This is a genomic window from Comamonas endophytica (assembly GCF_023634805.2).
In the GTDB taxonomy this organism is placed as follows: domain Bacteria; phylum Pseudomonadota; class Gammaproteobacteria; order Burkholderiales; family Burkholderiaceae_C; genus Comamonas; species Comamonas endophytica.
The window spans coordinates 2,090,001-2,144,474 of the sequence record NZ_CP106881.1 but is presented as its reverse complement, the minus strand read 5'-3'; the positions used below and the strand labels follow the sequence as shown (position 1 = coordinate 2,144,474).

Genomic DNA, 54,474 nt, shown 5'->3' with positions numbered 1-54,474 from the left:
CCACTGCAATCCCAAGGGACTGAAAAATTGCCAGGGCCAGCGTGCCGTAGCGGGTGTACTGGGTAATCTTGCGACGACCCGCTTCACCTTCCTTTTTCAGCTGTTCGAACGTCGGGACGACATAGGTCATCAGCTGCATGATGATCGATGCCGAGATGTACGGCATGATCCCCAGAGCAAACACCGTGAAGCGCGACAGCGCTCCACCCGAGAACATGTTGAACAGGTTGAGAATGCCGCCCTGCTGGCCATTGAACAGCTGCTGCAGCTGCGCTGGATCGATGCCCGGCACGGGGATATGCGCCCCGATGCGGTATACGACCAGCGCCAGCAACAGAAAAACCAGCCGGCGACGCAAATCGCCGAATTTTCCGGTTTTTGCAATTTGAGCTGCGCTAGTAGCCACGGATGTCTTCTTTCAGAACTTGATCAGGCCACGTTGCCACCGGCAGCTTCGATAGCTGCCTTGGCACCCGCTGTAGCAGCAATACCGTTCAGCTTGACAGCCTTGGTGATTGCGCCGCTCTTGATGACCTTCACGACTTTGGCGATTTCACCGACCAGGCCAGCCTGCTTGAGGGCAGCCAGATCGACTTCGGCCAGACCGAGTTGCTCGAGGGCAGTCAGGGTCACTTCTGCATTGAACTTCAGCAGATGCGACTTGAAACCGCGCTTGGGCAGACGGCGTTGCAGAGGCATTTGACCGCCTTCGAAGCCGACCTTGTGGTAGCCGCCCGAACGCGATTTCTGACCCTTGTGACCACGGCCGGCAGTCTTGCCCAGGCCGGAGCCGATGCCGCGGCCAACGCGGCGCTTGGCGTGCTTCGCGCCGTCTGCAGGCTTGATGCTATTGAGTTCCATCATCAATCCTTTCAGAGGACCTTGACCAGATAGCTGATCTTGTTGATCATGCCACGGACTTCGGGCGTGTCTTGCAGCTCGCTGATGCTGTTGAGCTTGCGCAGACCCAGGCCGCGAACGGTGGCGCGATGCGATTCCTTGGTGCCGATAGGGCTGCGCACCAGTTGAATCTTGACAGTTTGTTGCGTCGTCATGTGGACTCCAATCAGGCGAAGATGTCTTCGACCGACTTGCCGCGCTTCGATGCCACTTCCGCAGGGGTCGTGGAACGAGTCAGGGCGTCTAACGTGGCGCGGACCATGTTGTAAGGGTTGGAGGAACCATGGCTCTTGGCCACGATGTCCGTGATGCCCAACACTTCGAACACGGCGCGCATCGGGCCGCCGGCGATGATGCCGGTACCCTTGGGAGCGGGAGCCATCATGACCGAGGCGGCACCGTGGTGACCGTTGACCATGTGATGGATCGTGCCGTTCTTCAGGGACACCTTGATCATGTTGCGGCGCGCTTCTTCCATCGCCTTCTGCACGGAGGCGGGCACTTCCTTGGACTTGCCCTTGCCCATGCCAACGCGGCCGTCACCGTCGCCAACCACGGTCAGTGCAGCGAAGCCGAGAATACGACCACCCTTCACAACCTTGGTGACGCGGTTCACCGCGATCATTTTTTCGCGCAGACCGTCGTCACGACCTTCGTCTTGCACTTTGGGGGTAAATTTAGCCATTTTTATCCGCTCCGCTTAGAACTGCAGGCCAGCTTCACGGGCTGCGTCGGCCAGGGCCTTGACGCGGCCGTGGTAGGCGAAACCTGCGCGATCGAATGCAACCTTCTCGACACCGGCAGCCTTGGCCTTCTCAGCAATGCGCTTGCCGATCAGGGATGCAGCGGCGGCGTTGCCACCCTTGCCGGAGCCGCCGAGCGACGTGCGCACTTCGGCTTCCGCGGTGGAGGCAGTGGCCAGCACCGTGGTGCCGTCGCCAGAGATCACGCTGGCGTAGATGTGGAGGTTCGTGCGGTTCACGCTCAGACGCGCCACGCCTTGCTGTGCAATGCGGATACGGGTCTGACGGGCACGACGGAGACGCTGCTCTTTCTTGGTCAACATGTTGCAGCTCCTTATTTCTTCTTGGTCTCTTTGATCGTGACTTTTTCGTCCGCATAGCGGATGCCCTTGCCCTTGTAGGGCTCGGGAGGACGAACGGCACGGATCTCAGCGGCCAGCTGGCCCACCACCTGGCGGTCCGAACCCTTGATGACGATTTCCGTCGGGGTCGGGGTGGCCACGGTGATGCCGGCGGGCATCTCGAAGTTCACGGGGTGCGAGAAACCGATGGCCAGGTTCAGCTTGGAACCCGAAGCAGCGGCCTTGAAGCCCACGCCGATCAGCGTCAGCTTCTTCTCGAAACCCTTGGTCACGCCAGTCACCATGTTGTTCACCAGCTGACGCTGGGTACCGCTCATGGCGTTGGCTTCGCGGGAGTCGTTGGCGGGCTCGAAAGAGAGCTTGCCGTCGGCATTGGTCACAGTGACCAGTGCGTTCTGGGCCAGCGACAGCGTGCCGCCGGTGCCCTTGACACTGATCTGTGCGTCATTGATGGACACATCCACGCCAGCGGGAATGGTCACGGGTGTTTTTGCTACGCGAGACATTTCAGTATTTCTCCTTCAATGTCACGTTAGGCCACATAGCAAAGCACTTCGCCGCCGACACCGGTGGCACGTGCTTTACGATCGGTCATCACGCCGCGGGGGGTGGTCACGATGGCCACGCCCAAGCCATTCATGACTTGTGGAATTGCATCACGGCCCTTGTACACGCGCAGGCCGGGGCGGCTCACACGCTCGATGCGCTCGATCACGGGACGACCCGCGTAGTACTTCAGGGTGATTTCGAGTTCAGCCTTGCCGTCTTCGGTCTTCACTTGGAAGCCGTCGATATAGCCTTCGTCCTTCAGCACCTGGGCGATGGCAACCTTCACCTTGGAAGAAGGAGCCGTCACGGTGGTCTTGGCGACCATTTGTGCATTGCGGATGCGGGTCAGCAAGTCAGCGATGGGATCACTCATGCTCATGTTTAATCTCTCCTGCTTGCTTACCAGCTGGCCTTGGTGACACCGGGGATGTCGCCTGCGAAAGCCAGTTCACGGATCTTTGCGCGTGCCAGACCGAATTGACGGAACGTGCCACGGGGGCGACCGGTGATTTCGCAACGGTTGCGCTGACGCGTGGGGTTGGCGTTGCGCGGGAGCTTCTGCAGGCCCAGGCGGGCTGCGTCGCGCTCTTCGTCGCTACGCTTTGCGTCGCCGGCGATGGCCTTCAGTTCGGCGTACTTGGCAGCGTACTTGGCTGCCAGCTTTTCGCGCTTCAGTTCGCGCTGGATCAATGCTACTTTTGCCATGCGCTACCTCAGTTCTTGAAGGGGAAGCGGAAAGCGGCGAGCAGTGCCTTGCACTCTTCGTCGTTCTTCGCAGTAGTGGTGATGCTGATATTGAGACCGCGCAGTGCGTCGACCTTGTCGTACTCAATTTCAGGGAAGATGATCTGTTCTTTGACGCCAACGTTGTAGTTGCCGCGGCCGTCGAACGAGCGGCCCGAAATACCACGGAAGTCACGCACGCGGGGCAGAGCCACGGTGACGAAACGGTCCAGGAATTCGTACATCTGAACGCCACGCAGGGTCACCATGCAGCCAATGGCTTGGCCTTCACGGATCTTGAAGCCGGCGATAGCCTTCTTGGCCTTGGTCACGACGGGCTTTTGACCAGCAATCTTGGTCAGGTCAGCCACGGCGTTGTCCATCACCTTCTTGTCGGCCACGGCTTCGCTCACACCCATGTTCAGGGTGATCTTGGTCAGACGGGGCACTTCCATGTCGGAGGTGTAGCCGAACTTTTCCTTGAGTTCAGCCGCGATCTTTTCGCGATACAGTTTTTGCAGTCGTGCCATGTTTTACCCCTTAGGCCGCCTTGATTTCAGCGCCGCTGGACTTGAACACGCGAACGCGCTTGCCGTCGGCGAGCTTGATGCCCACGCGGTCGGCCTTGCCAGTAGCAGCATTGAAGATAGCCACGTTGGATTGGTGGATAGGCATGGCCTTTTCCACGATGCCGCCGGTGGTGCCCTTCATGGGGTTCGGCTTGACATGCTTCTTGACCAGGTTGATGCCATCGATCACCAGGTAGGAATCATCCTTGCGCAGCGTCACGACGCCTTGCTTGCCCTTGTCGCGGCCAGTCAGCACGATGACTTGGTCGCCCTTGCGAATCTTGTTCATTGCGCTTCCTTTTAGAGAACTTCAGGCGCCAGGGACACGATCTTCATGAACTTCTCGGTACGCAGTTCACGCGTCACGGGTCCAAAGATGCGAGTGCCGATGGGCTCAAGCTTGGCGTTGAGCAGGACTGCTGCATTGCCGTCAAATTTCACGAGCGAACCGTCAGCGCGGCGAATACCCTTCGCCGTGCGCACGACCACTGCACTGTAGACCTCGCCCTTCTTGACGCGGCCGCGTGGAGCAGCTTCTTTCACGCTCACCTTGATGATGTCGCCAACGCTTGCATAGCGACGCTTCGAACCACCCAGCACCTTGATGCACAGGACGGACTTAGCGCCGGTGTTGTCGGCAACCTCTAACCGAGATTCTGTTTGGATCATTTCAATATTCCCAACTTGCACCAGCTCGGAAACAGCCCCAGAGTACTTCTCAAGGGCTGCGACCAGCCAGTCAGTCTTGGGCCCGTCGTCCACGCCGCAAACCATTTTGCTGCGCTTCCCGCTGGGCAGAAACCTCACGCATTAAACGTGAAGCATTCGATTCTCGCAGAATTTCCTTTGCGCGTCAACCGCTTAGCGGCTTTTGTCCCTGCTGCGTTGCAGGTCGGCACAGGCCTGTGTCGCAGTGTCCGGACAGCGGCTGCAGGCGATCTCCAGGCTGCGCAAGAACGCTATCGAACCGATAGCATTCGCTCCGCATGGAGTCTGGCGAAGCGATGCAATAAAGTGAGCAGCCCGCCATGTGCCGAGCTGACTGCCCACGGTTCCACCCTACTGGGCGCGTGGCAGATATTGCAGCGCCAGGCTCTGGAAGGCGGCCAGCCCGGCATCGCGGCCGAGCTCTTCCTCGAGCAGCGCCGCCACGCGCGGCGCGATCTGCAGCGCACGCTGCGCATCAAGGAACAGCAGGCGGCTGCGCCGCGCCAGCACGTCCTCCACGCTGCGCGCATATTCATGGCGCACGGCAAAGCGCACCATGGCCTCGCTCAGGCCTTCTACCAGCCAGGCGTCGGCGCCGGGCAGCGCCGCCACGGCATCGGCTTCGGTGCCATAGGAATGCAGGCCCTGCGGCGCGTTCATGCCGTGGCGCAGCTCGCCGGCCGCAGGCGTGCCCGCTTCAGGCGCGCCCACCAGCGGCAGATCCACCGTGACGCCGCCGGCGCGCTCGGGCAGCTGGCCCGTGGCAAAGCATTCGCGCAGCACGTCCTCGGCCATGGCGCGGTAGGTGGTCCATTTGCCGCCCGTGACGGTGACCAAGCCCGAGCGGCTGCTCATCACCGTGTGCTCGCGGCTGATCTTCTTGGTGTTCTCGCCGTCGTCGTCCTGCGGCTTGACCAGCGGGCGCAGGCCGACCCAGACGCTGCGCACGTCGCTGCGCGTGGGCTGGCGCACCAGGTACTTGCCGGCTTCCGAGAGAATGAAGTTGACCTCTTCGGGAAAGGGCAACGGCTCGCGCGCCAGGTCATTGCGCGGCGTGTCGGTGGTGCCCAGGATGACCTTGCCCAGCCAGGGCACGGCAAACAGCACGCGGCCGTCGGCGGTCTTGGGAATCAGCAGCGCGTGGTCGGTGGGCAGGAATTCGCGGTCCACCACCACATGCACGCCCTGGCTGGGCGCAACCATGGGCTTGATCTCGCGGCCCAGCGCCTTGCCGTCGAGCTGGCGGAACAGATCGACCCAGGGACCTGTTGCATTCACCACACACTTGGCACGCACCTGGTAGACCGTGCCGGTTTCCGCGTCTTCACAGACCACGCCGGTGACCTTGCCGTTCTCGTGCAGCAGTTCCCTGGCGGGGCAGTAATTGACCAGCAGCGCGCCCTTGGCCGCGGCCGTGCGGGCCAGCGCCAATGCCAGGCGCGCATCGTCGAACTGGCCGTCCCAGTATTTGACGCCGCCCTTGAGGCCCTGGGTGCGTGCCGTCGGCAGCAGCGCCACCGTGCGGTCGCGGCTGAGGAATTCGGTGGCGCCCAGGCCGGCCTTGCCCGCCAGCGCGTCGTACATCTTCAGCCCCGCGCCATAGAAAGGCGTGTCGAGCAGCCGGTACGAGGGCATGACGAAAGCCAGGCGCTGCGCCAGGTGCGGTGCATTGCGCAGCAAGGTGGTGCGCTCGTGCAGCGCCTCGCGCACCAGCGCGATGTTGCCCTGCGCCAGGTAGCGCACGCCGCCATGCACCAGCTTCGTTGCACGCGACGAGGTGCCCTTGGCAAAATCATGCGACTCGAGCAGCAGCACCTTGAAGCCGCGCGCCGCCGCGTCCAGCGCCACGCCCAGGCCCGTGGCGCCGCCGCCGATGATCGCCAGGTCATAGACGACGGGTTCTGCCAGCCGCGCCAGCAGTGCGGCGCGGTCTGTATCCAGGGGATGCGAAGAAGTGGTCATAAGCGGGTTTGGCAGCGTGAAAAGGTGAAAATCGTGCAGCGCAGGGCGTGACCGTTGCGACCTGGAATCCTGTCAGGCTGGCAACGGACAATGTGCGTCACAATCAATGGCGAGATTTTCGCGCTTTTTGTTTCGTTTTTGTGAATACCATGTTCACATGAGCGCGTTTTGATTCGATTTTAGTATTTAACCTACATGCAGGTCGCGTGAACCACTCTAATCCCCGCCAACTCCAGTTGCTTGATGCCGTGCGCCAGCAGCAGTCCGCCACGGTGGAACAGCTGGCGCTTCAGCTCGGCGTGACCCTGCAGACCGTGCGCCGCGATGTGCAGAAGCTTGCCGACGCGGGCCTGCTGGTGCGTTTCCACGGCGGCGTGCGCGTGCCCAGCGCCACGGTCGAGAACCTGGCCCACCCGCAGCGCCAGGGCCTGCATGCCGATGGCAAGGCACGCATCGCGCGTGCCGTCGCCGAAGCCGTGCCCAATGGCTGCTCGCTGATCCTGAACATCGGCACCACCACCGAGGCCATCGCCCAGGCGCTGCTGCAGCACCGCGGCCTGCGCGTGATCACCAACAACCTGAACGTGGCCGCCATCCTGAGCAGCAACACCGACTGCGAGGTCATCGTTGCCGGCGGCGTGGTGCGCTCGCGCGACCGCGGCATCGTCGGCGGGGCGGCCGTGGACTTCATCCGCCAGTTCAAGGTCGACATCGCGCTGATCGGCATCTCGTCCATCGAAGCCGATGGCTCGCTGCGCGACTTCGACCTGCGCGAGGTCAAGGTGGCCCAGACCATCATTGCCCAGTCGCGCGAAGTCTGGCTGGCCGCCGACCACAGCAAGTTCGAGCGCCAGGCCATGGTGCAGCTGGCCACGCTGGCCCAGATCCACCGCCTGTTCACCGATGCACCACCGCCGCCGGCCTTCGTTCCGCTGCTGGAAGAAGCCGGAGTGCAATGCACCGTAGCCCTTTGAATCCCCCTATCGACATGACTTACCTGCTGGCCCTCGACCAGGGCACTTCCAGTTCCCGCAGCATTCTTTTCGACGCGCGCGGCCGCATCGTGGCCCAGGCCCAGCTCGAGCTGCCGCAGATCTATCCCCGTCCGGGCTGGGTCGAGCACGATCCCATGGAGATCTGGCGCACCCAGCTGAGCACGGCACGCGCGGCGCTGGCGCAGGCCGGCGTCGAAGCCAGCCAGGTGCGCGCGCTGGGCATCACCAACCAGCGCGAGACCACCGTGGTCTGGAACCGCCGCACCGGCCAGCCGATCCACCATGCGATCGTCTGGCAGGACCGGCGCGCCGAGCCCGCCTGCGCCCGGCTGCGCGAGGGCGGGCATGCGGACATGATCCAGCAGAAGACCGGCCTGCGCATCGACGCCTACTTCTCGGCCACCAAGCTGCAGTGGCTGCTCGACGAGGTGCCGGGCGCGCGCGCCGCTGCCGAGCGCGGCGAACTGGCCTTCGGCACCGTGGACAGCTGGCTGATCTGGCAGCTCACGCAGGGCAAGCGCCATGTGACCGATGTCAGCAATGCGGCGCGCACCATGCTTTTCAATGTGCACGCCAACCGGTGGGACGACGAGCTGCTGGCGCTGCTGCGCATCCCCAGGTCGCTGATGCCCGAGGTGCTGCCTTCGGCCAGCGATTTCGGCCAGACCGCGGCCGAGGTGCTGGGCGCCGGCATTGCCATCGGCGGCGTGGCCGGCGACCAGCAGAGCGCGCTGTTCGGCCAGGCCTGCTTCAAGGCCGGCATGGCCAAGAACACCTACGGCACGGGCTGCTTCATGCTGATGCATACCGGCGCGAATTTCCAGACCTCGCACAACGGGCTGCTCACCACCAGCGCCGCGCAGACCAGCGCCACGCCGGCGTTTGCGCTCGAGGGCAGCGTGTTCATCGGCGGCGCGGTGGTGCAGTGGCTGCGCGACGGCCTGCAAGCCATCGAGCACAGCGGCCAGGTGCAGTCGCTGGCCGAGAGCGTGCCCGATTCGGGCGGCGTCATGCTGGTGCCGGCGTTCACCGGCTTGGGCGCGCCCTACTGGAAACCCGATGCGCGCGGCACCATCACCGGCCTCACGCGCGGCAGCACGATGGCGCACATCGCGCGCGCCGCGCTGGAATCCATTGCCTACCAGAGCGCGGCGCTGCTGCTGGCCATGAGCCGCGACGCGGTCCAGAGCGGCGGCGCGCCGGTCAGCGAACTGCGCGTCGATGGCGGCGCCTGCGTCAACAACCTGCTGATGCAGTTCCAGGCCGACCTGCTGGGCATTCCGGTGGTCCGCCCGGCTGTGGTCGAGACCACGGCACTGGGCGCGGCCTATCTCGCGGGCCTGTCCTCCGGCGTCTATCAGGGCACCGAGGAATTGACCGGACTGTGGGCCGCCGAGCGGCGCTTCATGCCGACCCTGGCGCCTTCGCGCGCGCAGGAGCTGATGGCGCGCTGGGAGCATGCCGTGGCCCAGGCGTCGCTGCCTGCCTGATCTTCTTCTTACCTATAGCGCTTCACATGAGCACACTCTCCACCATTGCTTTCATCGGCGGCGGCAATATGGCCAGCGCCATCATCGGCGGGCTGCTGCGCCAGGGCCTGGCTGCCGGGCAGATCGAAGTCGTCGAGCCCTTCGAGGCCGCGCGCGCGGCGCTGAAGGAGCAGTTCGGCATCCAGGCACGGCCCGAGGCCAGCGCGGCGCTGGCGCGCGCGCAGCTGGTGGTCTGGGCGGTCAAGCCGCAGACCTTCAAGGAAGCGGCTGCCGCCGTGGCCCCGCATACCGGCAATGCACTGCACCTGAGCGTGGCTGCGGGCATCACGACCGAAAGCATCGCCGCGTGGCTGGGCAGCGAGCGCATCGTGCGCGCCATGCCCAACACGCCGGCGCTGATCGGCCAGGGCATCACCGGGCTGTATGCACGGCCGGCGGTGGATGCCGAGGCCCGGGCGCTGGTCGAGCAGGCGGTGGCCAGCACCGGCAAGCATCTGTGGGTGGAGGAAGAGGCCCAGCTCGATGCGGTGACCGCGCTGTCGGGCTCGGGCCCGGCCTATGTGTTCCTGTTCCTCGAAGCCATGACCCGGGCGGGCGTCGAGATGGGCCTGGGCGCGCACCAGTCCTATCAGCTCGCGGTGGCGACCTTCCAGGGTGCGTCGGAACTGGCGGCACGCTCGAGCGAACCGGCCGAGGTGCTGCGCCAGCGCGTGACCAGCAAGGGCGGCACGACCCATGCGGCCATCAGCCACATGCAGCAGGCACAGTTGCCCGAGCAGTTCGTGGCCGCCATGCGCGCTGCCGAGCAGCGCGCCAAGGAACTGGCCAAGGAATTCGGCCGCTGATTCAGCGCAACGCGAATCCCAGCGCGATGCCGGCAAACAGCGTGGCGCCGATCCAGTGGCTCTTGCTGAATGCAGTGAAGCAGCCGGCGCGCGTGCGCTCGCGGATCAGCGTGAAATGCCAGGCGATCTGCGCGGCCGCCGCCGCCATGCCCAGCGCAAAGGGCCAGCCCAGCGCGTAGGGCCACAGCGCCCACAGCGTGAGCAGCCAGCACAGCGCGAAGAACAGCATGATGCCGGCCACGTCCCAGCGGCCCAGGGTGATGGCAGAGGTCCTCATGCCGATCTTCAGGTCGTCGTCGCGGTCGACCATCGCGTATTCGGTGTCGTAGGCCAGCACCAGGAACATGTTGGCCAGCCACAGCACCCAGCCGGTCGCGGTGACGCTGCCCAGCACGGCAGCGAACGCAATGACGATGCCGAAATTGAAGGCGATGCCCAGGAAGGCCTGGGGCATGGAGAAGAAGCGCTTGGTGAAGGGGTAGAGGATGGTGAACAGCACCGCCGGCACCGACCAGGCCACGGCTTCCCGGCGCGTGGTCAGCACCAGGCCCAGCGCCACCAGCGCCAGCACCGCGCCCAGCACCAGCGCCTCATTGACCGATACCTGGCCCGAAGTGATCGGGCGCTGCGTGGTGCGCTTCACATGCCGGTCGAAATCGCGGTCGGCGATGTCGTTGATGCAGCAGCCGGCGCTGCGCATGAGCACCGTGCCCAGCACGAACACCAGCAGCAGATGCCAGCCTGGAAAGCCTTCGGCCGCGACCCACAGCGCCGCCAGCGTCGGCCAGACCAGCACCAGCCAGCCCGCGGGGCGGTTCCAGCGGATCAGGTCCAGGTACAGCGCCAGTTTCGAGCGTGGCGCAGCGGGCGGCGGGGATGGGGGAGAAGCAACAGGTGACATCGGGTCCAGGTGCGAAACGGGGCGCCGGTCACAGGGTGGCGCTGACCCGGCAGCGGGAAAGGCCATGCGCCGGTGCCTGCGCAGGTGAAAAATGGACGGGGCCAGCGCCTGCCCCGTCCTGGCGGCCGCTTGCGCGGCTCAGGAAAGCCGTTCGACGCCAGGCAGATTGCAGGCGTACACGGCATTGCGCAGCGCGGCAATCGCCTCGTAGCGCGTGAAGCTGCGGCGCCAGACCAGCACCACGCGGCGGTTGGGCGTGGGCAGCCCGTCTTCGGTGCGGATCGGCAGGTAGCGGATGTGCGGCTCGTCGTTCTTGCGCCGGCGCACGTGGTTTTCCAGCGCATCGCGCGGCACCGACAGGCGCGGCACCAGCGTCACGCCCATGCCGGCCGCCACCATGTGCTTGATGGTTTCCAGCGACGAGCCTTCGAAGGTGCGGCGGATGCCTTCGGCATTGCTCGCATAGCGTGCGAACTCGGGGCAGACTTCGAGCACATGGTCGCGGAAGCAATGGCCCGAACCCAGCAGCAGCATGGTTTCGTTCTTCAGCTCGATGGTCGAGACCGAATCCTGCTGCGCCAGCGCGTGGGTGCTGGGCACGGCGGCCATGAAGGGCTCGTCATACAGCGGCGCCGTCGCCAGGCCGGTGTCGGGGAAGGGCTCGGCGACGATGGCGCAGTCGATCTCGCCGGTGCGCAGCATCTCCAGCAGCTTGGTCGTGTAGTTCTCCTGCAGCATCAGCGGCATCTGCGGCGTGCGCTGGATGGCGTGGCGCACCAGCTCGGGCAGCAGGTAGGGGCCGATCGTGTAGATCACCCCCAGCGTCAGGGCACCGGCCAGCGGGTCCTTGCCGCGCTTGGCGATTTCCTTGATGGCGGCGGCCTGCTCCAGCACGCTTTGCGCCTGGCGCACGATTTCCTCGCCCAGTTGCGTGACCGACACCTCGCCGGCACTGCGCTCGAACAGCTTGACGTCAAGCTCTTCCTCGAGCTTCTTGATGGCGACCGACAGCGTGGGCTGCGACACATAGCATGCTTCCGCCGCATGCCCGAAATGCTTTTCGCGGGCCACGGCGACGATGTACTTGAGTTCGGTGAGTGTCATGAATGTAAATTCTGTGCCATGCGGAATAGCTATTGTCGCGGCACTTTGGCATAAACAGCACATATTGCACCGCGCATGTCTGAAATTGACGGTAACCGACGTCAGCTGCGTTCACGCCTTGAGGTACTCCGCCTTGCCACCAAGCCAGCGCGCGACATGGCGCTCTGCCAGCTGCGGGAATTGGTCGAGCATCTGAGGTGCGCATTCGCGCGCCCATTCCAGCAGCGCGATGTCGGTTTCCAGGTCGGCAAAGCGCAGCATGGCGGCGCCCGACTGGCGTGCGCCGAGGAACTCGCCGGGCCCGCGGATCTCCAGGTCGCGGCGCGCGATCTCGAAGCCGTCGTTGGTCTCGGCCATGGCGCGCAGGCGCTCCTTGGCGGTCTCGCCCAGCTTGCCGTTGTCGTTCACCGCGTACAGCAGCACGCAGGCCGAGGCCGCCGCGCCGCGCCCCACGCGCCCGCGCAGCTGGTGCAGCTGGCTCAGGCCGAAGCGCTCGGAGTGCTCGATGACCATCAGCGAGGCATTGGGCACGTCGACGCCGACCTCGATCACCGTGGTGCTGACCAGCACGCCCATCGTGCCCGCGGTGAACAGCTCCATCACGGCCTTCTTCTCCGCCGTGGGCATGCGCGAGTGCAGCAGGCCGACCATGACGCCGGGCAGCGCCTCGCTCAGGTCCATATGGGTGGCGGTGGCGTTCGACAGGTCCAGCGCCTCGCTTTCCTCGATCAGTGGGCAGACCCAGTAGACCTGCCGGCCCGCCGCGACCTGCGCCGCGATGCGCGCGATGACCTCGTCGCGGCGGCTGTCGGCAATCAGCTTGGTGACGATCGGCGTGCGCCCGGGCGGCAGCTCGTCGATGGTCGACACATCCAGGTCGGCGTAATAGCTCATGGCCAGGGTGCGCGGGATGGGCGTGGCGCTCATCATCAGCAGGTGCGGCTCGAGCCCGGTATGCGCGAGCTTCTGGCGCAGGGCCAGGCGCTGGGCCACGCCGAAGCGGTGCTGTTCGTCGATGACCGCCAGCGCCAGGTTGTGGAACTGCACCTGCTCCTGGATCACGGCATGGGTGCCGACCACCAGCGCCGCCTCGCCGCTGGCGATCAGCTCCAGCATCTGGGTGCGCTGCTTTTTCTTCTGCGCGCCCGACAGCCAGGCGACCTTCTTGCCCAGCGGTTCGAGGATGGTTTCCAGCCAGCCCACGAGCTTGCTGAAATGCTGCTCGGCCAGGATTTCGGTGGGCGCCATCAGCGCACACTGCCAGCCCGCGGCAATGCAGGTCATGGCCGAGAGCGCCGCCACCACGGTCTTGCCCGAACCCACGTCGCCCTGCAGCAGGCGGTGCATGGGCACGGGGCGCGCCATGTCGGCGGCGATCTCGGCGCATACGCGCTGCTGGGCGCGCGTCAGGCCGAAGGGCAGCTGCGCCAGGAACTGCGCATCGAGCGGCACGACGCCGGGTACCGGTGCCGGCATGGCCAGCGCCGGAGCCCGCAGCCGGGCACGTTCGCGCTTGGACTGGTATTGCGACAGCTGCTGGGCCAGCAGCTCCTCGGCCTTGAGCCGCTGCCAGGCCGGATGGCTGTGGTCCTCGAGCGTGGCCAGCGCCACGTCCGGCGTGGGGTTGTGCAGGAACTTCAGCGCCTCGCGCAGGCTGTACAACGGCTGCAGCCCACCTTCGCCCCAGCTGCGCTGCACCGGCGGATCGGCGTTCGGCGGCAGGGTATCGCTCAGGTCGGCGCGCAGCAGGGCGCTGGCGATAGCGCGGCGCAGATAGGGCTGCGACAGCCCGGCCACCGTGGGATAGACCGGCGTCAGTGCGGCCGGCAGCTCGCCGCCGGCGGGACGGAACGCGGGATGCATCATCTGCCGCCCCCAGAAGCCGCCCTTGATTTCGCCGCGGATGCGCAGCTGCGCGCCCACGGCCAGGGTCTTCTGGTGCGAGGGATAGAAGCTGAAGAAGCGCAGCTCGCAGCTGCCGGTGCCGTCCTCGACCTGCACCACCAGCTGGCGCCGCGGGCGCAGCTGCACCTCGCTGGAAACCACCGTGGCCTCGATCTGCACCACGGCTCCGTCGCGTGCGTTGCGCAGCGGCGTGATCCGGGTTTCATCCTCATAGCGCAGCGGCAGGTGCAGCGCCAGATCGATGTCGCGCGCCAATCCGAGCTTCAGCAGCGCCTTTTGCGCGCTGCTGGCGGGGGTCTTGGCTGGAGCGGAAGGCGGGGCAGGCATGTAGGTCGGATAGTCTCGGTCAAAGGGAAAGGCACAATAAAGCAACGCTCGCGCGCACCGCGCACCGCGATACGGCGCGACAGCCTGGGTAAAAAGGCTACCATGTGCCGGTCCACTTACGTCAGGTTACCTTTCACGCCCCGCCCCCATGCTCAAGCGCCTCAATGTCCAGCACCTCTCGCAGGGCATGTATCTGCACGAATTCTGCGGCTCCTGGCTCGCCCACCCCTTCTGGCGCAGCCGTTTCCTCATCAAGACACCCGAGGAGCTGGCCAAGCTGCACAAGGGCAGCATCCAGGAAGTCTGGATCGACGTGCGCAAGGGCGCCGACGTGCCGCCCGGCATTGACTGCCTGGTCTATGACCCCGACACCGCGTCATTTGTCGACCCCGCGCACTCGGGCCATTCGCAGCGTCCGCGTTCGGCGCGCAGCGCGCGCAGCAGCAGCATGGAAGAGGAACTGCAGCGCGCCGCCGACCTGTGCCAGCGCGCGCACCCGGCGCTCAGCCAGCTGTTCGCCCAGGCGCGCGATGGCGGCGGCCTCGACATCCCGCCGGTCTACCGCCTGGTCGAGGACATCACCGACTCCATCGAACGCAACCCCGGTGCGCTGACCAGCCTGGTGCGCCTCAAGGAAATCGACCAGTACACCTACCTGCACTGCCTGGCGGTCTGCGCGCTGATGGCGGCGCTGGCGCGGCGCCTGGGGCTCGACGACCACAGCGTGCGCAAGGCCGCGCTCGCGGGCCTGCTGCATGACCTGGGCAAGGCCGCCATCAGCCAGGACATCCTGCACAAGCCCGGGCCGCTCGACGACTATGAGTTCGCGATCATGCGCACCCATTCGGCCAAGGGCTGGCAGATGCTGCAGGTCATGGATATCGATCCGGCGGTGCGCGATGCCTGCCTCTACCACCACGAGCGCATCGATGGCAGCGGCTACCCGCACCAGCTCGCAGGCGAGAACATTCCGTTGCTGGCGCGCATGACGGCGATCTGCGACGTCTATGACGCGGTGACCTCCAACCGGCCCTACACGCGCGGCTGCCCCCCGGCCGAGGCCATCCGCCGCATGGCGCAGTGGAGCCGCACCCAGCTGGACCACAAGCTGTTCCAGGCCTTCGTGCAGACCGTGGGCATCTATCCCGTGGGCTCGCTGGTGCGGCTGCAGTCGCAGCGGCTGGCGGTGGTGGTGGAGGCCTCGCAGGTCTCGCTGCTGGCGCCGCGCGTCAAGGTGTTCTACGCGATACGGCCGCAGCAGCGCATCCCGACCCATGTGCTGGACCTCGCGGCGCCGGACTGCAGCGAGCGCATCGTCACCCACGAGGACCCCGCCAACTGGCCCTTCGACGACCTCGACGCGCTGTGGGGCGGGCACGTGGCCAGGGCCGAGGCGGCGCTGGCCTGAGCACGGCGGCGCGTCACGCGCCCAAAGACAACATGGGCTGCGGACCGGCATTTCTTTGCGACAATCCCGGCTCCTTTTTTGCTCCTTGGAACGGGCCCTGTCCGGCCCTCAAGAACCACATGTCTTCCAGCTCCCGCGCCTTCACGCTCAGCGACTTCGACTTCGCGCTTCCCGAATCCCTCATTGCCCAGCATCCCGCGCCCGAACGCAGCGCCTCGCGCCTGCTCGACGGCCGCACTTCGCCGGCAATCCACCGCATCTTCCGCGAACTCCCCGAACTGCTCGAAGCCGGCGACCTGCTGGTGTTCAACGACACCCGCGTGCTCAAGGCCCGGCTGTTTGGCGAGAAGGCCAGCGGCGGCAAGCTCGAGCTGCTGATCGAGCGCGTGCTGGAGAACGGCCAGGTGGTCGCCCACATGCGTGTCAGCAAGAAGCCCCTGCCCGGCGCGCGCATCCACATGTGCGGCGGCCTGCACGGCGGCGGCTTCGACGCACAGCTGCTGGGCCGTTGGCCCGACGAGAATGGCCCGCTGTTCCGCTTCGCGCTGCAGGGCCCGGCGGGCGAGACGCCCTACGAGCTGATGGAGCGCCACGGCCACCTGCCGCTGCCGCCCTATATCGAGCGCCAGCAGTCGGAGGGCAACGACCCGGATGCGGCCGAGGACAGCCAGCGTTACCAGACGGTGTTTGCCAGCAAGCCCGGCGCCGTGGCCGCGCCCACGGCCGCGCTGCACTTCGATGAAGCCGTGCTGGCGCGCCTGGCCGAGCGCGGGGTGGAGCGCGCCAGCGTCACGCTGCATGTGGGCGCGGGCACCTTCCAGCCGGTCAAGACCGAGAACCTGGCCGAGCACCAGATGCACAGCGAGTGGTATGACATCCCGCTGGAAACGCTCGCCGCGCTCGAGCGCTGCCGCCAGCGCGGCGGCCGCGTGATCGCCGTCGGCACGACCACGGTGCGCACGCTGGAATCCTGGGCCAAGAGCGGCCGCATCCAGGGCGACACCAACATCTTCATCACGCCGGGCTTCGAGTTCCAGGTGGTGGACATGCTGGTCACCAACTTCCATCTGCCCAAGAGCACGCTGATGATGCTGGTCAGCGCGCTGGCGGGGTACGAGCAGGTGATGTCGCTGTATCAGCAGGCGATCGCGCATCACTACCGGTTTTTCAGCTATGGGGACTCGATGCTGCTGGAACGACAGCGTTGAGCGTGGCGGGACGGCAGGGGTTTACTTTAGGACAGGCCCTTCGATCCTTCGACACGCTCAGGATCAGGACGAACGGACAACCACCGTTCGTCCTGAGCCTGCCGAAGGATGGACGGCCATTACGCGAAATAGTGACACAAGCGTTGCCCCTTGACCTCATGCACCGACACATCGATCCCATACAGCGCCGACAGCACCCCGCCCTGCACCACCTGTGACGGCGGGCCTTCATGCGCCACCGCTCCGTCCTTCATGGCGATGATGTGGTCGGCATAGCAGGATGCGAAATTGATGTCGTGCAGCACTACCACCACCGTCTTGCCGCGTTCCTCGACAGCGCGGCGCAGCAGCTTCATCATGGCCACGGCGTGCGCCATGTCGAGGTTGTTCAGCGGCTCGTCCAGCAGCATGTAGGGCGTGTCCTGGCACAGCACCATCGCGATATACGCGCGCTGGCGCTGGCCGCCCGAGAGCTCGTCGAGAAAGCGCTCGGCCAGCGGCTGCAGCTGCAGGTAGTCGAGCGCATCCTCCACATGCCGCAGGTCCTCCACGGTGAGCCGCCCCTTGCTGTGCGGAAAGCGGCCGAAGCCCACCAGATCGCGCACCGTCAGTCGCAGCGCCGACTGGTTGTCCTGGCGCAGGATGGCCATGACGCGCGACATCGCATCGCTGGCCGTCGTCGCCACATCCAGCCCGTCGACGCTCACTGAGCCGCCGCTCATGGGCATAAGCCGGCTGACCAGCGACAGCAGCGTCGACTTGCCCGCGCCGTTGGGGCCGATGATGGCCGTGAACTTGCCCTTGGGAATCTGCAGCGACACCCCGTGCAGCACCGTGGTGCCACCGTGGCGCTTGACCACATCGCGTGCGTCGATCATGTCTTGCCCTTGCGCATCAGCAAATAAATGAACACCATGCCGCCGAGGAACTCGACGACGATGGACAGCGCGGTGTTGAACGCGAACACCTGCTCGAGAATCACCTGGCCGCCCAGCAGCAGCACCACGCCCCAGAGCACCGCCGCGGGCAGCACCCAGCGGTGGCGGCGCGTGCCCATCGACTGGTAGGCCATGTTGCTCACCAGCAGCCCGAAGAAGGTCACCGGCCCGACCAGCGCCGTCGAGACCGCGACAAGGCATGCCATCACCACCAGCAGCTGCAGCACCTGCCGCTGGTAGTTCACGCCCAGGTTCACCGCCACGTCGCGGCCCAGCGCCAGCACGTCCAGCACATGGCGCCGGCGCCAGATCCAGGCCGTGCCCAGCAGCATCAGCGCCATGGACGGCCACAGCAGCTGCAGCTGGATGGAGTTGAAATTCGCGAACATCCGGTCCTGCAGCGTCGCGAACTCGTTCGGATCGATCATGCGCATGGCAAAGCTGGTCAGGCTGCGCAGCAGGATGCCGCCGACCATGCCGACCAGCAGCATCAGGTGCAGGCTGCTGGCGTGGCCGGTGAACAGCCAGCGCATCAGCAGCACGCTGAAACCCACCATCAGCCCGATCTCCAGCAGGTACTTGGGCAGCACGCCCCAGGCCACGACGCCGGACGCGCCCAGCAGCAGCACCAGCAGCGCCTGCAGGAACTGGTAGAGCGCATCGAGCCCCATGATCGAGGGCGTGAGGATGGTGTTGTGGGTGATGGTCTGGAAGACCACGGTGGACATGCCGATGGCGCCGGCGACGACCAGCATCGTCAGCAGCTTGACGCCGCGGTGCCCGAGCACGAAGGCCCAGTCGGTCTGCACGCCCACCGTCATGAAGGCCGCGCCCGCCAGCACGGCCAGCAGCGCCAGCAGGCCCAGGCGGAACCCGGGCATCTGCCAGCGCCCGGCCCAGGTCGGCGCGCGCGGCGCGGCGATTTGCGTTGTGTTTTCCATTTCAGCCTATGCGACGTCGGCGCACGATCAGGATGAGAAACAGCGCGCTGCCCACCACGCCCATCACCGTGCCCACGGGGATCTCATAGGGCGCGATCACCAGCCGGCCGATCAGGTCGCACAGCAGCGTCAGCCCGGCGCCGGCCATCGCCACCCACAGCACGCTGCGGCGCACATTGTCGCCAACGATCAGGCGCACGACATTCGGCACGATCAGCCCGACAAAGGGAATGCTGCCCACGGTGACCACCACGCAGGCCGTGACCACGGCCACCACCACCAGGCCCTGCCAGACCAGGCGCTGGTAGTTCAGCCCGAGATTGGTGGCAAAGGATTCGCCCAGCCCGGCGACGGTGAAGCGATCGGCCGCAAGGCAGGCCAGCAGCGTCACGCCCAGCGACAGCCAGAGCATCTCGTAGCGCCCCTCCACCACCACCGAAAAGTCGCCATTGGCCCAGGCACGCAGCGACTGGATCATGTCGTGCTGGTAGGCGAAGAAGGTCGCTCCCGCATCGATCACGCCGGCCAGCACCAGGCCGACCAGCGGCACGATCCAGGCCGAGCGCAGCTTCACGCGCGACAGCACGGCCAGGAACAGCGCCGTGCCCGCCAGCGCCATCAGCGCCGCAAAACCCATCTTGGCCCAGACCGACCAGTCGGGCGCCCACAGCGCCATCATCAGCATGCCCAGCGTCGCGGACTCGACCGTGCCCACCGTGGAAGGCTCGACGAAGTGGTTGCGCGCCAGCATCTGCATCAGCAGCCCGGCCACGGCCATCGAGGAGCCCGCGAGCACCAGCGCCAGCGTGCGCGGCACGCGGCTGTAGAGCAGCACCTGGGCGACCATGTCGTCCTCGCTCGAGGACCACAGCGTGTTCCACGACACGTCGCTCACCCCGACCGACAGGCTCCACAGCGCCAATGCAAGAAGGGCCACTAGGGCCCCGGCCCACGCCGTGACAAAGGAGCCGGGCGCAGTGGCGCCCGGCCGGGCTGCGGGCAGCTGGGCTGCAGGTAGCTTGGCTGCAGGCAGCTTGGCTGCGGGCGGCTTAACTGCGGGAGAAGGCATCCGAGAGTTGCTGGATGTTGGCCTTCAAAGCGCTGGGGCCGGCGTTGGAAAGCAGATACCAGTTGGCGGCATTGAGATACACCACCTGCTTGTTGCGCCAGGCCTTGGTCGCCTGCACCAGCCTGTTGTCCAGCAGCTTCTGCGCGGCAGCGCCTTCGCGGCCGATGGCGGCGTCGCGGTCCAGCACGAACAGCCACTCGGGATTGGCCTTGAGCAGGTACTCGAAGGACACCGCCTGGCCGTGCTTGGAGACCTCGATCTTCTGCGGCAGCGGCTTCAGGCCGAACACCGTGTAGAGCATGTCGAAGCGCGAACCCGGGCCATAGACGCTGAGCTTGCCGCCATTGGTCATCAGGAACAGGCCCGGGCCCTGCCGGGCCGCCTTCACGCGCAGATCGGCCACGGCCTTCTCCACGGACTGGATCTCGGCCTCGCCCTTGTCCTTCAGGCCGTAAATGGCGGCAATCGCGCGGATGTTGCGGTAGACATGGTCGAGCTGCTGCTGGTTGTCCACCGTGACGTCCAGCACCGGCGCGAACTTCCGGAGCTCCTCGATCTTCGGCAGCGAGCGGTTGCCGGCAATGATCAGGTCGGGCTTGAGCGTGCGGATCTTTTCATAGTCCGGCTCGAACAGGCTGCCGATGTGAGGGTACCTGGCGCTGTCGGAATAGCGCTGGTCGAACAGCGGCGGCAGCTTCTGGTTGGGGATGCCCTGGACTTCGGCGCCCAGCGCCTGGATGATGTCCAGCGCCGCCAGATCCAGCACCAGCACGGTCTTCGGCTTCAGCGGCACGCGCACTTCGCCCGTGTTGTCCTTGACGGTCACGGTCTCGGCGGCCCATCCCGCGGCAGCGCCGCCGGCCATGCCCAACACCACACCCCACTGTCCCAAGCGTCCCAGCGCCTGGCGGCGCGCCACGGAAAACGTCATAACCCGGTCCTTCTCACATTGACTGGCAAAAAAATGGTCCGCGATGGAAGGCACGGCCTGTACCCCAGGCGCCCCACATGCGAACAATTATCATTATGTCCGTGAAGCAAAACCAGGGTTGACCCGTAGGCCAATGGACCCACAAGAGGTTCATGGTTGAGGTGCCGACCAGGGCCTAGAATGCGTTCTGGCCCCGAGGTCGCGGCCAATTCATTCAAAGAGAGGGTGGGAGCGATGTCCTCCTGGTTTGCGGGACTGTCCCAGCCCATGCGCTCGGCGCTGGCCGGCATCGGGCTGACGGTATGCGCCTGCGCGCTGTTTGCGCTGCTGGACAGCGCCACCAAGTTCAGCGGCCAGTACCTGCCCATGCTGCTCGTGGTCTGGCTGCGTTATGCCGCCCAGGCACTGGTCACGGCGGTGCTGGTGCTGCCGCGTCATGGCTGGTCGATACTGCGCACGCAGCATCCGCGCTTCCAGCTCAGCCGCTCGGCATTCGGCTTTCTCACTTCCTGCGTGGCGTTCTTCTGCATCCAGAGCATGCCGCTGGGCAATTTCACCGCGATCTGGTCCGCCAGCCCGCTGCTGATCGTCGTTGCATCGGCCTGGCTGTTCAAGGAGCGCGTCAGCGGCGCGCGGCTGGTATTGCTGCTGCTGGGCCTGGCCTGCGTGATCCTGATCGTGCGCCCCGAGAGCACCGACCAGCCGCTGGGCTGGCGCAGCCTGCTGCCGATGGCGCTGCTGCTGTGCGGCACTGGCTACCAGCTGCTGGGCAGCCGCCTGGCGCGCCTGGACGAACCCGCAACCACCCAGCTCTATACGACCTGGCTGCCGGTACTGCTGACGGCGCCGCTGCTGCCCTGGTTCTGGCAGAGCGTGACCGGTTGGCAGCTCTGGGGCGCGGTGCTGGTCATGGGCGTGTGCAGCGGCGTCGGCCACCTGCTGCTGCTGATCGCCTACCGCAAGGCCACGCCGGCGACGGTCTCGCCTTTTCTCTACAGCCAGATCGGCTTTGCCATGGCCATGGGCTGGCTGTTCTTTGGGCAGGTGCCGGACCAGTTGTCGCTGATCGGCATGGCAGGGGTGGTGCTGTGCGGGCTGGCCAGCATGTGGCTCAGCCTGCGCGAATCACGCTGAACCGTTTTGCGCGTCCCGGAACGCGCGCGCCTTGCCGAAATGCCCGTTGCCGATGAACGGCACCGGCGGGCGCAGCGCCGACAGCGGCGAGGGGTGGTTGCTGGTCAGCACCAGATGGCCGCGATCGGCGGGAATCCAGGCCTGCTTGGACTGCGCATGGCTGCCCCAGAGCATGAAGACCACGGGATGCGGGCCCTCGGCCACATGGCGGATGACGGCGTCCGTGAGCACTTCCCAGCCGCGCTTGCTGTGGCTGGCGGCCTGGCCCTCCTCCACCGTCAGGCAGGTGTTGAGCAGCAGCACGCCATGCGTGGCCCACTTCGCCAGGCTGCCGCCGGGCACGGGAAAGGCCGGCATGGGCGTGCCCAGGTCACGCTGCATCTCCTTGAAGATATTGCGCAGCGACGGCGGCAGCTGCACGCCGGGCGCCACCGAGAACGCCAGCCCCTCGGCCTGGCCGCGGCCGTGATACGGGTCCTGCCCCAGGATCACCACGCGCACCGACTCTGGCGGCGTGAGCTCCAGCGCGCGCAACGGCTGCGGCGGGAAGATCACCGCGCCCGCATCCAGCCGCGACTGCAGGAAGGCCAGCAGCTTTTGCCCGACCGCGCCCGCGAAGAAGCTGTCCACCAGCGGCTGCCAGCCTGGCGCCACGGGCCAGTCGTTGGGCTTGGCGCTTTGCAGTTGGGTGGCAGGGCTGTCGGAGGATGGGTGCATGGCGTCTTGGGTGTTCAGGCGAATAACTTCGCCAGGGCTTCGCCTGGCTCGTCGGCACGCATGAAGGCTTCTCCCACCAGGAAGGCATTGACGCCCGCCCCGCGCAGCAGCTTCACATCGGCCGGTGTCAGGATGCCTGATTCCGTGACCAGCAGCTTGTCGGCCGGGACCTGCTTTTGCAGCTCCAGCGTGGTCTGCAGGCTGACTTCGAAGGTGCGCAGGTTGCGGTTGTTGATGCCCAGCAGCGCGGTCTTCAGGCGCAGCGCGCGCTCGAGCTCCGCTGCGTCATGCACCTCGACCAGCACCGCCATGTCGAGGCTGTGCGCCACGGCTTCCATCTCGGCCATCTGCGCGTCTTCCAGGCAGGCGGCGATCAGCAGCACGCAGTCGGCGCCCATCGCGCGCGATTCGTAGACCTGATAAGGGTCGATCAGGAAATCCTTGCGCAGCACCGGCAGCAGGCAGCTGGCGCGCGCCTGCTTGAGGTAGTCGACGCTGCCCTGGAAGAACTGCCTGTCCGTCAGCACGGACAGGCAGGCGGCGCTCACCTTGCCGTCGCCCTCGGCGTAGCTTTGCGCGATGTCGGCGGGAATGAAATCGGCGCGGATCACGCCCTTCGACGGGCTGGCCTTCTTGACCTCGGCGATCACCGCCGCCTGGCCCTTGGCGATCTTCGCGCGCAGCGCGCCCTCGAAATCGCGCGTGAGCACGCGGCTTTCGGCATCGCGGCGCATCTCGGCCAGCGGCATCTTCTTCTGGGCGGCGGCAAGTTCCTCGCGCTTGACGGCGACGATCTTGTTGAGGATATCGGACATGTCTGGCTTTCGATGTTTCGGGAATTCAAAGAGCGGGCGTGCTCAGCGCCTGCGACTTGGCGACCAGCTGCTCGAGCTTGGCCTGCGCCGCGCCGCTGTCGATCACCTGCTGCGCGCGCGCCAGGCCCTCGCCAATGCTGGGCACGACGTTCGCGGCATACAGCGCCGCGCCGGCATTCAGGCAGACGATGTCGCGCGCCGGGCCCTTCGCGCCCTGCAGCACGCCGCGCAGCATGGCCTGCGACTGCTCGGGATTCTCGACGCGCAGCGAGCGCGTGCTGGCCATCTGCAGGCCGAAGTCCTCGGGGTGGATCTCGTATTCATGCACCGCGCCGTCGCGCAGCTCGCCGACCAGGGTGCTGGCGCCCAGGCTGATCTCGTCGAGCCCATCGCGCCCGTAGACCACCAGCGCATGCTCGGCGCCCAGGCGCTGCAGCGCGCGCACCTGGATGCCGACCAGGTCCTCGTGGAACACGCCCATCAGGATGTTCGGCGCGCTGGCCGGGTTGGTGAGCGGCCCGAGGATATTGAACAGCGTGCGCACGCCCAGCTCCTTGCGCACCGCGGCCACGTTCTTCATCGCCGGGTGGTGGTTGGGAGCGAACATGAAGCCGATGCCGACCTCGGCAATGCATTCGGCAATGGCTTCGGCCGACAGGTTCAGGTTGACGCCCAGCGCCTCCATCGCATCGGCGCTGCCGCTCTTGCTCGAGACGCTGCGCCCGCCATGCTTGCTCACTTTTCCGCCGGCCGCGGCGATCACGAACATCGAGCAGGTCGAGATGTTGAAGGTGTTGGCGCCGTCGCCGCCGGTGCCGACGATGTCCACCAGGTGGGTGGTGTCGGCGACCTGCACGCGCAGCGAGAACTCGCGCATGACCTGGGCCGCGGCCGTGATCTCGCCGATGGTCTCCTTCTTCACGCGCAGGCCGGTGAGGATGGCCGCGGTCATCAGCGGCGACATCTCGCCGCCCATGATCATGCGCATCAGGTGCAGCATCTCGTCATGGAAGATCTCGCGGTGCTCGATGGTGCGCTGCAGCGCTTCCTGGGGGGTGATGTGTTTCATGCCGGGATTCAAGCCTTCTGTTCCAGGAAATTGCGCAGCATCGCGTGGCCGTGCTCGGTGAGGATGCTTTCGGGGTGGAACTGCACGCCCTGGATGGCGAGCTCGCGGTGGCGCACGCCCTGGATCTCGCCATCTTCGCTGGTGGCGGTGACTTCCAGCACCTCGGGCAGGCTGTCCTGCTCGATGACCAGCGAGTGGTAGCGGTTGACGGTGAACTGCTGCGGCAGCTCGGCGAACACGCCCGACTGCGTGGTGGTGATGACGCTGGTCTTGCCATGCATCTGCTGCTGCGCGCGCACGATGCGCCCGCCGAATGCCGCGCCGATGCTCTGGTGGCCCAGGCACACGCCCAGGATCGGCATCTTCCCGGCGAAATGGCGGATCGCCTCGACCGAGATGCCCGCCTCGGCCGGCGAGCAGGGGCCGGGCGAGATCACCAGCCGCTCGATGCCTTCGGCCTGCATGCGCGCCTGCAGCTCCTCGAGCGTGATCTCGTCGTTGCGCACCACGCTGACCTCTGCGCCCAGTTCACCGAAGTACTGGACGATGTTGTAGGTGAAGCTGTCGTAGTTGTCGATCATCAGCAGTTTCATTGCATCACTCCTGGCCGCTCTTGGGCGCGAGACCCTCGGCACGCTGGCGCGCCAGTTCCTGGTGCTCATAGGCGATGAACAGCTCCATCATGCCGCGGTACAGCTGCTCGATGAGCGCCGGATCGCCGCCCTCGGCGACGGCGCGCTCGCGCACGCGGTCCACGACGGCCTGGATGCGCGCCTCGTCGCGCACCAGCTGCGCGTCGTTCTTCACGCGCGCCGCCTGGGTCATGAAGCCGCTGCGCTGCACCAGCAGCGGCACCAGGATGTCGTCCAGGGCATTCACGCCCTGGCGCACTTCGGTCATTGTGGTGCAGTGCGGCACCTTGTCGATTGCGCGGCTCATTCCAGTCCTTCCTCCACCAGTTCGGCGGCGCGCAGCAGCGCGCGCGCCTTGTGTTCGGTTTCGCGCCATTCCATCTCGGGCACCGAATCGGCCACCACGCCGGCCGCGGCCTGCACGTAGAGCATGCCGTCCTTGATCACGCCGGTGCGGATCGCGATGGCCACGTCCATGTCGCCGGCAAAGCTCAGGTAGCCGCAGGCGCCGCCGTAGATGCCGCGCTTGACGGGCTCGAGCCGGTCGATGATCTCCATCGCATGCACCTTGGGCGCGCCGGTCAGCGTGCCCGCGGGGAAGGTCGCCTTGAGCACGTCCATGCTGGTCATGCCCTCGTTGAGCAGGCCCTCGACATTGCTCACGATGTGCATCACATGGCTGTAGCGCTCGACCGCGAAGGCCTCGGTCACCTTGACGCTGCCGGTGCGCGCGATGCGGCCGATGTCGTTGCGCGCCAGGTCGATCAGCATCACATGCTCGGCGCGTTCCTTGGGGTCGTTGATCAGCTCGACCTCGGTCGCCTTGTCGGCCTCGGGCGTGGCGCCGCGCGGGCGCGTGCCGGCCAGCGGGCGGATGGTGATCTTCTGGCCCTCGGGCGTCTTCTCCTGGCGCACCAGGATCTCCGGGCTGGCCCCCACCACGTGGAAATCGCCGAAGTGGTAGTAGTACATGTAGGGGCTGGGGTTGAGCGAGCGCAGCGCGCGGTACAGGCTCAGCGGGCTTTGCGTGTAGCGCTTGTGGATGCGCTGGCCGACCTGCACCTGCATGAAGTCGCCGGCGGCGATCAGCTCCTTGGCTTCCTCCACGGCAGCCAGGTAGTCGGCCTTGGCGAAGCTGCGCTGCGCGGGATGGTTCTCGCTGGCCTTGAGCTGCGGCGCGCTGACCGAGTAGCGCAGCTGCTCCTTGAGTGCGCGCAGGCGCTTCTTGCCGCGCGCATAGGCTTCGGGCTGGCCCGGGTCGGCGTAGACGATCAGGTAGAGCTTGCCCGAGAGGTTGTCGATGACCGCGACCTCCTCGCACTGCAGCAGCAGGATGTCGGGGCAGCCCAGGTCGTCGGGCGGGCAGGAGTGCTCGAGCTTCTTCTCGACATAGCGCACCGCGTCATAGCCGAAATAGCCCGCCAGGCCGCCGCAAAAGCGCGGCATGCCCGGCGTCAGCGCGACCTTGAAGCGCTGCTGGTAGGCGGCAATGAAGTCGAGCGGATTGCCCTGGTGGGTCTCCACCACCTGGCCGTCGGTCACGACCTCGGTCCTGGCATCGGCGCCGAAGCCGCTGGCGCGCAGCAGGCTGCGCGCGGGCAGGCCGATGAAGCTGTAGCGCCCGAAGCGCTCGCCGCCGACGACCGACTCCAGCAGGAAGCTGTACTTGCCGTCGCCCTGGCCATGCGCCAGCTTGAGGTACAGGGAAAGAGGGGTTTCGAGGTCGGCAAAGGCCTCGATCATCAGGGGAATGCGGTTGAAGCCCTGCGCGGACAGGCTTTTGAATTCGAGTTCTGTGATCACGGAAAAGAGTCCCAGCTCAGGCGGCAGGCGGATGCTGCCGCAGTTCAATCAAACGGCCCGCCAGGGGCCACGGGTGCACGCTGGGACGTGCCCCAGGTGCCATCAGTCGTTCAGATGTGCAGGCTTGCGCCAGGGCCAGGCTCCCCGGTCTTTGCAACCTGCAGTGAACGTGCGGTGAATGAACATGGGGGGCAGTGTAGCAAACCTGGGGTGGAGGCTGGGAGGCGGTGGGGTTTAGCTACTATCTTGAGTTCTGGCCCGTTACCCTTCGACAAGCTCAGGGCGAACGGATCAAAACCGTTCGTGGTGAGCCTTCCTCGGCGGGCCCGTCGAACCATGAACGGCCGCTCTCGAGTCAAGCCCCCAGCGGCACCACCGCCGCTGTCAATTCCATCAGACTCCCCACCCAACCATCCGCATCCACCCCCCGCACCGGCTCCCCATGGTTGTACCCATAGTCCACCAGCACCACCGGGCAGCCCGCGGCGCGCGCGGCCTTGGCGTCGTTGCTGGAGTCGCCGATCATCAGCGTGCGCGCGGGCGCCGTGCCCAGCGCCTCGCAGGTCTTGATGAGCGGCAGCGGATCGGGTTTCTTGCGCTCGAAGGAATCGCCGCCGAACACCCATTCGAAAAAGCCATCGAGCCCCTTGGCACGCAGCAGCGGCTGGGCAAAGGACAGCGGCTTGTTGGTCAGGCAGGCCAGGCGCAGGCCCTGGGCACGCAAGGCCTCGAGGCCTTCGCGCACGCCATCGTAGACCGTGGCGTGCTGGCCGTTGATCGCCAGGTAATGGTGCTGGTAGCGCTCCCAGGCCTGCGGGTAGCGCGCCTCGACATCGGCTACCTCCACATAGGCGAGCACGCTGCGGATCAGATGCTCGGAGCCCTTGCCGACCATGTTTTCAATGGCTGCCGGATCGATGGCCGGCAGCTGCAGATCGGCCAGCATGCCGTTGAGCGCGGCGCTGAAATCGCCCAGCGTGTCGACCATGGTGCCGTCCAGGTCCACGATGGCGGCGTCGAAATCAAAGGCTTGGAGAGCGGGATGGCGCAGGAGCATGGCGTGATCAGGCGAGTGCCGAGCGCATGCCGTCGATCACGGCGCGGTAGTCGGGCTTGCCGAAGATCGCACTGCCGGCCACGAAGGTGTCGGCACCGGCATCTGCCACGCGGCGGATGTTCTCGCCCTTGATGCCGCCGTCGACTTCCAGGCGGATGTCCTTGCCCGAGGCCTCGATGCGCTTGCGTGCGGCCTCGATCTTGCGGAAGGTGCTGTCGATGAAGCTCTGGCCGCCGAAACCGGGGTTGACGCTCATCAGCAGGATCAGGTCGATGTCGTCGATGACCCAGTCCAGCACGTCGAGCGGCGTGGCCGGGTTGAAGACCAGGCCCGGCTTGCAGCCGCTGGCGCGGATCGCCTGCACGCTGCGGTGCACATGGGCCGAGGCGTCGGGGTGGAAGCTGATGTAGTCGGCGCCGGCCTGGGCGAAGGCCTGGGCCAGCGCATCGACCGGCTGCACCATCAGGTGCACGTCGATGGGCACGGCAGTGCCGTCGGCGGTCTTGGCGTGGGGCTTCAAGGCCTCACAGATCATGGGGCCGAAAGTCAGGTTCGGCACGTAGTGGTTGTCCATGACGTCGAAGTGGATCCAGTCGGCGCCGGCAGCTATGACGTTGCTCACTTCTTCGCCGAGGCGGGCGAAATCGGCGGACAGGATCGAGGGGGCGATGCGGAAGGTGCGGCTCATGGGCCGATTGTCGCAGGTACCATTGCACCATGCCGACCAACGACTTTCAGATCGAGGTACAGCCCGAATACCTGCCGGAGCAGTCCGCGCCGGAAGCCGGCGTGTTCCGCTTTTCCTACACCATCACCGTCACCAACACGGGCCGCACGCCCGCACAGTTGATTGCACGCCACTGGATCATCAGCGACAGCAACGGCCACACCGAGGAGGTCAAGGGCCTGGGCGTCATCGGCCACCAGCCGCTGCTGCAGCCCGGCGAGGCCTTCCAGTACAGCAGCGGCTGCGAACTGCGCACGCCCAGCGGCACCATGCACGGCAGCTACCTGTGCGTGACGGACCAGGGCGAGACCTTCCGCGCCCCGATCCGCCTGTTCATGCTCGAAGCCTTCGAACCCGGTGCCGGCACGGCCCCCCTGAGCGAACGCGTATTGCACTGAATGAAGCGCGCCGCCTACGACCTGCCGCTGCTGCTGCTGGAACTCGACCCCCACGCCGACCTGGCCCACCGCCATCTGTGGCTGATCCACCTGCTCGACTGGGTGCGCGCGCCCGCGCCCTCGGTAGAGCTCGCGGTGGAGCGCGTGCGCCAGTTCGTCGATGCGCTCGAGGCCGACCCCGCGGCGCGCGCGCGCATGCAGGCCTGGTGGGAGCGCTTCGTTGAAACCGTCGACCTCACCACGCTGCTGGCCGACTTCGGCTTCGCGCCGCGCACCGCGCTGGCCAGCGAGCTGAACGAGCGCCTGCGCTACAAGCTGCTGCCGGCGAGCCCCGAGACCATCGATGCCTCCGAGCTGTTCATGCTGGCGCTGCCGGACGAATTCGATGCGCTCTGGCTCAACGCGCTGGACGCCGAGCTGCTGGCGCGGCTGCGCGTGCTGGTCTCGTCGCAGCAGGACGGCCCCTCCTACTGGCAGCGCACGCTGCTCAGCGCCATCACCTACTGCGCCGGCCAGATCCTGTCGACCGGCTTCGCGCCCGAGCTGCGCCTGCGCATGAACGAGAGCGCGCGCCTGGCCCAGCCCTTCCATGCGCTGATCCACGACGTGGAGAACCTGCGCGTCGAAGTGATGCTGGCGCTGCGCACGCCCGACCGCCTGCTGGCCGCGGAGCAGCGGCTGCGCGAACGGCTCGATGCCTGCCGCGCGGCCACGGCCACGGTGTACTCGCATTTCGAATCCGAGGGCATCTCGGTCGGGCTGGTGTTCCGGCTGCGCCAGCTGCGCGAGCGCATCGTGCGCGTGCGCCGGCTGCTCGACTGCCTGACCTCCGAGCGGCCCGTGGCCGAAGCCGCGCCGCTGCTGGCGCACCTGGTGGGCGTGGCGCGCGAGCGGCGCAGCCTGCGCGCGCTGCTGTCGGCCAATTCTTCGCTGCTGGCCGCCAAGGTGGTCGAGCGCAGCGCCGAAACCGGCGCCGGCTATATCACGCGCAATCCGCGCGAGTACCGTGCCATGGTCGCCCGGGCCGCGGGCGGCGGCCTGGTCATGGCCTTCACCACGCTGATGAAATTCGCGCTGGCCGCGCTGGCGCTGTCGGCCTTCTGGGGCGGCCTGCTGGCCGGCATGAACTACGCGCTGAGCTTCGTGCTGATCCAACTGCTGCACTTCACCGTGGCCACCAAGCAGCCGGCGATGACGGCGCCGGCCATGGCCGCCAAGCTCAAGGAGCTGCCGGACCAGCAGTCGGTGGAGGATTTCGTCACCGAGGTCGCCAACCTCACGCGCTCGCAGGTCGCGGCGATCCTGGGCAATGTGCTGGTGGTGGTGCCGGCGGCGGTCGGCTTGTCCCTGCTGTTCCTCAAGGCCTTCGGCCATCCGCCGCTCGATGCGGCGCATGCCGAGCAGGTGCTCGATTCGCTGAGCCTGCTCGGGCCCTCGGTGCTGTTCGCGGCGTTCACCGGCGTGCTGCTGTTCGCCAGCAGCCTGATCGCCGGCTGGGCGGAAAACTGGTTCGTGCTGCGGCGCATGGACTCGGCCATCCGCTACAACCCGCGCATCATGCGCGTGCTGGGTCCGGCGCGCGCCAAGCGCTGGGCCGGTTTCCTGCACCGCAACATCTCGGGCTTTGCCGCCAACATCTCGCTGGGCCTGATGCTGGGGCTGGTGCCGGCGTTCGTCGGCTTCTTCGGCCTGGGGCTGGAAGTGCGCCACATCACGCTGTCGGCCGGCCAGATCGGCGTGGCCAGCACCACGCTGGGCCTGGAGGCGCTGCACGACAGCGCCTTCTGGTGGGCCGTCGCCATGCTGCCCTTCAATGGCGCGCTGAACGTGATCGTCAGCTTCCTGCTGGCCTTCCGCCTGGCGGTGCGTGCGCACAACGTCAGCGGCGTGGACCGCTCGCGCATCTACCGCACCATCCTTGCGCGCCTGCGCCATGCCCCCATGAGTTTCTTCAGGCCTTAAGACGCATTTGTCCTGCACTGCCCCCCGCCGATGACAGGATAAAGTCCCCAGGCAGCTGCCGAGGGAGCCGGAACATCCGGCGGGGCGGCATGGAACTATCTGCAGGAGAAGAAGATGGAAAATCTCACGGGCTTCTGGGCGCAGTGGCTGCGCCCGTCGGCCGGACTGGTGACGCTGCAATGGTCGCTGCTGCTGGCGCTGGCGACCATTGGCGGCTCGCTGTGCCAGCGCTATGTCGGCCTGCCCAAGGTGGTCGGCTACTCCATGGTGGGGGCGCTGGTCGGCTTCGCCGGCTTCAGCGGCGCGCCCTGGCCGCTGCAGGGCATCAGCCTGTTCCTGCTGGAACTGGGCGTGTCGCTGGTGCTGTTCGAGTGCGGCGGGCGCATTCCGCTGCGCTGGTTCCGCCACAACCCCATGGTGCTGGTGCAGAGCATTGCCGAGGCGGCGCTGACCTATTTCTCCGTGCTGTGGGTGCTGCGCTGGCTGAACACGCCGGCCGATGTCGCCAACCCGATCGCCATGATCGCCATGGCGGCCTCGCCGCTGGTGCTGTCGCGCGTCATCACCGACCTGCGTGCCGCGGGCGCGGTGACCGACCGCGCGATGGTGCTGGCGACGCTGTCCACCCTCTATGCATTGACGCTGGGCAGCGCCCAGTCCGAAGTCTTCCTGCGCCCGGCGCAGACGCTGCTCGACAGCACCTCCGCCGTGGCCGTGGTGCTGGGCGTGTCGATCCTGGTGGCGGCCGTGCTGTCGCTGCTGATGCGGCTGGCGCTGCAATTCATGAGCCCGAACAGCGAGAACACCTCGATCCTGGTGCTGGCGCTGATTGCCGCCAGCACCGCCGTCACGGCCCACCTGGGCGGCTCGGCGCCGCTGGCCGCGCTGCTCGGCGGCATGCTGCTCAAGCACCTGCACCCGCGCCCCTGGGCCTGGCCGCGCCAGCTCGGCACGGCTTCGACGCTGCTGAACATGATGATGTTCGTGCTGGTGTCCACGGTGGCGGCGCAGGCCGACTGGAACCTGCCGCTGGCCGGCGTGGTGTTTGCCGTCATCGTCGTGCGCCTGCTGGCCAAGGCCGTGGGCGTGGGCCTGGGCAATGTCGGCAGCGGCGCCAGCTGGCGCCAGGCCCTGTGGGTCAGCTGCGCGATGGCGCCGATGTCCTCGGTGGCGCTGCTGATCGCCTCGCAGTTCGTGACCGCCGCGCCGGACGGCGGCCAGATGATTTCCCGCATCGCGCTGCCCATGATCCTGATGATGGAAGTGTTCGGCGCCGTGCTCGCCAGCCTGGCCTTCCACCGCGCGCGCGAAAGCGCCAAGACGCTGCGCCTGCTCGAGCGCAACCCCGTTCCCGGAGACCGCAATGGGCCTTGAAGCTTTCCACAATTCCGAACCGCTGACGCTGGGCGTCGAGCTCGAGCTGCAGCTGCTCAACACCCACGACTACGACCTCGCGCCCTACGCCGAGGACATGCTGCGCCTGATGGCCAAGACCCCGCTGCCCGGCAGCGTGGTGCCCGAGATGACCAGCAGCATGATCGAGATCTCCACCGGCGTGTGCCACTCGGCCTCCGAGGTGCTGGGCCAGCTCACGCCGATCCGCGACGCGCTGGTGCGCAGCGCCGACAAGCTCAACATCGCGATCGCGGGCGGCGGCACGCACCCGTTCCAGAAGTGGCATCGCCAGCGCATCTACGACAAGCCGCGCTTTCGCGAGCTGTCCGACCTCTACGGCTACCTGTCCAAGCAGTTCACGATCTTCGGCCAGCACGTGCACATCGGCTGCCCCGATGCCGACGCCGCGCTGCTGATGCTGCACCGCATGTCGCGCTACATCCCGCACTTCATCGCGCTGTCGGCCTCGAGCCCCTACGTGCAGGGCCAGGACACGGCCTTCGACTCGGCGCGGCTGAACTCGGTGTTCGCCTTTCCGCTGTCGGGGCGCGCGCCCTGCGTGCTGACCTGGGGCGAGTTCGAGAACTACTTCGACAAGATGACCGGCACCGGCGTGGTCAAGAGCATGAAGGACTTCTACTGGGACATCCGGCCCAAGCCCGAGTTCGGCACGATCGAGATCCGCGTGTTCGACACCCCGCTGACCATCGAGCGCGCGGCCGCGCTTTCGGGTTTCGTGCAGTCGCTCGCAGCCTGGTTCCTCGACACCCAGCCGTTCACGCCGCAGGAGGACGACTACCTGGTCTACACCTATAACCGCTTCCAGGCCTGCCGCTTCGGGCTGGATGCGGTCTATGTGGACCCCGGCACCGGCCGCCACCAGCCGCTGGCGGAGCACATCCTGCACACCTTCGACCAGATCGCGGGGCACGCCGCGCGCCAGGGCGCCGCGCCCGCGCTGCACCTGCTGCGCAGCGATGTCGAAGCCGGCCAGAACGACGCGCGCTGGCTGCGCGAACGCCAGCGCGAGGAACAGCTATTGGCGGAAACCAGCCGGCAAGCCGCTCTCCGTTTCCGAGGTCAAACTGTCTGACATGGGTGAATTCGAACTGATCCGCCGCTTCTTCACGCGCCCGGTGCGCCGCGCCGCGCTGGGCGTGGGCGATGACTGCGCGCTGCTGGCGCCCGCCCCCGGCATGCAGCTGGCGGTGTCCAGCGACATGCTGGTGGAAGGCCGCCATTTCTTCGCCGATGTGGACCCGAAGCGGCTGGGCCACAAGGCGCTGGCCGTGAACCTCAGCGACCTCGCGGCCTGCGGCGCGCGGCCGCTGGCGTTCACGCTGGCGCTGTCGCTGCCGCGCGCCGACGCGGCCTGGGCAGGGGCGTTTGCCCAGGGGCTGCTGGCGCTGGCCGACGCGCACCAGTGCGAGCTCGTGGGCGGCGACACCACGCAGGGACCGCTGAACATCTGCATCACCGTCTTCGGCGAGGTGCCGGCGGGCCAGGCGCTGCTGCGCAGCGGCGCGCGCGCCGGCGACGACATCTACGTGAGCGGCAGCCTGGGCGATGCGCGGCTGGCGCTCGAGGCGCTGCAAGGCAAGCTGCAACTGCCCCCCGCCACGCTGGCGGCGGCGCGGCTGCGGCTGGAGATGCCGCAGCCGCGCGTGGCACTGGGCCAGGCCTTGCGTGGCATTGCCAGCAGCGCGCTCGACCTGAGCGACGGCCTGCTCGGCGACCTGGGGCATATCCTGGCGCAATCGGGCGTGGGCGCCTGCATCGACACACGGCTGAGCAGCCCGCTGCTGGCGGCGGGCGGGGATTTCGACAGCGAACTGGTGCGCCAATGCACCCTGGCCGGCGGCGATGACTATGAGCTGTGCTTCACCGCGGCGCCTGAACGGCGTGGCCAGGTGGCTGCTGCGGCGCATGCCAGCGGCACACCGGTCACGCACATTGGCAGCGTGCAGGCGCAGGCCGGCCTGCGCCTGCTGGGCAGCGAGGGGCAGGAACTGGTACAACGCTACGCATCGTTCGACCATTTTTCTACCTGAGCGACAACCGGGCAGGATCCCCACCCACAAGCGCTGCCCGCAGGTGCCATAGAATTAAGCTATCAAGCACTTGCACAGGCTCAATCAACATATGCCACGCTTTCCCGACTCCGCTGCCGATGTGCGGGGCAACCAACGCCTCCACCCGCGCCCTCCAGCCGCCTACCGTCCCAGCGTGCGTTTCATGCTGGCCCACCCCGCGCATTTCATTGCGCTGGGGCAGGGCTCGGGCTTGGGCCGGGTAGCGCCCGGCACGGCGGGCAGCCTCTGGGGCTGGGCCAGCTTCCTGCTGCTGCAGCTGTGGTTCACGCCGGCAGAGATCGGCTGGACCATCCTTTTTGCCGCGGTGCTAGGCTGGTGGGCCTGCACGGTCACCGCGCAGCACATGCGCGTGGCCGATCCCGGCCATATCGTCTGGGACGAGATCGTGGCCATCTGGCTCGTGCTGTGGATGTGCATGCCCATGGGCTGGTGGGGTCAGCTGTGCGCATTCTTGCTGTTCCGCTTCTTCGACGCCGCCAAGCCGCCGCCGGTGCGCTGGGCCGATCGGCTGTTCAAGGGTTTCGGCTGGCGCGGCGGCTTCGGCATCATGTTCGACGATCTGGTCGCGGCCTGCTGCACGCTGCTGGTGATCGCGCTGTGGCGCCACTTCTTCTTCTGAACGCCATGCCCACACTTCTCGTCAGCGAACTGGCCGCCGCCCTGCTCTCCCGCGGTGCGCAGATGGCCACGGCGGAAAGCTGTACCGGCGGGCTGATCGCAGGCGCCTGCACCGATGTCGCCGGCTCCAGCAACTGGTTCGAGCGCGGTTTCGTCAGCTACTCCAATCGGGCCAAAACCGAGATGCTGGGGGTCGATGCCGCATTGATCGAAGCCCATGGCGCCGTCAGCGAAGCCGTTGCGCTGGCGATGGCGCGCGGCGCGGTGGCGCATTCCTTGGCTCAGTGCAGCCTGGCTGTGACCGGCGTGGCTGGACCGGGTGGTGGCTCCGTGGACAAGCCGGTGGGCACGGTCTGGTTCGGGTGGTGCGTCGATGGGCGGGCGGATGCGGAATGCGTGCGCTTCGAGGGGGATCGGGCGGCGGTGCGGGAGGCGACGGTGGAGCATGCGCTCGAGGGGTTGGTGCGGCGCTTGCGGGAGTCGTGAAGAATTTGGCGCAGGGCGGCTTGGCGCGGGTTGACGGGATTTCTTGAGGGCAGGCCGTCCATGGTTCGATCCTTCGACGGGGCCGCCCAGGCAAGCTCAGGATCACCCCGAACGGTAAAAACGTTCGTCCTGAGCTTGTCGAAGGATGGACGGCCTGTCCGATAAAACCGCCACTTCACCGTTAATCCCGCTACTTCGCGCGCTCCATCAACTCCTTCCCGCTCTCCCCCATCCCCACCACCTCCACCTCGCACCCATGCGAGCGCAGCCGCTGCACCACCTTCTCCAGCGCCGCGATGCTGGTGATATCCCAGAAATGCGCGCCGCGGGCATCGATGCGCACCGCCCGCCCTTCGGCGCCGCGCACATCGAAGGCATCCACCAGCGCATCGGCCGAGGCAAAGAACACCTGCCCAGTGATGGTCCAGGTGCGCGTGCCCGCTGCGTCGTCGTCCTCGCAGCGCACCTGCAGCAGCTGCGATACCTTGGCCATGAAGAACACGCCGCTGAGCAGCACCCCCACGGCCACGCCCACCGCGAGGTTGTGCGTCGCCAGGGTCAGCACCACCGTGGCCAGCATCACGGTGGTCGAAGTCCTGGGATGGCGCGCCAGCTGGCGCAGGCTGCCCCAGTGGAAGGTGGCGACCGACACCGTGACCATGATGGCCACCAGCGCCACGACCGGCACCCGCGCCACCCAGGGCTCGAGCAGCACCATCAGCAGCAGCAGGAACACCCCGGCGAACAACGTTGAAAGCCTTCCGCGCCCGCCATAGGTGACGTTGCCCACGGCCTGGCCGATCATGCCGCAGCCGGCAATGCCGCCAAAGCAGCTGGCCGCGACATTGGCCAGGCCCAGGCCGGTGCATTCGCGGTTCTTGTCGCTGGGCGTGCTGGTCATCTCGTCGACCACCGCGGCGGTGAGCACCGACTCCAGCAGCCCGACCATGGCAATGGCGATGGCAGGCAGCGCGATGATGCGCAGCGTCTCCCAGGCCAGCGGCACCTCGGGCAGCCCAAAGGAGGGCAGCGCATCGGGCAGGTGGCCCAGGTCGGCCACGGTGGCCACCGGCAGGCCCAGGCCCGCGGCCAGCAGCGTCAGCACCAGCACGCAGATCAGCGGCGAGGGAATGGCCGCCAGCGCCGGCCGGCCCATGCGCCGCGCGGCCCAGGGCAGGCCATAGATCAACGCCAGCCCCAGCGCCAGCAGTGCCCAGCCCGCGCCATTGGCATTGCGCAGATGCGGCAGCTGCGCGCTGAAGATCAGGATGGCCAGCGCGTTGACGAAGCCGGTGCGTACCGAACTCGAAACGAAGCGCACCAGCAGCCCCATGCGCAGCCAGCCGAAAATGATCTGCACCACGCCCGCCAGCAGGCCCGCCGCCAGCAGATACGCCAGGCCATGCGACTGCACCAGCGGCGCGGCCACCAGCGCCACCGATCCCGCGGCCGCCGACACCATGGCCGGGCGCGCCCCGGCAAACGCAATGACGATGCTGATCACGAACGAGGCATACAGCCCCACGGCCGGATCGACCCCGGCGACAAAGGAAAACGCGATGACTTCGGGAATCAGCGCAAAGGTCGCAACCGCACCGGCCAGCAGTTCACGCGGAATGCTGGGCGCCCATTCGGCGCGCAGTCGGGCAAGCATGGGGGTGGCCATAACAATGAACGCGCCGAAGCGCGCCCTGCAGGAAAACAAAAAACGCTATCTTAGGGCCCGGAAACCCAGGCACGCGCACCGCTCAGAGGGGTGTTATGCCCCGTGGCACTTTTTGAACTTCTTGCCGCTGCCGCAAGGGCAAGGATCATTGCGCCCCGGCTGCTCCCCCTTGACGATGGTCTCCTGGCGCGGGCCCATGCTCTTCCACAGCTGGCGCAGGTCGTAGATGCCCCAGATGGCATCGCCATAGGTCTCCACGCGCGCGCGGCTGGTGCTGGCCGGGCCGTTCTCGTCATAGATGCTGACTTCGGGCTTGCCGGTGTCGTCTTCCGTCAGGGCCACGACCGATTCCAGCGCCGCGTCCAGCCACTGCGCGGCTTCCTTGTCGCGCGGCGCGGCCCATTCCTCGGGCCAGTTCTCCACGGCGAACATGAAACCCAATGCCCAGACCTGGCCATAGGAAGGAATTTCCTGGCCTTCCATTTCCGCGCGCTCGTCTTCGGGCAGGCCGGCAATGGCGCCGCGCATGTCCATGGCTTCGGGGTGGAAGCAGCGCTCGTCGTCCAGCGCCCGCACGTCGGCGTCCAGCTGGCGCACGACCTCATCCCAGCGTGCCTGCCACAGCGCGAGGAAACGCTCCTGCTGCGCCTCGTCCTTGAACACATCGAGCTTCGGAAGAGGCGCGCCTTCGGCCACTTCCAGCTCGACGCCATCGCCCAGCAGCATCGGCAGATATTCGGCGGCAGGAATGGGGCGGCGCGTGCAGACCAGCGCCGTGAGGAAGCCATCGCAGAACTCCCACTGCGGGACTTCTTCCTCGCGCGTGCGCAAATCTTCGAGGATCAGGTCCAGCTCTTCCAGCTGGTCGATGTCCAGCGCGGGAGCGTTTTCATTGGTGGGCTCGAGCGCCTCGTCGGCGGAGCTGGGGGTGGTCTGTTCGGTCATTTGGAATCTTTCATGGGGCCCCGGTCAGGGCCGGGGCTGGGGCCTGCAGGCGCCGTGCAGCAGGCGATTGCGCGCAGTGTAGCCGTCCGGCATAGCCACAGCCGGGCATGGGAGTATCCCGGCTTGCCACGCGCCGCACTCAAGCGGCAACAGCCTCGGCGGGTGCGCAGACAGGTGCAGTGTCAGCCTCGGGCGTCCAGAGCAGGATATTGCCCACCGTCGCCCCCAGCGGCGCCAGCCGCTTGCGCAGCGTCAGCACCGCCTTGTCCTTGCTCAGCAGCAGCGCCTGGTGCTGCGCCGCCAGGGCCAGGAAATGCTGGTCGTCCGGGTCCTTGCAGATCACGCGGATCGCCGGCGCCTCGGGCAGATACTCCACTGCGCTGTCGAAGGCCGCCAGCACGCTGTCCGTGCTCAGCCCGTAGAAGGCCACGCGCGGCGCGATCTGCGGATAGCCCAGCACGCGCTCGAGCTCCACGCGCTGCGCGGCATGGGCGATCCAGCGCAGCGCGCCCTCGGCCAGCAGCGCGCGCACCGGTGCGATGGCCGCGTCGTCGAAGACCAGCAGATCCAGCACCATGTTGGTGTCGAGCACCAGGGGACGCGGCCCGGGGCCCGGGTGGCCGGCCCCAGGATTGCAATGCGGCCAGCGCAGCACGATCTTCATGCGGGCTGGCTGCCTGCACCGCCGTCGGTGCTGCGCCGCGGCTTGACGGCACCCTTGATCATGTCGAAGCGGAACATGCGGCACTCGATGGGGCCGTTCCACAGCGGCACGCGGCGCGACTCCTTGAGGCGCATCTTGCCGGGCAGCTTCAGGTCGGGCGTGAGCATCCAGGCCTGCCAGCCGCTGTAGTTCTTCTTCCAGTGGGATGCCAACTGGCCGAAGAACTCGACGCCATCCTCGGTCTGCGCGGTCTCGCGCCCGGCCCGTTCGACCTGGCCCATGCGCTCGGCCGCGTTGCGCCCGGCCGAGCCGGCCGCGGCGATGCGCTCGCCATAGGGCGGGTTGAGCACCATCACGCCGGGCTGCTCGCTCGGCGGCATGCGCTGCAGCGCGTCGCCGCCGCGCAGGTTCACGGCGCTGGCCACGCCCGCGCGCTCGGCATTGCGTTCGGCAAAATCCACCATGCGGTGGGAGACATCGGAGCCGTAGATGCCGACCGGACTCTCGCAGATCGCCGCCTCGGCCTGGCGCAGGATCGCTTCCCAGACATGCGGCTGGAACGGCACCAGCTTCTCGAAGGCAAAGCGGCGCTGGATGCCCGGCGGAATGCGGCAGGCGATCTGCGCCGCCTCGATGACCACCGTGCCGCTGCCGCAGCAGGGGTCGTACAGCGGCTGCGGATTGTCGCCATGCGGGTCCCAGCCGGTCGCGGCAATCATTGCCGCGGCCAGCGTTTCCTTGAGCGGCGCATCGCCCTTGTCCTCGCGCCAGCCGCGCTTGAACAGCGCCTCGCCCGAGGTGTCGATGTAGATCGTCGCCTCGTCCGTGGTCAGGTGCAGGTGCACGCGCACGTCCGGGTAGCGCGTCTCGACATCGGGACGCACGCCGGTCTTGGCGCGGAAGCGGTCGGCAATCGCGTCCTTGACGCGCAGCGCCGCGAAATTCAGGCTGGTCAGCGGGCTGTGCTGCGAGGTGAACTCGATCTTGAAGCTCTCGCGCGGGCTGAACCAGATCTCCCAAGCCACCTCGCTGGCCGCGCGGTACAGGTCGTTCTCGTTGCGGTACATCGAGGTCGAAAGCTGCACCAGCACGCGCTGCGCCAGGCGGCTGTGCAGGTTCAGCAGCAGCGCGTCGCGCCACGAGGCGCGCAGCATCACGCCGCCGCGCCCGACCAGCAGGTCGTGCCCGGTCAGGCCCGTGATGCGGTGGGCCTCGTCGGCCAGATAGTCCTCCACGCCGGCGGCGCAGGGCAAAAACAGTTGCAGTTGGTTCATAGCAGGGCGCCAAGGATACGCGTTTGCCGTCAAATGCGCGCATTGGAGGGCATCTTGCCGGCCCCGCGCGCTATAGCGACTTGCGCAGATTGGCCGGCGCGATCTTCAGCACGTCGCGGTACTTGGCGACGGTGCGGCGCGCGCATTCGATGCCCTGCTCCTTGAGCATTTCGGCCAGCTGGCTGTCCGAGAGAGGCTTGAGCGGATTCTCGGCCGCGACGAACTGCTTGATCAGCGCGCGCACCGCCGTGCTCGAGGCATTGCCGCCGGTCTCCGTGCCCAGGCCCGAGCCGAAGAAATACTTGAGCTCGTAGGTGCCCATCGGCGTGGCCATGTACTTGGCCGTGGTCACGCGGCTGATGGTCGATTCATGCAGCCCCAGCTCGTCGGCGATGTCGCGCAGCACCAGCGGGCGCATCGCCAGCTCGCCATGGGTGAAGAAGTTCCTCTGCCGCTGCACGATGGCCTGCGACACGCGCAGGATGGTGTCGAAGCGCTGCTGGATGTTCTTGATGAACCAGCGCGCCTCCTGCAGCCGCTGCTGCAGCGCCGCGTGCCCCTCGCTGCCCTTGTGGCCGCGCAGCGCGTTGGCATAGATGTCATGCACGCGCAGCCGCGGCATCACCTCGGGATTGAGCTGCACGCTGAACTGCGGCTGGCCGTCGCCGCGGCTGCGCGCCATCTTGCGCACGATCACGTCGGGCACGACCAGGTTGCGCTCCACGTCGGCAAAGCGCCGCCCGGGCCGCGGCTCGAGCCGCGCGATCAGCGCCATGGCCGCGCGCACGCGCTCCTCGCTGGCCGCGCAGGCCTGCATCAGGCGGCGCACGTCGCGGCGCGCCAGCAGGTCCATGGGCTGCGCGCAGATGCGCAGCGCGGTCTGCACGGTGGCCTCGTCGGTCTGGTCGTCGTCCTGCGCCGCGAGGTGCTGCAGCTGCAGGGTCAGGCATTCGGCCAGGTTGCGCGCTCCCACGCCCACCGGCTCGAGCGACTGCAGCAGGCGCAGCGCCACCGTGAAGCGGTGCACCAGTTCCTCCTGCTCCTCCAGTGCATCCGCGCCGGCCAGTCCCGCGGCCAGTTCCTCGAGCGAATCCTCCAGATAGCCATGGTCATCGAGCGACTCGATGAGAAAGCGCAGCGCCGCGCGATCGACCTCGCCCAGCCTGAGCGACAGCGCCTGGCGGTGCAGGTGATCGGTCAGCGACTCGTGGCCGTGCGCCAGGTCCTGGGCCTCGGCGTCGTCCTCGCTGCTGCCATTGCGCGCGCGCGCCTCGCCGCCCCACTCGCTGTCATCGGGCGCGAGATCGCTGCTGCCGTCGCCTTCCCAATCGGGCGCGGCATCGGCCGGCGCAGTGACCTCGCCGGCGTCGGCATCGCCACTGCTGCCCGACATCTCTGCCGACGCATGCTGCGCATCCTCGGCATAGTCGTCGCGCTGCGCCGGCACGTCGGACTGCGCCAGGCCGAATTCCTCGCGCTCGGCTTCTTCCGTGGTGCGTTCGAGAAAGGGGTTGTCGTCGAGCATGTGCTCGACTTCCTGGCTCAGCTCCAGCGTCGAGAGCTGGAGCAGCCAGATCGATTGCTGCAACTGCGGCGTGAGGGCGAGGTGTTGCGATACCCGTAGCGACAGACCCGGCTTCAACGGCGTTCCCCTCCGAACCGGCACAGGCTGATGGACATGGCGCTCACATCCTGAAGTGCTCGCCGAGGTACACCCGGCGCACGTCGGCGTTCTCGACGATCTCGGCGGGCGTGCCCTGGGCCAGCACATGGCCGTCGCTGATGATGAAGGCGTGGTCGCAGATGCCCAGGGTCTCGCGCACGTTGTGGTCGGTGATCAGCACGCCGATGCCGCGTGCCTTGAGGAAGCCGATGATGCGCTGGATCTCGATGACGGCAATCGGGTCGATGCCGGCAAAGGGTTCGTCCAGCAGGATGAAGCGCGGCTGCGTGGCCAGCGCGCGCGCGATCTCGACGCGCCGGCGCTCGCCGCCCGACAGCGCCAGCGCGGGCGAGGCGCGCAGATGGTCCACGCGCAGTTCCTGCAGCAGCGCCAGCAGGCGGCGCTCGATCTCGTCGCGGGTCAGGGGCCGGCCCTGCTCGTCGCGCTGCAGCTCGAGCACGGCGCGCACGTTGTCCTCCACGCTGAGCTTGCGGAAGATCGATGCTTCCTGCGGCAGGTACGACAGCCCCAGGCGCGAGCGCTGGTGGATCGGCATGTTGCCGACCGCCTGGTCGTCGATGAAGATGTCGCCGGCATCGCAGCGCACCAGGCCGACGATCATGTAGAAGGAAGTGGTCTTGCCGGCGCCGTTGGGGCCGAGCAATCCCACGACCTCGCCCTTCTGCACCGCCAGCGAGACGTCCTTGACCACCTTGCGGCTGCCGTAGGACTTGGCCAGATGCTTGACTTCGAGGCGGCTGGATTCGGGCTGCGGGGAGGTTGCGTTCACGGAAGCGCCGCTCACTGGTTCGAGGGAAGGGTGGTGCTGGGCCGAAGGTTCGTGGCCGGCGCGGGCGCCGCGGCCGGCGGCAGCTCCTTGGGGGCAAGCACGGCGCGCACGCGCCCGCCGGATGCGGCGCCGGTGGCGCCACCCGGAGCACGGGCCTGGCCGTCCACGGTGAACACATCGGTCAGGTTGTTGTAGACGATGACCGCGCCGGTGATCTCGTCGGTCAGCGCCGTTCCGCGCAGGCGGCGCAGTTCGCCGCGGCGGATCAGCCGGACGTTGTCGGCCTTGCCGTCGTATTCGATGACCTCGGCCTCGCCCTCGACGAATTCATCGGGTTGCCCCGGCTGGGTATCGCGCTTTTGCCGGAAGAAGGCGCGCTTGCCCGCCTCGGCCTTCACCGTGCCGAACTGGTAGCCCTGGGCATCCTGGCGCACGTCCAACTGCGCGCCGCGCAGCACGATCGAGCCCTTGGTCATCACCACGTTGCCGGTGAAGACGCTGGTCTGCTGCAGTTCATCGTGGCGCAGCGCATCGGCCTCGATGTTCATGGGCTTGTTGCGATCGGCTCTTTCGGCCTGCACCGCGCCGCAGGCAAGGGCTGAAAGCAGGAGAAGGGGAAGTAGGCGTTTTTTCATGGAGGGCACGAATCTTGCGACCATTGTAGGGCGTGTGACCCATTAAATCCCAGGCACCGCCTGGAACCCCGTGCGTGGATGGCCCCGCCCGGCAAGTCCATGGCGCCAGCAGGCACAAAAAAGCCCGCGCAAGGCGGGCCCGTCATGCAGGGGCCGCGGCCCCGCGTGGCCTCAGCCCTTGCGGCTCAGGGCGATCAGATGGTCCGTCACGCGCAGCACGTTGGCCATGTTGCCAGCCATCGTGCCATCGGTGTAGTAGCGGCCGGCCACGCCGATCGAGGGCACGCCCTCGACGTTGTATTCCTGCTGCAGCTGGGTCGCCTTGCGCACCTGGTTGGAGACCGTGAAGGAGTTGTAGCTTTCCTTGAACTTGTTCACGTCCACGCCCTGCTTCCCGACCCATTCGAAGATGTCCTCGTCCTTGGCCAGGCGGTTGCGCTCGACGTGGATCGCACGGAACACCCTGGGGTGCACTTCATCGAGCTTGCCCATGGCCAGCAGCGCGTAGTAGAGCTTCTGCTGGGGGATGAAGCTGGCGTTGAAGCCCACGGGCACGCGCTGCACCACTACATCGGCGGGCGCCGCTGACTTCCAGGCCGCGAACGCGGGCTCGAAGGAATGGCAATGCGGGCAGCTGTACCAGAAGAACTCGAGCACCTCGACCTTGCCGGCGCCGGCCGTGGTGGCGACGGGCTTGCCCAGCTTGGCGTAATCCTTGCCTTCCTTGAACGCAGCCTGGGCCAGCGCGGGCGTGGCCACGAAAGAAAGAGCGGATGCGGAAGCTGCGGCAGCGGCAGCCAGGGAAAAATCACGGCGTTTCATGGAACAACACTCCTGGTTCGGTTCGTAAGTCAGAGGGGTGGCGCGCCAAAAAGTTCAGCGCTGCACGCGCACCAGCGCGGAATCCACGCCTGCGCCCTCGAGCCTGGTCTTGAGCTGCTCGGCATCGTCGCGCTTGCCGAAAGGACCCACGCGCACGCGGAACACCGTGCGGCCGTTCTGCTCGCGCTCGCTCACGCGCGACTCCCAGCCCAGCATCGCCAGCTTGGCGCGTTGCGCCTCGGCATCGGAGGGGCTGCGGAAGGCACCGGCCTGCACGAAGTAATTGAAGCTCTCGGCCGCGCTGGCCTCGGCCGACTTGGCTTTGACCAGATCACCCAGCGGATCGCTGGATTTGCCCGCTGTGCTGGTCTTGGGCTCGGGCTTGGGCGGCAACGTCACCGGTGCCACGGGTTGCGATGCCGCAGTCGTCGCCGGCGCTGCATCCGGCGCCGGCGCGGCCGCCACGCCATCCGCGGCAGGCGCTGCCACCTCGGGTGCCGCCGGCACTGTGATGCGCGCCGGGTTCTTGCCGTACAGGGGCGAGTTCGGATCCCAGTCCTTGTTCTTCCTGGCTTCGGCCGCGTCCTGGTCGGCGTTCTTGGCCTTGCTCAGGAAGGGCATCGGCACCTTGCTGACATAGACCGCCACGCCCAGGGCCGCGCCCAGGCCGAAGATGATGCCGAGAATGATGCCGAGAACGGTGCCGCCGCGTTGCTGTGTCTTCATGATGTGATCGGTTTACATGCGTTCTGGAGCGGACACGCCCAGCACCGCAAGGCCATTGTGCAATACCTGGCGGGTCGCGCTGATCAATGCCAGGCGTGCCAGCTTCACCGTTTCGTCGTCGACCAGGATGCGCTCCGCATCGTAGTAGCTGTGGTAGGCCGCGGCCAGGTCGCGCAGGTAGAAGGTCACGTCGTGCGGCGCATTGCCCTGCGCGGCGGCTGTGAGCATGTCCGGGTACTTGGCCAGCTGCAGCATCAGCGCCTGGGCCTGCGGGCCTTCCAGCGCCGACAGGTCCACGTCCTTGAGCGTGGCCGCATCGCCGCCCCAGGCCTTGAGCACCGAGCAGATGCGCGCATGCGCGTACTGCACGTAATAGACCGGGTTGTCGTTGTTCTGCGCCACCGCCAGGTCGACGTCGAAGGTGTACTCGGTGTCGGGCTTGCGGCTGAGCAGGAAGAAACGCACCGCATCCTTGCTGGTCCACTCGATCAGGTCGCGCAGCGTCACGTAGGAGCCCGCGCGCTTGCTGATCTTGACCTCCTCGCCGCCGCGCACCACGCGCACCATGGTGTGCAGCACGTAGTCGGGATAGCCCTGGGGGATGCCCACATCGGCGGCCTGCAGGCCGGCGCGCACCCGCGCGATCGTGCCGTGGTGGTCCGTGCCCTGGATGTTGATGACCTTGGTGAAGCCGCGCTCCCACTTGGCGATGTGGTAGGCCACATCGGGCACGAAGTAGGTGTAGCCGCCGTCGCGCTTGCGCATGACCCGGTCCTTGTCGTCTCCGTAGTCGGTCGACTTGAGCCACAGCGCGCCATCGAGCTCATAGGTATGGCCGTTGGCCATCAGGCGCTCGACCGTGCGGTCCACGCGGCCCGAGGTGTAGAGGCTGGACTCGAGGTAGTACTCGTCGAAGCGCAGGTTGAAGGCCTGCAGGTCCTTGTCCTGCTCGTTGCGCAGGTAAGCCACGGCGAACTGGCGGATGTTGTCCTGGTCCTCGACATCGCCGTTGGCGGTGAATTCGCGGTCGTCGGCCTTGACGGTCTTCTTTGCCAGGAAATCGTTGGCGATGTCCTGGATGTAGTCGCCGTTGTAGAACGCCTTGCTGGCCGGGTTCTCGGGATCGACGGGCCAGCACTCGTCGCCGGGCTTGAAGCCCTTGGCGCGCAGCTGCGTGCTGTTCGTCAGCGTCTGGATCTGCACGCCCGCGTCGTTGTAGTAGAACTCGCGGTGCACGTCCCATCCCTGGGTCGTGAACAGGTTGCACAGCGCATCGCCGAGCGCGGCCTGGCGGCCATGGCCCACATGCAGCGGGCCGGTGGGGTTCGCGGAAACGAACTCGACCAGCAGCTTTTCGGCGCGGCGCGGCTGGAAGCCAAAGGCCTCCTTGGCCGAGAGCACCTCGCGCACGACTTCCTGCTTGGCGGCGGGCTTGAGCCGCACGTTCAGGAAGCCGGGGCCGGCGATCTCCAGCGCCTCGACCCAGCGCGCGAAAGCGGGGGTGGCCATCAGCGCATCGCTGAGCGCCTGCGCCAGCTGCCGGGGATTTTGCTTGGCGGCCTTGGCCAGCTGCATGGCGGCGGTGCAGGCGAAATCGCCATGCGCGGCCACCTTGGGAGATTCGAAAGCGGCGCGCGCACCGGCGCCGGGCGACAATTTATCCAGCTCGGCGGCCAAAGCCGCGAGCAATTCCTGTTTGACGGAGAGCATCGAAGGATTTTACGTGCCCGCTTCGCTTTATGCCGCCAACGAAGATTCGACCGTGGCGCATGTACGTCAGCCGCCGTGCCCGTTCACCCTGAGCCTGTCGAAGGGAACCAGCGCCTGGTCCCTGGGCAGCCCTACATCCCCCGTGCCCAAAACACCGCCACCACCGCAATCACCGGCACCAGATGCGCCTGCAGCATGATCCAGCGCCGCGTGCTTGCCACCTCCTGCGCATCAGGCAGTGCCTGGCCTTCGGTCAGGTTACGCACCCAGCGGCGGAAGGCCAGCGAAGGCTTGATCGACAGCAGCCCCACCAGGACGAACAGTGTCATCTTGACGTGGAACAGCGGCTGCGAGACATACCACGCCATGCCCTTGGTGCCCCAGTAAAGCCGCGCCAGCCCGGTCAGCAGCAAGGCCACGGCGGCAAACAGGTAGATCACATCCAGGCGCGCGAGCCGCCGCACCACCGCGGCATTCATCCATTCGCTGCGGCACAGCGCCGCCTGGCTCGAAAGAAAGACCACCAGGGTCAGGATGGCCACCAGATGCAGGGCCGCGAGCAGTGCTTCGAGGGTCATGGGGATACTCCGTTCTTCCAGAATTCGGCTTGTTGGTAATGGTGCTTCAGATAGTCGATCCACAGACGCACGCGCAGCGGCATGTGCTTGCGCTGGGGAAAAACCACATAGATGCCGTTGGGCGGCGCCGCGAACTCCTCCAGCACGGCCACCAGCCGGCCGGCCGCGATCTCGGCCTCGACCTCCCAGGTACTGCGCCAGGCAATGCCCCAGCCGCCCAGGCACCAGTCATGCAGCACCTGGCCATCCGAGCAGTCGAGCGGTCCGCCCGACTTGAAATGCACCACATCGTGCGTGCTTTGGTCGGGTTGCGCAATGCGGAATGCCCAGCCCCGGGTCTGCGAGGCATCGCTCGACAGCGTGAGGCAGTCGTGCTGCGCGAGCTCGCTCGGGTGTTCGGGCACGCCCCGGCGCGCGAGATAGGCCGGCGTGGCCACGCACAGGCGGCGGTTGTCGGCAATGCGCACGCTGACCAGCGAGGAGTCGGGCAGGTCGCCCACACGCACCGCGCAGTCGAAGCCCTCGCCGGCCAAGTCCACCACGCGGTCGCTGAGGTTCAGCGAGATGCTGACCTCGGGGTGCAGGTCGCGAAAGCGCGGCACCAGCGGCGCCACATGGCGCCGGCCGAAGCCCGCGGGGGCAGTGATGCGCAGATGGCCCGTGGCCTTGACGCCACCTGCCGACACGCTGGCTTCGGCGTTGGCCACATCCGACAGCAGCCGCTGGCAGTCTTCGAGAAAAGCGCTGCCTTCATGGGTCAGCGAGATGCGCCGCGTCGTGCGCACCATCAGCTTGACGCCCAGATGCTCCTCGAGCGCGTCCAGCCGCCGCCCCATGATGGCTGGGGCCACGCCTTCGGCCTTGGCCGCGGCCGTGAGGCTGCCCTTGGTCGCCACCGACACGAATGACTCGAACGCCTTGAGTTTGTCCATGCTCTGATTATGGACAAAAAGCTGGACCTCGCCGCGCGCCGCCTCCGGCACTTTTGCATAAAAGTCACGAGTTCTGTACTTTCCAGGCGGTTTATAACTGCAAACAATTCAAATACAGTAGCTCATCTTCTGCCGACGCCTCTTTTTCCATTCCAAGGTTTATTCATGACCGATCGCACCACCGTCCATGGCCTGCAGGTAGCCAACGAACTACACCGATTCATCAACGACGAGGTGCTGCCCGGCACGGGCGTGGCGCCCGAGGCGTTCTGGCAGGGCTTCGACGCCCTGGTCAACGACCTGGCGCCGCGCAATGCCGCGCTGCTGGCCGAGCGCGACCGCCTGCAGGCCGCGCTCGACACTTGGCACAAGGCCCACCCCGGCCCGATCACCGACATGGCGGGCTATCGCGCCTTCCTCACCCGCATCGGCTACCTGGTCGATCCCCCGCAGAACGTGCAGGCCACGACCTCCGGTGTGGATGCCGAACTCGCCACCCAGGCCGGCGCGCAGCTGGTGGTTCCCATCCTGAACGCGCGCTACGCGCTCAACGCCGCCAACGCGCGCTGGGGCTCGCTGTATGACGCGCTCTACGGCACAGACGCCATCAGCGAGGCTGATGGCTGCGAGAAGGGCCAGGGCTACAACCCCAGGCGCGGCGCCAAGGTCATTGCCTTCGCGCGCGATGTGCTGGACCAGGCCGCCCCGCTGGCTACCGGCTCGCACCAGCAGGCGACGAAGTACGCCGTGGTGAACGGCCATCTGAGCGTCACGCTGTCGGCCGGCCTGAGCACCGGCCTGCAGGACGCCTCCAAATTCGTCGGCTACCAGGGCAGCCCCGATGCGCCCTCGTCGATTCTGCTGAAGAACCATGGCTCGCACCTCGACATCCGCATCGACCGCAGCACTGCCATTGGCCAGAGCGACGCCGCCGGCGTCAGCGACGTAGTGCTCGAAGCCGCGCTGTCGACGATTCTCGATCTCGAGGACTCGATTGCCGCCGTGGACGCCGAGGACAAGGTGCTGGGCTACCGCAACTGGCTGGGCATCCTCAACGGCACCCTCACCGACACCTTCCAGAAAGGCGGCAAGAGCGTCACGCGCGGGCTCAACCCCGACCGCGAATACACCGGCGCCGACGGCCAGCCGCTGAAACTGCACGGCCGCTCGCTGATGTTCGTGCGCAATGTCGGGCATCTGATGACCAACCCCGCGGTCCTTTGGGGCGCCGAGGGCAAGGAAATTCCCGAAGGCATCCTCGATGCCGTGGTGACCACGGCCATCGCCATCCACGACCTCAAGGGCCTGGGCAAGGCCGGCATCCGCAACAGCCGCGAAGGTTCGGTCTACATCGTCAAGCCCAAGATGCACGGCCCTGACGAAGCCGCCTTTGCCAATGAACTGTTCGGCCGCGTCGAACAGGTGCTGGGCCTGCCGGCCAACACCGTCAAGCTGGGCATCATGGACGAGGAGCGCCGCACCAGCGTCAACCTCAAGGCCTGCATTGCCGCCGCTGCCGCGCGCGTGGCCTTCATCAACACCGGCTTCCTGGACCGCACGGGCGACGAGATGCACACCGCCATGCACGCCGGACCGATGGTGCGCAAGGCCGAGATGAAGGCCAGCGCCTGGCTGCCCGCCTACGAGCGCAACAACGTGCTGGTCGGCCTGGGCCTGGGCCTGCGCGGCCGTGCCCAGATCGGCAAGGGCATGTGGGCCATGCCCGACCTGATGGCCGACATGCTGGAGCAGAAGATCGCCCATCCCAAGGCCGGCGCCAACACCGCCTGGGTGCCCTCGCCCACGGCCGCCACGCTGCATGCGCTGCATTACCAGCAGGTCGATGTCGCCGAGGTCCAGGCACAGCTGGAGAAAACCGACGCAGACGCCGAGCGCGACAATCTGCTGGAAGGTCTGCTGCAGGTGCCGGTGGTCATGGAAGCCCAATGGACCGATGCCGAAAGGCAGCAGGAGCTCGACAACAACGTGCAGGGCATCCTGGGCTATGTCGTGCGCTGGATCGACCAGGGCGTGGGGTGCTCCAAGGTGCCCGATATCCACGACGTCGGCCTGATGGAAGACCGCGCCACGCTGCGCATCTCCAGCCAGCACATCGCCAACTGGCTGCTGCATGGCGTGGTGAGCGAAGCCCAGGTGCGCGCCACCCTGGAGCGCATGGCCGCCGTGGTCGACCAGCAGAACGCCGGCGATCCGCTGTACCGTCCGATGGCGGGCAACTTCGACACTTCCTACGCCTACCGCGCCGCCTGCGACCTGATCTTCAAGGGCCTGGAGCAGCCTTCCGGCTACACCGAACCCCTGCTGCACGCCTGGCGTCAGAAGGTCAAGGCGGCGGTCTAATTCGTCTGTCCTGCCTGGGCAGCCCCGTCGAAGGATCGAAGGGCAGATGGCCTCTCATCCGTTCGCCCTGAACTTGTTCCAATCCGTTCGCCCTGAGCTTGTCGAAGGGTGGACGGCCCCCTTCAATAAATGGGCAAGGCTCTACACTTCGGCATGCCCCGTGTTGTAGTGCCCTCCTCTCCCGATCCCACCCGCTGCCCACTGTGCGGCCGCAGCAACCAGTGCGCGATCAGCGCAGATATGCCGCCCGAGGACTGCTGGTGCATGGACGCCACCATCGCGCCCGCAGTGCTGGCGTCGATCCCCAAAGAAGCGTTGGACCAGTCCTGTCTGTGCCCAGCCTGTGCCGCCCGTCAAGGCCCCGACCATCCGTGCGCGCCGATATGATTCCTGTTTTTTCACTTGGAGTTCTCATGCCCACCTACCACATTGAAATGCTCGAAGGCCGTACGGTTGAACAGAAGAAGAAGCTCGTCGCCGAGATCACCCGCGTCAGCGTCGAAGTGCTCGGTGGTTCACCCGAATCGGTCGATGTCCTCATCACCGATGTCAAGCGCGAAAACTGGTCCACTGGCGGCGTGCTCTGGTCGGAACGCAGTTGAACGGTGCCGCACCACAACGTCCTGGCGCAAGGCCGGGACGGGACTGCCGCCCCCGCGGCAGCTTGGGGACCGGCAAGGCCTCGGCGCACCGAGCGCACACTTTCACCCCGATTCACACGCTTTTGCGCACAGAACGCGCAGCTGGCGCTAGGCTATAGGCCCGTCCTGCGCTTTTCCCCTGTTTTCTCTCGACCCCACCATGTGCCAGCTTCTTGGAATGAATTGCAATACCCCGACCGACGTGCGCTTCAGCTTCAGCGGCTTTGCGCAGCGTGCGGGCAACACCGGCGATCACACCGATGGCTGGGGCATTGCATTTTTCGAAGACAAGGGCCTGCGCCACTTCGTGGACCATCAGCGCGCAGTCACCTCCCCCGTGGCCCAGCTGATCCGCGAATATCCGATCAAGAGCTGCAACGTCATTGCCCATATCCGCAAGGCCACGCAGGGCGTGACCAGCCTGCAGAACTGCCACCCCTTCGTACGCGAGCTCTGGGGCCGCAACTGGGTCTTCGCGCACAACGGCGACCTCAAGCAATACGCGCCCAAGCTGCACAGCCATTTCCGCCCCGTGGGCGACACCGACAGCGAGCGTGCCTTCTGCTGGATCATGCAGGAGTTGTGGAAATCGCACGCCGGCCTGCCCAGCATCGAGGAGTTGACTCACACGCTGCGCGAACTGGCCGCGCGCATCGCGCCGCACGGTACCTTCAACTTCCTGCTGTCCAACGGCGAAGCCCTGTGGGCGCATGCCACCACGGCGCTGTGCTACACCGAGCGCCGTTATCCATTCACGCATGCCCACCTCGCGGACGAGGACCTGAGCGTCGATTTCTCCGCGGAAACCACGCCCAACGACAAGGTCGCCATCATCGTCACGGCTCCCCTGACCAAAAACGAGGAATGGACGCCTTTCAACTCTGGCGAGCTGAAGGTATTTGTCAATGGCACCTGCCTGTCGCCTCCGTCTCCTGCCCTACGCTGAGACAACGGCGAAACAAAAAGAGAGCGCACAGCGCTCTCTTTTTGTTTCCGCCAACCAGACATGCATTGACAACGACATTGGAAATTTAATATAACTATCAAATTAAATAATCAATTTCATATATTTATGACGCGCTTTCCGACATCCATTTCTCGGCAGCAAAGTGCACCCGTGCCCACCCTGTGGAACTGCGCTTGCATGCACGGACCCAGCTTTTCTCGGCTTGCATAAGCATCGATAAGCGCCTGCACTACGAAAGCGCTGCATGCCAAGCCATAAGCGCTCGAGATGGCACCGCCTGCGCAAACCGGTGGTCGGGCTGCTGGTGGCGGCGGCACATGGCGCATTGTTGGTGGCCATTGCCGTCCATACACCCATCAGGCCAGATCAGGACTTAGCGCAACGACGCGAAGCCATGCAACTGATTGAAGTCACAGCGGTGCGCACGATACCCCCTCCCGCTGCACCGTCCCCAGTGAAAGTGACAGCCCAAAAAACCTCCGCCGTACCTGGCTTTGTTACCCGGCGGTCACGCGCTGCTACACCGCATCAAATGCAGCAGATGGCTTCCGCCACTGATCATGCGACCGCGACCAGCACAGCGGCGGATACTCCCACTGAGCATGCTCCCGAGGCCAACACAGCGGTAAACACCACCAACAGCGTACCGCCCCCGCTGAAACTTGACCCAGAGACGATGCGTAAAGCCGCTCAGCAAGTGAAGCCGTCCAATAAAGCCATTGATCTCATGCCCCCCAACAGGCCGTCAGGGGAGCATTCACGCAGCGGTACTGTGTTGGCCAAAGGTATTGCAGCCGCCCAGCATGGAGATTGCATGCACGGGGAATATTCTGGTAGTGGAGCAGGTCTTTTGAGCGCTCCGTTCCTGGCGGCAGCCTATGTGCGAGGGCATTGCGCAAGATAAAGCAGCCCAGAAAAACAAAACCCCCAGGCCTTTGGGGCGCTGGGGGTTTGCTTGCTGTAAGAGCCTGACAATGACCTACTTTCACACGGGAACCCGCACTATCATCGGCGCAAAGTCGTTTCACTGTCCTGTTCGGGATGGGAAGGAGTGGAGCCAACTTGCTATGGTCATCAGGCATAACTTTTTGCTTTCCTGATCGGTTTGTTGATCAGGTCGGCGAATTCATAGAGACTGAAATCAGATTTATTTTGACTGCGCCATCTTTGGCATAACTGTCTTCGATCCGCTGGGGATCAAAGTTATAGGGTCAAGCCTCACGAGCAATTAGTATTGGTTAGCTTAACGCATTGCTGCGCTTCCACACCCAACCTATCAACGTCCTGGTCTCGAACGACTCTTCAGGGGGGTCAAGCCCCCGGCAGATCTCATCTTGAAACGAGTTTCCCGCTTAGATGCTTTCAGCGGTTATCTCTTCCACACTTAGCTACTCGGCAATGCCACTGGCGTGACAACCGATACACCAGAGGTGTGTCCACTCCGGTCCTCTCGTACTAGGAGCAGGCTTCCTCAAATCTGCAGCGCCCACGGAAGATAGGGACCAAACTGTCTCACGACGTTTTAAACCCAGCTCACGTACCTCTTTAAATGGCGAACAGCCATACCCTTGGGACCGACTACAGCCCCAGGATGAGATGAGCCGACATCGAGGTGCCAAACACCGCCGTCGATATGAACTCTTGGGCGGTATCAGCCTGTTATCCCCAGAGTACCTTTTATCCGTTGAGCGATGGCCCTTCCATACAGAACCACCGGATCACTATGTCCTGCTTTCGCATCTGCTCGACTTGTCAGTCTCGCAGTTAAGCACGCTTATGCCATTGCACTATCGTCACGATGTCCGACCGTAACTAGCGTACCTTCGAACTCCTCCGTTACGCTTTGGGAGGAGACCGCCCCAGTCAAACTGCCTACCATGCACTGTCCCCGATCCCGGTAAGGGACCTAGGTTAGAACCTCAAACACACCAGGGTGGTATTTCAACGTTGGCTCCATGAGAACTAGCGTCCTCACTTCAAAGCCTCCCACCTATCCTACACAGATCTGTTCAAAGTCCAATACAAAGCTACAGTAAAGGTTCATGGGGTCTTTCCGTCTTTCCGCGGGGAGATTGCATCATCACAAACATTTCAACTTCGCTGAGTCTCTGGAGGAGACAGTGTGGCCATCGTTACGCCATTCGTGCAGGTCGGAACTTACCCGACAAGGAATTTCGCTACCTTAGGACCGTTATAGTTACGGCCGCCGTTTACTGGGACTTCAATCAAGAGCTTGCACCCCATCATTTAATCTTCCAGCACCGGGCAGGCGTCACACCCTATACGTCCACTTTCGTGTTTGCAGAGTGCTGTGTTTTTATTAAACAGTCGCAGCCACCGATTTTTTGCAACCGCTTTGGGCTCCCCTTGTGCAGGATCACCTACTTGCGGCATACCTTCTCCCGAAGTTACGGTATCAATTTGCCGAGTTCCTTCTCCAGAGTTCTCTCAAGCGCCTTAGAATACTCATCTCGCGCACCAGTGTCGGTTTGCGGTACGGTCGTGTGTAGCTGAAGCTTAGTGGCTTTTCCTGGAAGCTGGGTATCACTCACTTCGGCTGCAAGCAGCCTCGTTATCACCCCTCATCTAAGCCCGGCGGATTTGCCTACCGGACAC

At 66.1% G+C, this 54,474-nt stretch carries 56 protein-coding genes and 2 rRNA genes (2 of these 58 running past the window's edge); 17 read left to right on the top strand and 41 right to left on the bottom strand.

Translation table 11 applies throughout. From position 1 onward, the window contains the following. The 12 genes from secY to M9799_RS09575 all read right to left on the bottom strand — a co-directional run. A protein-coding gene (gene secY / locus M9799_RS09630; protein ID WP_231041466.1) for a preprotein translocase subunit SecY crosses the window boundary here: on the bottom strand, positions 1-406 show its beginning. It extends 914 nt beyond the left edge of the window; 406 of the gene's 1,320 nt are visible here — the first part of the coding sequence; the start codon lies at positions 404-406; its stop codon lies beyond the left edge, outside the window. A 23-nt stretch (positions 407-429) separates the two neighbouring features. Then, positions 430-861 (bottom strand): 50S ribosomal protein L15, encoded by a 432-nt coding sequence (gene rplO, locus M9799_RS09625; protein ID WP_231041465.1) that lies wholly within the window; start codon positions 859-861, stop codon positions 430-432. Between the two features lie 11 nt (positions 862-872). Beyond that, entirely contained in the window at positions 873-1,055 is a 183-nt protein-coding gene (rpmD, locus tag M9799_RS09620; protein WP_119558609.1) for a 50S ribosomal protein L30, read from the bottom strand. Positions 1,056-1,066: 11 nt separating this feature from the next. Then, positions 1,067-1,585: a 30S ribosomal protein S5 gene (rpsE, locus tag M9799_RS09615; RefSeq protein WP_231041464.1), complete on the bottom strand. Its 519-nt coding sequence runs from the start codon at positions 1,583-1,585 to the stop codon at positions 1,067-1,069. Between the two features lie 15 nt (positions 1,586-1,600). Beyond that, complete coding sequence (gene rplR / locus M9799_RS09610; protein WP_231041463.1) at positions 1,601-1,966, bottom strand: 50S ribosomal protein L18; 366 nt, start codon at positions 1,964-1,966, stop codon at positions 1,601-1,603. Positions 1,967-1,977: 11 nt separating this feature from the next. Further along, positions 1,978-2,511 (bottom strand): 50S ribosomal protein L6, encoded by a 534-nt coding sequence (gene rplF, locus M9799_RS09605; protein ID WP_231041462.1) that lies wholly within the window; start codon positions 2,509-2,511, stop codon positions 1,978-1,980. A 26-nt stretch (positions 2,512-2,537) separates the two neighbouring features. Next, positions 2,538-2,933, bottom strand: coding sequence for a 30S ribosomal protein S8 (gene rpsH / locus M9799_RS09600; RefSeq protein ID WP_231041461.1), 396 nt, complete (start codon positions 2,931-2,933; stop codon positions 2,538-2,540). A 20-nt stretch (positions 2,934-2,953) separates the two neighbouring features. Further along, positions 2,954-3,259, bottom strand: a complete 306-nt coding sequence (rpsN, locus tag M9799_RS09595; protein WP_005793633.1) for a 30S ribosomal protein S14 — start codon at positions 3,257-3,259, stop codon at positions 2,954-2,956. Between the two features lie 8 nt (positions 3,260-3,267). Then, the gene (gene rplE / locus M9799_RS09590; RefSeq protein ID WP_231041460.1) at positions 3,268-3,807 is read right to left on the bottom strand and encodes a 50S ribosomal protein L5; all 540 of its coding nucleotides are present in this window, start codon (positions 3,805-3,807) and stop codon (positions 3,268-3,270) included. Between the two features lie 10 nt (positions 3,808-3,817). After that, the gene (rplX, locus tag M9799_RS09585) at positions 3,818-4,135 is read right to left on the bottom strand and encodes a 50S ribosomal protein L24 (protein ID WP_231041459.1); all 318 of its coding nucleotides are present in this window, start codon (positions 4,133-4,135) and stop codon (positions 3,818-3,820) included. Positions 4,136-4,146: 11 nt separating this feature from the next. After that, positions 4,147-4,515, bottom strand: coding sequence for a 50S ribosomal protein L14 (gene rplN / locus M9799_RS09580; protein ID WP_119558617.1), 369 nt, complete (start codon positions 4,513-4,515; stop codon positions 4,147-4,149). Positions 4,516-4,905: 390 nt separating this feature from the next. Then, entirely contained in the window at positions 4,906-6,516 is a 1,611-nt protein-coding gene (locus tag M9799_RS09575) for a glycerol-3-phosphate dehydrogenase/oxidase (RefSeq protein WP_231041458.1), read from the bottom strand. 206 nt (positions 6,517-6,722) lie between these two features. On the opposite strand from M9799_RS09575, the gene M9799_RS09570 reads away from it, so the two are divergent. From M9799_RS09570 to proC, 3 genes are read left to right on the top strand one after another with little or no spacing between them, the layout of a single operon-like run. Next, positions 6,723-7,490 carry a DeoR/GlpR family DNA-binding transcription regulator gene (locus M9799_RS09570; protein ID WP_231041457.1) on the top strand — a complete coding sequence of 256 codons (768 nt, stop codon included), beginning with the start codon at positions 6,723-6,725 and terminating at the stop codon, positions 7,488-7,490. 14 nt (positions 7,491-7,504) lie between these two features. Continuing rightward, a complete protein-coding gene (gene glpK / locus M9799_RS09565; protein ID WP_231041456.1) occupies positions 7,505-9,001 on the top strand; it encodes a glycerol kinase GlpK in 1,497 nt (498 codons plus the stop codon). A gap of 26 nt (positions 9,002-9,027) precedes the next feature. Continuing rightward, a complete protein-coding gene (gene proC, locus M9799_RS09560) occupies positions 9,028-9,846 on the top strand; it encodes a pyrroline-5-carboxylate reductase (RefSeq protein WP_231041455.1) in 819 nt (272 codons plus the stop codon). 1 nt (position 9,847) lies between these two features. Here the strand turns inward: proC and ubiA are convergent, their stop codons facing one another. The 3 genes from ubiA to recG all read right to left on the bottom strand — a co-directional run bounded on the left by ubiA (position 9,848) and on the right by recG (position 14,083). After that, positions 9,848-10,747, bottom strand: coding sequence for a 4-hydroxybenzoate octaprenyltransferase (gene ubiA / locus M9799_RS09555; protein WP_231041454.1), 900 nt, complete (start codon positions 10,745-10,747; stop codon positions 9,848-9,850). A gap of 138 nt (positions 10,748-10,885) precedes the next feature. Continuing rightward, positions 10,886-11,851: a LysR substrate-binding domain-containing protein gene (locus tag M9799_RS09550; protein WP_231041453.1), complete on the bottom strand. Its 966-nt coding sequence runs from the start codon at positions 11,849-11,851 to the stop codon at positions 10,886-10,888. Between the two features lie 111 nt (positions 11,852-11,962). Continuing rightward, entirely contained in the window at positions 11,963-14,083 is a 2,121-nt protein-coding gene (gene recG / locus M9799_RS09545; protein ID WP_231041452.1) for an ATP-dependent DNA helicase RecG, read from the bottom strand. A 148-nt stretch (positions 14,084-14,231) separates the two neighbouring features. On the opposite strand from recG, the gene M9799_RS09540 reads away from it, so the two are divergent. After that, positions 14,232-15,491 (top strand): cyclic di-GMP phosphodiesterase, encoded by a 1,260-nt coding sequence (locus M9799_RS09540; RefSeq protein ID WP_231041451.1) that lies wholly within the window; start codon positions 14,232-14,234, stop codon positions 15,489-15,491. Positions 15,492-15,610: 119 nt separating this feature from the next. Beyond that, on the top strand, positions 15,611-16,699 hold the full coding sequence (queA, locus tag M9799_RS09535) for a tRNA preQ1(34) S-adenosylmethionine ribosyltransferase-isomerase QueA (RefSeq protein WP_231041450.1): 1,089 nt from the start codon (positions 15,611-15,613) through the stop codon (positions 16,697-16,699). A 119-nt stretch (positions 16,700-16,818) separates the two neighbouring features. On the opposite strand, the gene M9799_RS09530 is transcribed toward queA, so the two are convergent. The 4 genes from M9799_RS09530 to M9799_RS09515 all read right to left on the bottom strand — a co-directional run bounded on the left by M9799_RS09530 (position 16,819) and on the right by M9799_RS09515 (position 20,578). Next, positions 16,819-17,577 (bottom strand): iron ABC transporter ATP-binding protein, encoded by a 759-nt coding sequence (locus M9799_RS09530; protein WP_231041449.1) that lies wholly within the window; start codon positions 17,575-17,577, stop codon positions 16,819-16,821. After that, positions 17,574-18,518 carry an iron chelate uptake ABC transporter family permease subunit gene (locus M9799_RS09525; protein WP_231042149.1) on the bottom strand — a complete coding sequence of 315 codons (945 nt, stop codon included), beginning with the start codon at positions 18,516-18,518 and terminating at the stop codon, positions 17,574-17,576. Before M9799_RS09525 ends, M9799_RS09530 begins: the two co-directional genes overlap by 4 nt. A 61-nt stretch (positions 18,519-18,579) precedes the next feature. Beyond that, positions 18,580-19,647, bottom strand: a complete 1,068-nt coding sequence (locus M9799_RS09520) for an ABC transporter permease (protein ID WP_231041448.1) — start codon at positions 19,645-19,647, stop codon at positions 18,580-18,582. Beyond that, on the bottom strand, positions 19,628-20,578 hold the full coding sequence (locus tag M9799_RS09515; protein ID WP_231041447.1) for a siderophore ABC transporter substrate-binding protein: 951 nt from the start codon (positions 20,576-20,578) through the stop codon (positions 19,628-19,630). Before M9799_RS09515 ends, M9799_RS09520 begins: the two co-directional genes overlap by 20 nt. Before the next feature lie 234 nt (positions 20,579-20,812). Here M9799_RS09515 and M9799_RS09510 point away from each other — a divergent pair, with 234 nt between their 5' ends. Then, complete coding sequence (locus M9799_RS09510; protein WP_231041446.1) at positions 20,813-21,712, top strand: DMT family transporter; 900 nt, start codon at positions 20,813-20,815, stop codon at positions 21,710-21,712. Here the strand turns inward: M9799_RS09510 and M9799_RS09505 are convergent. The 8 genes from M9799_RS09505 to rpe form a co-directional block, all read right to left on the bottom strand. Then, a complete protein-coding gene (locus tag M9799_RS09505; protein ID WP_231041445.1) occupies positions 21,704-22,429 on the bottom strand; it encodes a uracil-DNA glycosylase in 726 nt (241 codons plus the stop codon). The genes M9799_RS09510 and M9799_RS09505 overlap by 9 nt on opposite strands. Before the next feature lie 14 nt (positions 22,430-22,443). Then, positions 22,444-23,244 (bottom strand): indole-3-glycerol phosphate synthase TrpC, encoded by an 801-nt coding sequence (gene trpC / locus M9799_RS09500; protein WP_231041444.1) that lies wholly within the window; start codon positions 23,242-23,244, stop codon positions 22,444-22,446. A gap of 25 nt (positions 23,245-23,269) precedes the next feature. Continuing rightward, positions 23,270-24,313 (bottom strand): anthranilate phosphoribosyltransferase, encoded by a 1,044-nt coding sequence (gene trpD, locus M9799_RS09495; protein ID WP_231041443.1) that lies wholly within the window; start codon positions 24,311-24,313, stop codon positions 23,270-23,272. An 8-nt stretch (positions 24,314-24,321) separates the two neighbouring features. Then, positions 24,322-24,906: an anthranilate synthase component II gene (locus M9799_RS09490; protein ID WP_231041442.1), complete on the bottom strand. Its 585-nt coding sequence runs from the start codon at positions 24,904-24,906 to the stop codon at positions 24,322-24,324. Positions 24,907-24,910: 4 nt separating this feature from the next. After that, complete coding sequence (locus tag M9799_RS09485; protein ID WP_231041441.1) at positions 24,911-25,252, bottom strand: chorismate mutase; 342 nt, start codon at positions 25,250-25,252, stop codon at positions 24,911-24,913. Beyond that, positions 25,249-26,748, bottom strand: coding sequence for an anthranilate synthase component I (gene trpE, locus M9799_RS09480; protein WP_231041440.1), 1,500 nt, complete (start codon positions 26,746-26,748; stop codon positions 25,249-25,251). The genes M9799_RS09485 and trpE overlap by 4 nt, the downstream gene beginning before the upstream one ends. A gap of 355 nt (positions 26,749-27,103) precedes the next feature. After that, positions 27,104-27,805, bottom strand: a complete 702-nt coding sequence (gph, locus tag M9799_RS09475; RefSeq protein WP_231041439.1) for a phosphoglycolate phosphatase — start codon at positions 27,803-27,805, stop codon at positions 27,104-27,106. A gap of 7 nt (positions 27,806-27,812) precedes the next feature. Next, positions 27,813-28,493 (bottom strand): ribulose-phosphate 3-epimerase, encoded by a 681-nt coding sequence (rpe, locus tag M9799_RS09470; protein WP_231041438.1) that lies wholly within the window; start codon positions 28,491-28,493, stop codon positions 27,813-27,815. Positions 28,494-28,522: 29 nt separating this feature from the next. Between rpe and apaG the strand changes: the two genes are divergently transcribed. The 7 genes from apaG to M9799_RS09435 all read left to right on the top strand — a co-directional run bounded on the left by apaG (position 28,523) and on the right by M9799_RS09435 (position 35,484). After that, the gene (gene apaG, locus M9799_RS09465) at positions 28,523-28,930 is read left to right on the top strand and encodes a Co2+/Mg2+ efflux protein ApaG (RefSeq protein WP_231041437.1); all 408 of its coding nucleotides are present in this window, start codon (positions 28,523-28,525) and stop codon (positions 28,928-28,930) included. Next, positions 28,931-30,892, top strand: a complete 1,962-nt coding sequence (locus tag M9799_RS09460) for a site-specific recombinase (RefSeq protein ID WP_231041436.1) — start codon at positions 28,931-28,933, stop codon at positions 30,890-30,892. Positions 30,893-31,006: 114 nt separating this feature from the next. After that, a complete protein-coding gene (locus tag M9799_RS09455; RefSeq protein ID WP_231041435.1) occupies positions 31,007-32,266 on the top strand; it encodes a cation:proton antiporter in 1,260 nt (419 codons plus the stop codon). Continuing rightward, entirely contained in the window at positions 32,256-33,380 is a 1,125-nt protein-coding gene (locus M9799_RS09450; protein ID WP_231041434.1) for a YbdK family carboxylate-amine ligase, read from the top strand. The genes M9799_RS09455 and M9799_RS09450 overlap by 11 nt, the downstream gene beginning before the upstream one ends. 1 nt (position 33,381) lies before the next feature. After that, positions 33,382-34,338, top strand: coding sequence for a thiamine-phosphate kinase (gene thiL, locus M9799_RS09445; RefSeq protein WP_231041433.1), 957 nt, complete (start codon positions 33,382-33,384; stop codon positions 34,336-34,338). Between the two features lie 184 nt (positions 34,339-34,522). Next, positions 34,523-34,999, top strand: coding sequence for a phosphatidylglycerophosphatase A family protein (locus M9799_RS09440; RefSeq protein ID WP_231042148.1), 477 nt, complete (start codon positions 34,523-34,525; stop codon positions 34,997-34,999). Positions 35,000-35,004: 5 nt separating this feature from the next. Next, complete coding sequence (locus tag M9799_RS09435) at positions 35,005-35,484, top strand: CinA family protein (protein WP_231041432.1); 480 nt, start codon at positions 35,005-35,007, stop codon at positions 35,482-35,484. A gap of 190 nt (positions 35,485-35,674) precedes the next feature. Here the strand turns inward: M9799_RS09435 and M9799_RS09430 are convergent, their stop codons facing one another. From M9799_RS09430 to M9799_RS09375, 12 genes are all read right to left on the bottom strand, one after another. Continuing rightward, positions 35,675-37,138, bottom strand: coding sequence for a SulP family inorganic anion transporter (locus M9799_RS09430; RefSeq protein WP_231041431.1), 1,464 nt, complete (start codon positions 37,136-37,138; stop codon positions 35,675-35,677). A 105-nt stretch (positions 37,139-37,243) separates the two neighbouring features. Further along, positions 37,244-38,095 (bottom strand): YecA/YgfB family protein, encoded by an 852-nt coding sequence (locus M9799_RS09425; protein WP_231041430.1) that lies wholly within the window; start codon positions 38,093-38,095, stop codon positions 37,244-37,246. A 139-nt stretch (positions 38,096-38,234) separates the two neighbouring features. Beyond that, complete coding sequence (locus tag M9799_RS09420) at positions 38,235-38,759, bottom strand: PIN domain-containing protein (protein WP_231041429.1); 525 nt, start codon at positions 38,757-38,759, stop codon at positions 38,235-38,237. Beyond that, positions 38,756-40,033 carry a THUMP domain-containing class I SAM-dependent RNA methyltransferase gene (locus tag M9799_RS09415; protein ID WP_231041428.1) on the bottom strand — a complete coding sequence of 426 codons (1,278 nt, stop codon included), beginning with the start codon at positions 40,031-40,033 and terminating at the stop codon, positions 38,756-38,758. Before M9799_RS09415 ends, M9799_RS09420 begins: the two co-directional genes overlap by 4 nt. A 70-nt stretch (positions 40,034-40,103) precedes the next feature. After that, the gene (locus M9799_RS09410; protein ID WP_231041427.1) at positions 40,104-41,675 is read right to left on the bottom strand and encodes an RNA polymerase factor sigma-54; all 1,572 of its coding nucleotides are present in this window, start codon (positions 41,673-41,675) and stop codon (positions 40,104-40,106) included. Positions 41,676-41,718: 43 nt separating this feature from the next. Then, positions 41,719-42,486, bottom strand: coding sequence for an LPS export ABC transporter ATP-binding protein (lptB, locus tag M9799_RS09405; RefSeq protein ID WP_377007832.1), 768 nt, complete (start codon positions 42,484-42,486; stop codon positions 41,719-41,721). Between the two features lie 11 nt (positions 42,487-42,497). Next, complete coding sequence (lptA, locus tag M9799_RS09400; protein WP_231041425.1) at positions 42,498-43,121, bottom strand: lipopolysaccharide transport periplasmic protein LptA; 624 nt, start codon at positions 43,119-43,121, stop codon at positions 42,498-42,500. A 171-nt stretch (positions 43,122-43,292) separates the two neighbouring features. Further along, positions 43,293-43,943: a thiol:disulfide interchange protein DsbA/DsbL gene (locus tag M9799_RS09395; RefSeq protein WP_231041424.1), complete on the bottom strand. Its 651-nt coding sequence runs from the start codon at positions 43,941-43,943 to the stop codon at positions 43,293-43,295. A 54-nt stretch (positions 43,944-43,997) separates the two neighbouring features. Then, positions 43,998-44,669: an SPOR domain-containing protein gene (locus tag M9799_RS09390; protein WP_231041423.1), complete on the bottom strand. Its 672-nt coding sequence runs from the start codon at positions 44,667-44,669 to the stop codon at positions 43,998-44,000. 12 nt (positions 44,670-44,681) lie between these two features. Next, entirely contained in the window at positions 44,682-46,379 is a 1,698-nt protein-coding gene (gene argS, locus M9799_RS09385) for an arginine--tRNA ligase (protein WP_231041422.1), read from the bottom strand. A 131-nt stretch (positions 46,380-46,510) separates the two neighbouring features. Next, complete coding sequence (locus tag M9799_RS09380) at positions 46,511-46,957, bottom strand: DUF2214 family protein (RefSeq protein ID WP_231041421.1); 447 nt, start codon at positions 46,955-46,957, stop codon at positions 46,511-46,513. Then, positions 46,954-47,889, bottom strand: a complete 936-nt coding sequence (locus tag M9799_RS09375) for a LysR family transcriptional regulator (protein ID WP_231041420.1) — start codon at positions 47,887-47,889, stop codon at positions 46,954-46,956. The genes M9799_RS09380 and M9799_RS09375 overlap by 4 nt, the downstream gene beginning before the upstream one ends. Positions 47,890-48,054: 165 nt before the next feature. Between M9799_RS09375 and M9799_RS09370 the strand changes: the two genes are divergently transcribed. The 4 genes from M9799_RS09370 (at position 48,055) to M9799_RS09355 (ending at position 51,837) form a co-directional block, all read left to right on the top strand. Next, on the top strand, positions 48,055-50,250 hold the full coding sequence (locus M9799_RS09370; RefSeq protein ID WP_231041419.1) for a malate synthase G: 2,196 nt from the start codon (positions 48,055-48,057) through the stop codon (positions 50,248-50,250). Between the two features lie 129 nt (positions 50,251-50,379). Continuing rightward, entirely contained in the window at positions 50,380-50,637 is a 258-nt protein-coding gene (locus tag M9799_RS09365; RefSeq protein ID WP_318530277.1) for a cysteine-rich CWC family protein, read from the top strand. Positions 50,638-50,663: 26 nt separating this feature from the next. Next, the gene (locus M9799_RS09360) at positions 50,664-50,852 is read left to right on the top strand and encodes a 4-oxalocrotonate tautomerase (RefSeq protein WP_231041417.1); all 189 of its coding nucleotides are present in this window, start codon (positions 50,664-50,666) and stop codon (positions 50,850-50,852) included. Between the two features lie 199 nt (positions 50,853-51,051). Further along, positions 51,052-51,837 (top strand): class II glutamine amidotransferase, encoded by a 786-nt coding sequence (locus M9799_RS09355; protein WP_231041416.1) that lies wholly within the window; start codon positions 51,052-51,054, stop codon positions 51,835-51,837. 987 nt (positions 51,838-52,824) lie between these two features. Here the strand turns inward: M9799_RS09355 and rrf are convergent. Both rrf and M9799_RS09345 read right to left on the bottom strand, forming a co-directional pair. Further along, positions 52,825-52,937, bottom strand: a 5S ribosomal RNA gene (rrf, locus tag M9799_RS09350). Positions 52,938-53,065: 128 nt separating this feature from the next. Beyond that, positions 53,066-54,474: ribosomal RNA gene (locus tag M9799_RS09345) — 23S ribosomal RNA — on the bottom strand (it continues 1,467 nt past the right edge of the window).

Excerpts from the sequence above, each read along its gene's own strand:
- queA (WP_231041450.1), top strand. The coding sequence starts at position 15,611 with ATGTCTTCCAGCTCCCGCGCCTTCACGCTCAGCGACTTCGACTTCGCG.
- M9799_RS09425 (WP_231041430.1), bottom strand. The coding sequence starts at position 38,095 with ATGACCGAACAGACCACCCCCAGCTCCGCCGACGAGGCGCTCGAGCCC.
- rplR (WP_231041463.1), bottom strand. The coding sequence starts at position 1,966 with ATGTTGACCAAGAAAGAGCAGCGTCTCCGTCGTGCCCGTCAGACCCGT.
- rpe (WP_231041438.1), bottom strand. The coding sequence starts at position 28,493 with ATGAGCCGCACCTTCCGCATCGCCCCCTCGATCCTGTCCGCCGATTTC.
- M9799_RS09515 (WP_231041447.1), bottom strand. The coding sequence starts at position 20,578 with ATGACGTTTTCCGTGGCGCGCCGCCAGGCGCTGGGACGCTTGGGACAG.
- M9799_RS09380 (WP_231041421.1), bottom strand. The coding sequence starts at position 46,957 with ATGACCCTCGAAGCACTGCTCGCGGCCCTGCATCTGGTGGCCATCCTG.
- M9799_RS09490 (WP_231041442.1), bottom strand. The coding sequence starts at position 24,906 with ATGAAACTGCTGATGATCGACAACTACGACAGCTTCACCTACAACATC.
- M9799_RS09415 (WP_231041428.1), bottom strand. The coding sequence starts at position 40,033 with ATGAACCAACTGCAACTGTTTTTGCCCTGCGCCGCCGGCGTGGAGGAC.
- trpC (WP_231041444.1), bottom strand. The coding sequence starts at position 23,244 with ATGTCCGATATCCTCAACAAGATCGTCGCCGTCAAGCGCGAGGAACTT.
- thiL (WP_231041433.1), top strand. The coding sequence starts at position 33,382 with ATGGGTGAATTCGAACTGATCCGCCGCTTCTTCACGCGCCCGGTGCGC.
- M9799_RS09460 (WP_231041436.1), top strand. The coding sequence starts at position 28,931 with ATGAAGCGCGCCGCCTACGACCTGCCGCTGCTGCTGCTGGAACTCGAC.
- rplF (WP_231041462.1), bottom strand. The coding sequence starts at position 2,511 with ATGTCTCGCGTAGCAAAAACACCCGTGACCATTCCCGCTGGCGTGGAT.
- M9799_RS09520 (WP_231041448.1), bottom strand. The coding sequence starts at position 19,647 with ATGCCTTCTCCCGCAGTTAAGCCGCCCGCAGCCAAGCTGCCTGCAGCC.
- argS (WP_231041422.1), bottom strand. The coding sequence starts at position 46,379 with ATGCTCTCCGTCAAACAGGAATTGCTCGCGGCTTTGGCCGCCGAGCTG.
- M9799_RS09530 (WP_231041449.1), bottom strand. The coding sequence starts at position 17,577 with ATGATCGACGCACGCGATGTGGTCAAGCGCCACGGTGGCACCACGGTG.
- M9799_RS09420 (WP_231041429.1), bottom strand. The coding sequence starts at position 38,759 with ATGAAGATCGTGCTGCGCTGGCCGCATTGCAATCCTGGGGCCGGCCAC.
- rplX (WP_231041459.1), bottom strand. The coding sequence starts at position 4,135 with ATGAACAAGATTCGCAAGGGCGACCAAGTCATCGTGCTGACTGGCCGC.
- M9799_RS09395 (WP_231041424.1), bottom strand. The coding sequence starts at position 43,943 with ATGAAACGCCGTGATTTTTCCCTGGCTGCCGCTGCCGCAGCTTCCGCA.
- rplO (WP_231041465.1), bottom strand. The coding sequence starts at position 861 with ATGGAACTCAATAGCATCAAGCCTGCAGACGGCGCGAAGCACGCCAAG.
- M9799_RS09540 (WP_231041451.1), top strand. The coding sequence starts at position 14,232 with ATGCTCAAGCGCCTCAATGTCCAGCACCTCTCGCAGGGCATGTATCTG.
- M9799_RS09365 (WP_318530277.1), top strand. The coding sequence starts at position 50,380 with ATGGGCAAGGCTCTACACTTCGGCATGCCCCGTGTTGTAGTGCCCTCC.
- M9799_RS09510 (WP_231041446.1), top strand. The coding sequence starts at position 20,813 with ATGTCCTCCTGGTTTGCGGGACTGTCCCAGCCCATGCGCTCGGCGCTG.
- M9799_RS09525 (WP_231042149.1), bottom strand. The coding sequence starts at position 18,518 with ATGCCCGGGTTCCGCCTGGGCCTGCTGGCGCTGCTGGCCGTGCTGGCG.
- M9799_RS09360 (WP_231041417.1), top strand. The coding sequence starts at position 50,664 with ATGCCCACCTACCACATTGAAATGCTCGAAGGCCGTACGGTTGAACAG.
- recG (WP_231041452.1), bottom strand. The coding sequence starts at position 14,083 with ATGCCTGCCCCGCCTTCCGCTCCAGCCAAGACCCCCGCCAGCAGCGCG.
- rpsH (WP_231041461.1), bottom strand. The coding sequence starts at position 2,933 with ATGAGCATGAGTGATCCCATCGCTGACTTGCTGACCCGCATCCGCAAT.
- trpD (WP_231041443.1), bottom strand. The coding sequence starts at position 24,313 with ATGAAACACATCACCCCCCAGGAAGCGCTGCAGCGCACCATCGAGCAC.
- M9799_RS09435 (WP_231041432.1), top strand. The coding sequence starts at position 35,005 with ATGCCCACACTTCTCGTCAGCGAACTGGCCGCCGCCCTGCTCTCCCGC.
- M9799_RS09505 (WP_231041445.1), bottom strand. The coding sequence starts at position 22,429 with ATGCACCCATCCTCCGACAGCCCTGCCACCCAACTGCAAAGCGCCAAG.
- M9799_RS09485 (WP_231041441.1), bottom strand. The coding sequence starts at position 25,252 with ATGAGCCGCGCAATCGACAAGGTGCCGCACTGCACCACAATGACCGAA.
- rplN (WP_119558617.1), bottom strand. The coding sequence starts at position 4,515 with ATGATCCAAACAGAATCTCGGTTAGAGGTTGCCGACAACACCGGCGCT.
- gph (WP_231041439.1), bottom strand. The coding sequence starts at position 27,805 with ATGCTCCTGCGCCATCCCGCTCTCCAAGCCTTTGATTTCGACGCCGCC.
- rpmD (WP_119558609.1), bottom strand. The coding sequence starts at position 1,055 with ATGACGACGCAACAAACTGTCAAGATTCAACTGGTGCGCAGCCCTATC.
- M9799_RS09450 (WP_231041434.1), top strand. The coding sequence starts at position 32,256 with ATGGGCCTTGAAGCTTTCCACAATTCCGAACCGCTGACGCTGGGCGTC.
- lptA (WP_231041425.1), bottom strand. The coding sequence starts at position 43,121 with ATGAAAAAACGCCTACTTCCCCTTCTCCTGCTTTCAGCCCTTGCCTGC.
- rplE (WP_231041460.1), bottom strand. The coding sequence starts at position 3,807 with ATGGCACGACTGCAAAAACTGTATCGCGAAAAGATCGCGGCTGAACTC.
- M9799_RS09455 (WP_231041435.1), top strand. The coding sequence starts at position 31,007 with ATGGAAAATCTCACGGGCTTCTGGGCGCAGTGGCTGCGCCCGTCGGCC.
- M9799_RS09575 (WP_231041458.1), bottom strand. The coding sequence starts at position 6,516 with ATGACCACTTCTTCGCATCCCCTGGATACAGACCGCGCCGCACTGCTG.
- M9799_RS09430 (WP_231041431.1), bottom strand. The coding sequence starts at position 37,138 with ATGCTTGCCCGACTGCGCGCCGAATGGGCGCCCAGCATTCCGCGTGAA.
- M9799_RS09355 (WP_231041416.1), top strand. The coding sequence starts at position 51,052 with ATGTGCCAGCTTCTTGGAATGAATTGCAATACCCCGACCGACGTGCGC.
- M9799_RS09390 (WP_231041423.1), bottom strand. The coding sequence starts at position 44,669 with ATGAAGACACAGCAACGCGGCGGCACCGTTCTCGGCATCATTCTCGGC.
- proC (WP_231041455.1), top strand. The coding sequence starts at position 9,028 with ATGAGCACACTCTCCACCATTGCTTTCATCGGCGGCGGCAATATGGCC.
- rpsE (WP_231041464.1), bottom strand. The coding sequence starts at position 1,585 with ATGGCTAAATTTACCCCCAAAGTGCAAGACGAAGGTCGTGACGACGGT.
- rpsN (WP_005793633.1), bottom strand. The coding sequence starts at position 3,259 with ATGGCAAAAGTAGCATTGATCCAGCGCGAACTGAAGCGCGAAAAGCTG.
- apaG (WP_231041437.1), top strand. The coding sequence starts at position 28,523 with ATGCCGACCAACGACTTTCAGATCGAGGTACAGCCCGAATACCTGCCG.
- glpK (WP_231041456.1), top strand. The coding sequence starts at position 7,505 with ATGACTTACCTGCTGGCCCTCGACCAGGGCACTTCCAGTTCCCGCAGC.
- M9799_RS09370 (WP_231041419.1), top strand. The coding sequence starts at position 48,055 with ATGACCGATCGCACCACCGTCCATGGCCTGCAGGTAGCCAACGAACTA.
- M9799_RS09550 (WP_231041453.1), bottom strand. The coding sequence starts at position 11,851 with ATGACACTCACCGAACTCAAGTACATCGTCGCCGTGGCCCGCGAAAAG.
- M9799_RS09440 (WP_231042148.1), top strand. The coding sequence starts at position 34,523 with ATGCTGGCCCACCCCGCGCATTTCATTGCGCTGGGGCAGGGCTCGGGC.
- M9799_RS09375 (WP_231041420.1), bottom strand. The coding sequence starts at position 47,889 with ATGGACAAACTCAAGGCGTTCGAGTCATTCGTGTCGGTGGCGACCAAG.
- ubiA (WP_231041454.1), bottom strand. The coding sequence starts at position 10,747 with ATGTCACCTGTTGCTTCTCCCCCATCCCCGCCGCCCGCTGCGCCACGC.